We start from the raw sequence: 57,493 nt of genomic DNA, 5'->3' as shown, positions 1-57,493 counted from the left end.
TGATCGGCTTCCTCGTCTCGGCGGCTCTGGTGATCTCGGTCGTCCTGCCGAGTCCGAAACCGTCGAAACCTCGTGGTATCTACGACCGCACGACGCGCGGCATCCGCATCTATCTGGCGACGCCGCGCCTGCGCGGGCTGCTGGCGATCAACCTCGCAGTCGCCTCGGCGGGCGCGCTGGTGATCGTGAATACGGTCGTTTACGTGCAGGCTGTCTATGGCCTCGACAACCAGGCGATGGCCCTGGCCCTCGCGGCGTTCGGTGGCGGCTCGATGGTCGCGGCGCTTGCGCTGCCGAAGCTGCTGGACTCGATTCCAGATCGAACGGCGATGCTCGGTGGCGCATCGCTGCTGGCGGTGGGAACACTGGCGGCGGCGGCGCTGCCGGGCTACGGCTGGCTGTTGCCGCTGTGGTTCCTGCTCGGTGTCGGCTATTCCACGGCACAGACGCCATCCGGCCGGCTGCTCCGGCGCTCGGCCAATCCCGAAGACCGGCCGGCGCTGTTCGCCGCGCAGTTCGCGCTTTCCCATGCCTGCTGGCTGATCGCCTATCCGCTTGCCGGGTGGGCCGGCGCGACGCTCGGCCTGCCGATGACGGCGATCATTCTGGCCGCGCTGGCCGCTGTCGCGATCGGCATCGGCTTCGCCGTCTGGCCTGCCGACGATCCAGAGGTGCTTGAACACGGTCATGCCGATCTGTCGGCCGACCATCCGCATCTCGCAGAAGCTGGGCATGGTCGACGCCATGCCCATGCCTATGTGATCGACGACATGCACGCGGCTTGGCCGCGTGAGCGCTGATCGCGCTCCCGTCAGGTTCTCTGGTCCGGCTCCGAGGGGAGCGCATATCGGATAACACGCAGATGGTCATCGTCCTCCAGCGTGACTTCAAGCACCTGGTTCACAAGGTCTGGATCGGCGTCAAGTTCGAGCAGGGCTTGCTCGAACAACTCCAACTGGAGGGTTCGCGTCATACCCTCGGGGCCATTGAGGCAGACCAGGCCGGCATGCAGATCGACACGGGCATATTGCCCTTTCTCGCCGGGGCGCGAGGCTGCGCCCCGGAAATCGACGGAATTGCGGGTCACGAAGGTCCAGTCGTCCTCGATGATGAGGGGGATGAGATCCCAGTCCTTCGCGCCCGAGCGGCCCAGCCAGACGACATGGGACGATTCCCCATGCCCCCTCTGGTGAGCCAGCTCGGTCAGCTTCGGGCTGAGGCATTCGTCGATCAGGAACTTCATCCGGCTCGCCTGCGCGGCACGCGATGATCCGAGAGGATGCGCGCACCTTCGGGCAGTCTGGCGATGAGCGGCTTCGGCCGTCCGCGAAGGGGGTTGGCCTCCGCATAGAGCGCGGCCAATTCCAGCCTGTCCTCGGTCAGAGACGGATAATCCTCAAGGATCTCCTTGGCGGGGACGCCCGCCGCCAATGCGGCCGCGACGTCGTGAACCGGAACGCGCGTGCCGCTGATGACCGGGGTGCCGCCCATGATGTCATCGGAGATGGTGACCACCTCGCGCGCGGCGTCCAGCCGTTCCAGCCGTGCGACGGAACGCTCGAAGAAGGGCAGAAGGTCGATGGTCAGGAAGTCGTGGCGAACGGTCCAGTCGGCTTTCAGCATGGCCTCGGTGGCTGCGCGGTTCCAGCGCCGCAACCGTGGCTCGGCGGAGCGGATGGCGAACAGGCGTTCCTCCGAGGTCAGCCGTTTGGCGCTCTCGAAATAGAAGGCGATCAGGGTGCAGGCGGCCCCTAGCACGAAACGTCCGTTTTCGACCGAGACCAGCGTTTCGGGCAGGATGCGCTCGTCGATGACGCGATTGACATCGCGCAGGCTGACGCGGGCGACCACGGCCGCCTCCGTGGCCTTCAGCATTTCAGTCGCGGGCATGGACGCCTCCAACCAATAAATCTTCCGATGTGTCGGAATATATATTGGAGGCGCCCCAATTTCAAGGCTGACCCACGATCCGCCAGCCGTTTCCGCCATCCTCAAGCCGCCAGAGGCTGCGCCACGTCGGCGGTTCTGTCGTCGTTGCCTGCTGCCTTCTGAAGGAAGCGCGCGAGCGACGTCTTCCGGGAGTCCCGATCCAGCGCGTAGGCGGTCTGCTTGAACTCGATGCCATCGAGCAGGCCCTGAATGTAGCCAGCAATCGTGTCGGCCGCCATGATGAGGGCCGTGTCGACGGTGTGGATGTAATTGCTCGTGACAGACCCCTTGGCGTGACCGACGAGAGCGGCGATGGTGATCTCCGTGAACCCGAGATCATTCGCTATGCTCGCGAAGCTATGGCGAAGAACGTGGGGAGTGACATCGGCAAGCGGGGAGTCCGTGAAGATCTTCTTCCAGTGATTGGGGAAGCTGCCGAACGCTCTGTCCTCATCACGGCCGGGAAACACATAAGTGCCGATACGCGACTTGGCGCGCTCTTCCAGATACTCCACGACAGGCAGCCCGATGGGCCGAATGGAATAGCCTTCCTTGCTGTCTTCAAGGCGCAGGCAACTGGCTTGGGCGTCAACTTCGCTCCAGCTTAGCCCGATCATTTCCGATCGGCGGCAACCCGTCATGGTGATCTGGCGGATGATCTCGACGGTCATGGCATAATTCTCGTTCTGCGCTGCTTTGCGCAGCAAGACACCAAGTAGGCGATACTCCGCCTCGGACAGCCGACGCTTGCGGACGTTATCCTTCGGTTTCTTGATGCCATGCGCCGGGTTCCGCTCGATGATCCCAGCATCGACGGCATAGGTAAGAATACCGCCGAGAAGGCTGACGGTTCGAGCGGCAGTCCCAGGACCGCCGCGGACAATGGCCCTGCCTCTAAGCTTATCGGTCTTGACCGAAATCCGAGTTTTACCCGCCATGACGTCTTTGAGGAGCTTGTTGACGTCGGATTTGGTCAAGTCACGCACCCGCCGACTGCCCAAGAGCGGGATGATGTGCCGGTTGATCCGCCCGGTATCGGTCACAATCGTGCTGTGCTTCTTTGGACGGCCGCCTTTCCCCATGATGAGACCGGCGTTCATGTCATTCAGATAAAGAGTGCAGAGTTCCTTGACCGACATGGACTTGCGATCGAGCTGCTTTTCCTCGGCCGGGTCTTCGCCGCGCGCGATCCTGCCAAGTTGGACCTTGGCCTCCTGGCGGGCCAGTTCTGGCGTCCAGATACCATGCAGGCCGATGGTGTAGCGCCGCGACCGTCCTCCCTGGCGATACTGGATCACATAGCTGCGCTTGCCTGATGTGAAGACACGAAGCCCGAAACCGGGTAGCTCATCGTCCCAGATCACGTAATCACTGCGACGGCTTTCCGCCGCATCGACGACGCGTTTTGTAAGTTTAGCCATGGACTTCCTCCGTCACATGCCCGAAAACCCGCGTAAGCACCACGTAAGCAGCAGGGCGAAAACCGTGGCGAACAGAAGGATAGGCTTGTCGGCGAAGGAAATCAAATTCCTTTTTATTTACAGTAACATAGCGCATCATGGCGTGCCCCTTTCGGTAATCGACGGAGCTAGTCGTAATCCCTCCGAAGGCAGAGGCCAGGGGTTCGAATCCCTTCGGGTGCGCCATTAAATCAATGATTTATCCACTTGCCGACATGGGCGTGCGTGTTGCGCGTAACAGGTTCGGCGGCTTCCGGTTCAGCCTGCGCATAAGATAGCGCACAAGTTGGGCTGTGATTGGACATCCATTGTCCGCCTGCGCTGGTCTGGGAAATAAGGGCCATATCTGCGTTTTTGCACCGGATTGCCGCGCTTATGCGCGTGTGCCGAATTGCCGCGTGACCGGCCTGCGCCGGCCTGCCTTACACGCTTGCCCAACGCCCTGACGCGTCCGCAGGGCTTTACCCCTTCAGACAGCCAGATCGTGGATCCGGCGCGGGCGGGGAAAAGCACGTTTCAGGCGGATGCCTCGAACTTGGCCTTGTAGGCGGCTGCCTGCGTGATCGACTCGATCCCGAAGGCCACGGCGCCGACCGCCGCGCGGCCTTGGACAGCTTTGGAGACCACAGCGCCCGCATCAAGGCCGAAGCCGCCGCAAAGCTCGACCAACTCCGCGCCGTCCTCGACAAGCTGGGATGCGACGGCAGCGGCGGCGTCGACCGTCGGCACAAAGGCGATCGTCAGCCGTTCTTGCGCTGTTTCCCTGACGATCCGGTCGCTGTTTGGATCGGCATCGTCCCACAGGATGATCGTGGCCCAGACGTTCATGTCGCTGCCCTTTCGCTTGGAAAGGCCCCAGCTTATCGCCGGTTCATGACAGTCGCATGGTCATGCGGACCGGACTTCGCGCCTTTGGCCAGCAGCCTTCCGATCCGCGTATCACTTCGCGGCAGTATCGGCATGGCGTGTGGTGACATTCGCGTGGTGTCCGGCCATGGCGATGGCATCGCGCATGACATGGACCGCGTTCTGCTCGGCCGCGGCATCCAGCACGTTCAGCGGCGCAAGCAGCGATATCGAGGTCTCGATCCCGCGCAGATGGTCGCTGAGGATCGGCACGGCCAGCGTCAGGCTTTCGATGCCCGCGCTGCGCCGGATGCCGCGCAGAAATCCGTGGCGCTGGAACTCGGCGATCTCGGATTCGATCTGCGGGCGGGTCAGGTTCCAATCGGCCAGCCGGTCCTCAAGCAGATCCAGACTGCGGCTGCGGCTGCGCGGGTCCATCATGCCAAGAATGCAGACCCCGGACACGCCGACCCCCATGGGGATGCGCCCGCCGATGCCCGAGACATAGGGCTGTGCCGCGATCTGGCCCATCTGATGGTCCAGACAGATCGTGTCCAGTCCGGACCGCACCATCAGATAGGTCGAAAACTGCGTCCTGCCGGTGATCTCGATCAGGGCAGGGCGATAGGTGGCGACGATTTCATTCGCGCCGGTGCTGCGATGGGCCAGCGCATAGGCGGCCGGGCCCAGCATGTAATTGCCGCGATTGCCGCTTTGCATGACCAGCCCGAAATCGGCCAGGGCGACCAGAGTGCGATGGACCGAGGATTTCGCCTCGCCCAGGGTTTCGGCAAGACTTGCCAGCGCCATCCCCCGGCGGTCGGCCTGTCCAAGCTGGATCAGGATTTCTGCCGCCCGACCGGCATTCGAGGAAGATTGTCTGGCCAAATGATCGCTCCTGTCAGACGTGCCCACCTTCCGGTGTGGCCGGAACGGCGGGCAAGTCAAGCTTTGCGGATTAATTGAAGCGTTTTTCCCGCAGATCGCGGTCGCGGGTCGCCGCATCGCGCATCTTTGGTGCGCCATAGCCGCCCGCCCCCGGCGTGACGATCTCCAGCACATCGCCCGCGACCAGATCGACGGCATCGCGTTCAAAGCCGCTGCGTTCGCCGTTCAGCGTGAAATAGCCGCTGGCGCCCGGCTGACCGCCATCCAGCCCCCAAGGCTGCGAACTCAGCCGCGCGCCCATGACCTGAACCCGGCAGGGCTTCTCCGCGCGATAGACCCGGCGCAGCCCCATGCCGCCGACGAACTGCCCGTCACCGCCCGAGCCGTCCACCAGCTCATACCGGCGCAGCGTGATCGGATATTCGTTCTCCAGCGCCTCGACCGGCAGGTTCGAGGTGTTGGTCATATGCACATGCACGCCGTCCAGCCCGTCCTTGTTGTGGCGCGCGCCGAAGCCGCCGCCGATGGTTTCAAGATAGACCCAAAGCCCGCCATCCTCGCGCCGACCGTTGAAATGCGCGACCGCGACCGAACCGTTCGAGGCCGCAGTGACCCGATGCGGCACGACCTGCGCCAGCGCCCCGTGGATCAGATCGACCACCCGCTGACAGGCGGTGATGCGGCCATCGACCGCCGCGGGATGGGCGCAGCGCAGCAGCGTGCCTTCCTTGGCGGTGACGGTGATCGGGCGGGCCAGCCCGGCATTGGGCAGCACGGTCGGATCGACCACGGTTTTCACCGCGTAATAGACTGTGGCCAGCAACGCGGTATAGACGACATTCAGACCGGCGCGCACCTGCGGCGGGCTGACGAAATCCAGTGCGATCTGATCCCCTTTCACGTCGATGGTGACCGACAGGTCCAGCGGCGTCTCCAGCGCCTCGCTGTCGAACACGTCCGAGAATGTGTAACGCCCGTCCGGGATGGCGCTGATGCCCGCGCGCATCTTGCGTTCGGCATAGTCCATCAGCTCCGATCCCGCCGCCAGCACGGTTTCCAGCCCGTATTTCGCGCAAAGTTCGGTCATGCGGATGCTGCCCAGCCGGTTGGCCGCCAGCTGCGCCCTGAGATCCGAGATGCGTTCGGCAGGCACCTGACAGTTCAGCAGGAACAGCCGCTGGATGTCGTCCTGCAACTGGCCTTCGCGATACAGGCGGACCGGCGGGATGCGCAGGCCTTCCTGATAGATATGGGCATGGCCCCGGTCGGCGAAATCGGAATGGTGGGCGGTGTTGATCGCCCATGCGACCAGCTTGCCTTCGACGAAGATCGGCTCGGCCAGCACGATGTCGGGCAGGTGGGTGCCGCCCCCCTCATAGGCGTCGTTGCCCATGAAGACATCGCCCGGACGGATCGCATCCTCGCCGAAATGGCGCAGGATCCACGGGATGAATCCGATGAAGCTGCCCAGATGCATCGGGATGTGTTCGGCCTGACACAGCATCCGTCCCGAGGCATCGAACAGCGCCGTCGAACAGTCGCGGCGTTCCTTGATATTCGTGGAATACGAGGCGCGGACCAGTGCCTCGCCCATTTCCTCGACGGATGAGGCGAAGGCCGAGCCGATGACCTCGACGGTGATCGGGTTCAGCTTGACGCGGGGGATCATGTTCACTGTGCGGCCTCCAGAATGAGGTTCAGATAGGGATCGACGGTTGCGGTCATGCCGGGCGGGACGACGGTGGTGCTGTCCATCTGGTCGATGATCGCGGGGCCGGGGATGACATTGCCGCTGTGCAGTCTGGCCCGGTCGAACAGCGTGGTTTCGACGAAATCGCGGGCTTCCAGCATCCAGACCGGGCGGCTGCCGGTGATGGCGGCGCTGGCATCGGCACCCTGCGGCGGCTGCGGGGCGAATTCGGCCTTTTGCACCAGACCGCTGGCGGCGGCACGGAACGTGACCAGCTGCATCGGCTCGCCCTCGGCCACAAAGCCGTAAAGCTGGCGATGCGCGGCCAGAAAGCCGTCGCGGATCGCATCGAAACTGGCGGCATTGATCGGACCTTCGGGCAGGGCCACGCCTATTTCATAGTTCTGCCCGGCATAGCGCACATCGACGCTGAGGTTCAGCACCCGCGCCGGACCGGCAATGGCTTCGGCATCGAACCACGCGTCGGCACGGGCGGCCAGATCGGCGAAGATCTCGCCGACCCGGTCGGGCGTGGCCTCATCCAGCCGTATCAGGCTGGTTGCGGAAAAATCGCTGCGCAGGTCCGTCATCAGCAGGCCAAGCGCGCACAGCACCCCCGGCGTGCGCGGGATCAGCACGCGCGTCATGCCCAGCTCGCGCGCCAGCCGCGTTGCCTGCACCGGACCGGCGCCGCCAAAGGCCACCAGCGTATAGTCGCGCGGATCATGGCCGCGCTGGACCGAGATCACCCGGATCGCCTTGGCCATATTGGCCACCACGATGTCGATGATGCCATTCGCGGTTTCCAGCATCTCCATCCCCAGCCGGTCGGCCAGCGTCTGGATCGCGGCCACCGACAGGCTGCGGTCGATCTTCATGCGGCCGTTCAGCAGGTATTCCGGGTTCTGGGTCTGCAAGACGACATTGGCGTCGGTGACGGTGGGTTCACCATTGCCAAGGCCATAGCAGGCCGGGCCGGGATTGGCCCCGGCGCTGCGCGGCCCGACCTTCAGCAGCCCGCCATTGTCGACATAGGCGATCGAGCCGCCGCCAGCACCCACGGTGTGAATGTCCAGCATCGGCACTTTCAGCGGATAGCCATGCACGACGGCCTCGTTGACGACGCGGCATTCGCCATCCGACAGCAGCGCCACATCCGAACTGGTGCCGCCCATGTCGAAGGTGATCAGGTTCGGGATGCCGGTCATGCGACCAATGGCCTGCGCCGCGACCACCCCGGTCGAGGGGCCCGACAGCACCGTGCGCACCGGCATTTCGGCCGCCGTGTCAAAGGCGATGACGCCGCCATTCGATTGCGTCAGTTGCGGCGCGACCTTCAGGCCCAGATCGTTCAGCTTCTGTTTCAGCGCCCGGACATAGCCTTTCATGACCGGCCCCAGATAGGCATTGACCACCGTGGTGGACAGCCGTTCGTATTCGCGGAACTCGGGCGCGATATCCGAGGAGATGGCGGTGAAGGCGTCCGGGAATTCCTCGGCGATGATGGCGGCGGCGCGGCGTTCATGCGCATCGTTCAGGAAGCTGTACAGAAACGACACCGCCAGCGATTGCACGCCCTGCGCCTTCAATTCTTGCACCGCATTGCGGAAGGCGTCTTCGTCCAGCGCGTCCTCGACCGAGCCATCGGCGCGCAGGCGTTCCACCACGCCCAGCCGCAGGTCGCGGCTGACCAGCGTGTCCGGTTTGTCGGCCTGCGGATCATACAGATCGGGACGCTTCTGCCGGCCGATTTCCAGCAGATCGCGAAAACCGTCCGTGGTGATCAGCCCGGTCTTGACGCCGCGGCCCTGGATCAGCGCATTCGTGGCGACGGTGGTGCCATGGCCCAGAAAGCTGATCGTTTCGGCTTCGGCGCCGACCTGCTCCAATCCTTCGCACACGCCTTGGGTGATGCCACGCGACGGATCGTCCGGGGTCGAGGAGACCTTCCAGATCGTCACCTCGCCCGAGGTGTCGTCAAACAGGCAGACATCGGTGAATGTTCCGCCCGAATCCACGCCGATACGCCAAGTCATGTGATTTTCCTGCATGTCTGCGGGGGTTTGCCGAATGCGGGCTTTGGTAAAGCCGCCCGGCGGACCCTGTTGAACCTGCGTTCATAACGGGCGAGACATGGTTCATCCGTCAATCATATTCTTACATTCGGGATAAATTATTATATAAATTCCTATAAACGGAATTAATTATGCCACGAAGGCAGCGGCATGCATAGACGTTGGGCAAATCTGCCGATTTTATTCCTTAATGTGGAATATAAAATAAATGCACATCTAATAAATGGAATAGTCTTGACCTGCGAAAAACTGACTCGCTAACTTTCAGTCAATGCAGACAGCGGTCGCAAAGAACCGCCAGCAGGCCAAAGGCTTCACAAAACGCCCTGCAGCGCGCGGGCGACAGCAGGGAAAGCACGTCATGCAACTGAACAGACGGAACTTGTTGAAGATCGCCACGGTATCGGGCGCCGTCATGGCCTTGGGTGGCAGGTTTGCGCAGGCGCAAGAGGCGCAGGCGCTGCGCATCGGGCTTTCGACCTATCCCGCGCATCTGCGGCCTTGGGTCAATGTCGGCTATTCCGGGCATCTGGTCAGTTCGCTGATCAACCGCAACCTGATCAATTGCGACGAAAACGGCCAGCTTGTCGGCGAACTGGCCGAAAGCTGGGAAAACGATACGCCCACGACATGGCGCTTTACGCTGCGCGCGGCCTCGTTTCACGATGGCAGCCCGGTCACGGCGCAGGATGTGGAGTGGACCTTGCAGCAGATCCAGGCGGATGGCTCGGGCACCTATATGTATGACGCGCTGCGCCCGATCACCGGCGTCGAGATCATCGACGACCGCAGCTTCCGCCTGACGACCGATGGCCCGCTGGCGACCGTGCCCGCGCTGATGACCTATCCGTTCCTGTCGATCCTGAAGGCCGGGTCGACCGATGCCGAGGATCAGGGCATCGGCGCCGGTCCCTATCGCATCGCCTATGCCGAAAAGGGCGTGGCGATCGAGCTTGAGCCGAATGAACACTATTTCAAGCCCGGCCTGCCTGCGCTGTCGGGCGTGACCGTCACCCCCTATGTCGATGAAAGCGCGCGGGTCGCGGCCCTGACGGCGGGCGATGTCGATCTGATCGACTACGTGCCGTGGTCGGCCATGCAGGCCATCGACGGCGACAGCGCGCTGGCGCTGCACAAGGTCGATGCCGGGGCGTTCATGTATCTCAGCTTCAACGGCACCGGCGTCTTTGCCGATCCCCGTGTCCGGCAGGCGGTGGCCTTCGGCCTGCGGCGCGATGAATTCGTGCAGTCGATCTTTTTCGGCTTCGGCGCCGAGATGAAGGGCCTGCCGCGCGTGTCCGGGACACCCTATCACCATGACGATCAGGCGAATTTCTGGGGCTATGACCCGGAACGCGCCAAGGCGCTTCTGAAAGAGGCGGGGCATGAAGGCGGGTTGCAGGTCAATCTGCTGTCGACCTCGCAATATACGATGCATCGCGACACCGCCGTTCTGGTGCAGGCGCAGCTGGCCGAGATCGGCATCACGGTGAACCTGACCATGCCCGACTGGGCCACGCGGGTTAATCTGGGCAATCAGGGCGCGGGCGATTTCGCGGTGCAGGGCATCGGGCTGGACAATCTGGATCCGGATGCGGTGGCCACGCTGGTCGATCCATCGCAGGCGCCCACCTATCTGCGCAGCCGCAATTTTAAGGTCGAGGGCCTCAGCGATCTGCTGGCCAAGGGCCGGGCCGAGATGGATCAGGCCCAGCGGGTCGAAACCTATCGGCAGGTCGATCAGACGGTGCTGGAGGCCACCAGCTTCTGCGGCATCTGCTACCGTGCGACCGGATTTGCGACGAATGCCAAGGTGCAGGATCTGAAGATGCTGCCCAATCAGGTGTCGCCCTTCTCCTCGGTGCTGTTCGATCAGCTGAAACTGGCGTGACGAACCTGCCGGGGCGGGCGCTCTGCCAAGCCACAACACGAAAGGCGGCATGATGGGATGGTTTGTCCGACGCGTGGCGCAAAGCTTGATCATGCTTTGGGTCGTGGTCTCGCTTGTGTTTCTGTCGATTCACCTTGTGCCCGGCGATCCGGCCGAGCTGCTGTTGTCGCAGGATGGCGGCTCGCCCGATCCGCTGATGGTCAACATGCTTCGCGAGCAGCTTGGCCTGAACCGCCCGCTGGCTGAACAATATGTCCTGAACCTGAAAGGCATCCTGAACGGCGATCTGGGCAGTTCGATGGTCGATGGCAGTTCGGTCAGCGCCGAGGTGATGCGCCGCCTGCCGCGCACGCTGGAACTGATCGCGGCGGCGGGTCTGCTGAGCCTGCTGATCGGCATTCCGGCGGGCGTCCTGTCGGCGCTGCGGCCCAAGGGGCGCTTTTCGCGCGGCGCGGCGCTGGTTGCGGGGACCGCGCAATCGGTGCCGGTCTTTGTGTTGGGCACATTGCTGGTGATCCTGTTTGCGCAGGTGCTGGGCTGGCTGCCCGCGGGCGGCTTCGCGCCCTTTTCGCGCGATCCGGGCCGGCATCTGACGCTGCTGATCCTGCCTGCCGCGACCATTGCCATCGGGCTTTCGGCCATTGTCTTTCGCATCACCCGCGCTTCGATGATGGATGTGCTGCCGTTGGACTTCATCCGCACCGCGCGGGCCAAGGGCGTGCCGCATCGCCGCGTCGTCATACGCCATGCCCTGCGCAATGCGCTGATGCCGGTCATCACCGTCTTTGCGCTGCAACTGGGCGGTTTGCTGGCCGGGACCGTGCTGGTCGAGACCGTCTTTAACTGGCCCGGCCTGTCGGCCATGCTGGTCGCCGGGGTGAACGCGCGCGATTACCCGGTGGTGACCGGCGTGATCGTGGTGGTGTCGGCCTTCTATATCGGGCTGAACCTGCTGGTCGACATCATCTATGGCATCACCGACCCAAGGGTGCGCAAATGAAACAGGCGTTTTCCAGCCCCTCGGGCGTGCTGCTGCTGGCGATCCTGCTGGTGTCGTTTCTGGGCCCATTGCTGCCCTTGGCCGATCCGCTGGCGATGGATGTGGCCGCGCGCTTTGCGCCGCCGTCATCCGCGCATCTGCTGGGGCAGGACGAATATGGCCGCGATCTGCTGGCGCGGCTGATCCATGCGCTGCGCTCGGCCATCCTGATTTCCTGCGGGGCGGCGCTGATCGCGGCGGCCATCGGCGTGTCCATCGGCGTCGTCGCGGGCTATGTGCGCGGCCTGTCCGAGACCATGGCCATGCGCATCATGGATGTGATCCTGTGCTTTCCGCCGCTGCTGCTGGCGATGCTGGCCGCGACGCTTTACGGCGCAGGGCCCACGACGCTGGTGCCGGTTCTGGCGCTGGTCTTTGTGCCCAGCTTCACCCGCGTGGCCCATGCCAGCGTGATGACGGTGCGGGGGCAGGATTACGTCAATGCGACGAAACTGATGGGCGCACCGGCGCATCGCATCATCTTTCGCACCATCCTGCCAAACATCGCCGGTCCGCTGTTCGTGCAGTTCAGTTTCGTGGTGGTGATGTCGGTCATTCTGGAATCGGGCCTGTCGTTTCTGGGGCTGGGCGTGCTGCCGCCGCAGCCCTCGCTGGGCACGATGATCGGCAGCGCGCGGTCGACCTTTGCGCAAGAGCCGTGGTTGCTGCTGGCGCCCTGCCTGACGCTGATCCTGCTGGTGCTGGTGCTGAACGCGTTTTGCGACCATCTGCGGCAGCTATTCGATCCAAGACGGGGGGCGGGCGCATGACCGTGACGCAGGACCATACGACCGCCCGGCAACCGCTGTTGCGGGTCAGGGATCTGACCGTGGGCTTTCGCCGCGACGGGCAATGGGGCGATGTCGTCCGCAAGGTCGGCTTTGGCGTCGATCCGGGCGAGACGCTGGCCGTGGTTGGCGAATCCGGTTCGGGCAAAAGCGTGACCTCGATGGCGCTGATGCAATTGCTGCCGCGCGACGGCACGCGGGTGTCCGGGCAGGTGCTGTTTCGCGGCACCGACCTTCTGACGCTGGACGAACGGCAGATGCAGCGGATCCGCGGCAACCGCATCTCGATGATCTTTCAAGAGCCGATGACCTCGCTGAACCCGGTCATGACCATTGGCGCGCAGATCGCGGAATCCATCCTGATGCATCGCCGCGTCAGCCCTGCGCAGGCCCGGGCCGAGGCGTTGGCGATGATGGACCGGGTGCGCATCCCGTCCGCCAAAAGCCGCTATGACGATTTCCCGCACCAGTTTTCCGGCGGCATGCGCCAGCGCGTGATGATCGCGGCGGCGCTGGCCTGCCAGCCCGAGCTGCTGATCGCCGATGAGCCGACGACGGCGCTGGACGTGACCATTCAGGCGCAGGTGCTGGACCTGATCAAGGAATTGCAGGCCGAAAGCGGCATGGGCGTGATCTTCATCACCCATGACATGGGCGTGGTGGCCGAGGTCTCGGACCGGACGCTGGTGATGTATCACGGCGATGCGGTCGAAACCGGGACCACGCCGCAGATCTTTGACCATCCCGCGCAGACCTATACCCGCGCGCTGCTGTCGGCGGTGCCGCGTCTGGGGTCGATGGCGGGGCAGGCGGGGCCGGTGCCCTATCCGGTCTTTGACATGGCCAGCGGCCAGCTTGGTGTGCCCGAGGCCCGGCCCGACACGCTGCGCGCCGATGCCCCCAGCCTGCTGGAGGTCAGCGATCTGTCCAAGCGTTTCGTCGTGGAAAGCAAGCTTCTGAAACGCACGGTCGCGCGTGTCCACGCGGTCGAGGGCGTCAGCTTCACCCTGCGGCGCGGCGAAACCCTGTCCATCGTCGGGGAATCGGGCTGCGGTAAATCAACGACCGGCAAGCTGGTGACCGGGCTGCACCCGCGCGACAGCGGGCGGGTGATGCTGGACGGGCGCGAGCTGTCGACGATCCCGGTGGCCCAGCGGGCGCATGACATCCAGATGATCTTTCAGGATCCCTATGCCAGCCTGAACCCGCGCCTGCGCGTGGGGGATGCCATCACCGAACCCCTGCGCATCCATGGCAGCGCCACGGCGGCCCAGCAGCGCGAGATCGCGGCCCAGCTTCTGCTGCGCGTCGGTCTGAAACCCGAAATGGCATCGCGCTATCCGCATGAATTCTCGGGCGGGCAGCGCCAGCGGATCTGCGTGGCCCGCGCCCTTGTCATGAAGCCCAAGGTCATCGTCGCCGATGAGGCGGTCTCGGCGCTTGACGTGACGATGAAGACGCAGGTCGTCAATCTGATGATGGACCTGCAGCAGGAAATGGGTCTGGGCTTCGTGTTCATCAGTCATGACATGGCCGTGGTGGAACGCATCAGCCACCGGATCGCGGTGATGTATCTGGGCGAGATCGTCGAGATCGGCCCCCGCGCCGCGATTTTTGAAGACCCGCGCCATCCCTATACCCGGCGCTTGCTGTCTGCGGTTCCGGTCCCCGATCCGGCCCGGCGTCACCAGCGCGCGGCCATTGCCGCGTCCGAGCTGCGCAGCCCGGTGCGCGCGCCCGATTACCGCCATCCGGTCCGGCAATATACGCAGATCTCTGACGACCATTTCGTTCTTGAAACCGGCGCGGACTGGCAATGATCCCCGCCCCCTTCGATAGGCCCAGCAGCCAGCCATGACCACGCTTTCCATTCCCGTCACGCCATTCCGCGGCGATGCCGATCTGCCCGCGCAGGCCGATGTCGTGGTCATCGGCGGCGGCATCGTCGGCGTCACCACGGCGCTGGAACTGGCCGAGCGTGGCATCTCGGTCGTGCTGTGCGAAAAGGGCGTGATCGCGGGCGAACAGTCCAGCCGCAACTGGGGCTGGACGCGGCAGATGGGCCGCGACGAACGGGAATTGCCGCTGTGCATGCACTCGGTCGAGATGTGGTCGCAGATGAATGCCCGCATCGGCCGCGAGACCGGCTGGCGGCGCACGGGCATCTGCTATCTGTCCTATAATCAGCGCGATCTGCGGGGCTGGCAGGCATGGGAACAGATCGGCCGCCGTCACGGTCTGGATGCGCGGATGCTGTCCGCTGCCGAAATCGCCGACAAGCTGCCCGGCCAGAATGGCGGCATGCTGGGGGTGCTGCACACGGCCTCGGACGGGCGGGCCGAGCCATGGATCGCCGTTCCCGCCATGGCCGAGGCGGCGCGCGACAAGGGCGCGGCCATCGTGACAGGCTGTGCGGTGCGCGCGGTCGAGACCTCGGCCGGGCGCATCAGCGGCGTGGTGACCGAACGTGGCGCGGTCCGCTGTCAGACGGTGGTGGTGGCGGGCGGTATCTGGTCGCGGCTGTTTCTGTGCAATATGGGGCTGGATTTTCCGCAGTTGAAGCTGATCGGTCCGGTAGCCTGTGTCGATGGCGTCGAGGGCCTGACCGACATGCCGGTCGGCGCGGGCGATTTCGCCTATCGCAAGCGTCTGGACGGGGGCTTTACCGTGGCGGTGCGCAACAAGAACCTTGCGCCGCTGACGCCGGATCATTTCCGCCTGTTGACCGAATTCCTGCCGACCTTCCTGACCTCGTGGCGCGAACTCAGCCTGCGGGTGAATGGCAGCTTCGTTCAGGATCTGCTGCGCCGCCGGTCCTGGCAGCCCGATCAGACGACCCCGTTCGAGGCGGTCCGGGTGATGGATCCCGCGCCCTATCCCGGCTTTGCCCGGCAAGCGCTGCGCAACCTGACCCGCGCCTTTCCGGGCTTTGCCAAGGCAAAACTCAGGCGGGAATGGGCGGGCGTCATGGATGCCACGCCCGATGCGATCCCGGTCATCAGCCCGGTGCATACGGTGCCGGGGCTGCATGTCGCCTCGGGTTTTTCGGGTCACGGCTTCGGCATCGGTCCGGGCGCGGGGCAGTTGATGGCCGACCTGATCACCGGCGATCCGACCCGCGTCGACCCCAAGGTCTTCGACATCAGCCGTTTGCGTCCGGCTTACGGAGCGCAGCACTGACGGCGGGCGGGTCAGCGACAACTGCGTTCTTTGCCAAAAATCCCCGGTTGTCCGCAATCTGACGGATCCTGCCAGCGGGTTGTCAGGTTGGGTCTGATAATCATGTCACCCGAAGCGCGCCATTTCAGCGCGCCCCTCGTGACAAAAAACAGGAGACCGCGATGAAAACCACCGTTCTGACCGCCGCGCTTGTTGCAGGCTTTGCCACCATGGCGCAGGCGCAATACAGCGGGCCGTCCGATGTGGCCACGCCCGAGAACGGCAAATACACCACCATGACCGTGCAGCAGATCCTGGCCGAGCCCAAGGACGACACGGATGTGCAGCTGGAAGGCCGCCTGATCCGCAAGCTGAAGAACGAGACCTATATGTTCAGCGATGGCACCGGCGAAATTCAGGTCGAGATCGACGACGATGATTTCCCGATGGGCGATGTGAACGAAAACACCACCATTCGTCTTCAGGGCGAGGTTGACGTGCACAGAAGCCGTCCGGTCGATATCGACGTGGACCGCGCCAGCGTCGTGCAGTAAGCGCGGGCGTCATGGCCCCGGCCGCCGAACCCTCGGTGGCCGGGGCAATGGTTGTCAGGCCAGCGCCGCCAGAATCCGCGCCCAGCTGCGCGCGCCCTTGGCGAAGCTTTCCAGATCGTATTTCTCATTCGGCGAATGGATGCGGTCATCGTCGCGGCCAAAGCCGATCAGCATCGAATCCATGCCAAGGATCTGCTTGAAATCCCCCGCAATCGGGATCGAGCCGCCCGCGCCGATATAGGCCGCCTCGCGCCCCCACTCCTGAGACAGCGCGGCCTTGGCTGCGGCAAAGGCCGGATCGGTGATGTCCATGCGGCTGGCGGGGCTGGCGCCGTGGCCGTGGAATTCGACGCGGCAATCTGCGGGCAGGGCCGCGCGGATATGGGCCTGAAACGCTGCCCGGATCGCATCGGGATCCTGCGTGCCGGTCAGGCGAAAGCTGACCTTGGCGCGGGCCTCGGCGGGCAGCACGGTCTTGAAGCCTTCGCCGGTATAGCCGCCGGTGATGCCGTTGATTTCGAAGGTCGGCTGGTTCCAGACCATCTCCAGCCCGGTGCGGCCCCGTTCGCCGATGGGATGTTTCAGCCCGACACGCGACAGGAAATCGCCCGCATCGAAGCCCAGATCCTCCCAATCGGCGCGCAACTCGTTGGAAAGCTCGGGGACGCCATCATAAAAGCCGGGCAGGGTGATGCGCCCGGTGTCGTCCTTCACCGTCGACAGCGCATTCACAAGGATCTGGATCGGGTTCGCCGCCAGCCCGCCGAAACTGCCCGAATGCAGGTCGCGATCGGCGGCGTGGATGGTGATTTCCTCGCCATACAATCCGCGCAACTGCGTGGTGATGGCGGGGCGGCCGTCGGAATACATGCTGGTGTCGCAGATCATCGCCAGCCCGGCGCGCAGCTCATCCGCGTTGTCGCGCAGGAAGGGTTGCAGGCTGGGCGAACCCGATTCCTCCTCGCCCTCGAACAGCAGCACCAGATCGGTGGGCAGGCTGCCATGCACGGTCTTCCACGCCCGGAACGCCTCGACGAAGGTCATCAACTGGCCCTTGTCATCGGCCGCGCCGCGCGCACGGATGACGCGGCCCGCGGGCGTGTCCTGCAGTTCGGGCTGGAAGGGCGGGCGGTCCCACAGGTTCAGCGGATCGACCGGCTGCACATCGTAATGGCCGTAAAACAGCAGGCTGCGGCGCTGGCCCTTGGGCGAATGCGCGACGACCATCGGATGACCGGGCGTGTCGCGGACCGAGGCCTGAAATCCCAGCCCCGAAAGCTCGGCGCACAGCCAGTCCGCCGCCGCGCGCACATCGCCCTTATGCGCCGGATCGGTCGAAATCGACGGGATGCGCAGGAAGTCCATCAGACGCTCCAAGGCCTGCGGCAATTCCTTGTCCAGCGTTGAAAGAACTTCGTCGATCCGGGAATTATCCTGCATTTTCCAACTTTCCTGAGCGTTTGGGTCGGGCTAATACCATGCTCCCATGGTCGTATTGCGACATTTTGACCCTGTTTTTTTCCTGCCCTGCCGCGTATCTAAGCATGACCCGTGGGACCATGATCCCCCAAGCGACCAAGTTCAAGCAAGGCAAGGGAGCCAGATGGATTATAATGCCGCCCTCGACCAGGCCATCGGCAAGTTGCATGAAGAAGGTCGCTATCGCACGTTCATCGACATCGAACGCCGCAAGGGGGCCTATCCCCATGCGACATGGACGCGGCCCGACGGCTCGGAAAGCCAGATCACCGTCTGGTGCGGCAATGACTATCTGGGCATGGGCCAGCATCCGGTGGTTCTGGCCGCCATGCACGAGGCGCTGGACGCCACCGGCGCAGGGTCGGGCGGCACGCGCAATATCTCGGGGACCACGGTCTATCACAAGCGGCTGGAAGGTGAGCTGGCCGATCTGCACGGCAAGGAAGCCGCGCTGGTGTTTTCCAGCGCCTATATCGCCAATGACGCGACGCTTTCGACGCTGCGCAAGCTGTTTCCCGGCCTGATCATCTATTCCGACACGCTGAACCACGCCTCGATGATCGAGGGGATCAAGCGTTTCGACGGCGCCAAGCGCATCTTCCGCCACAATGACGTGGCGCATCTGCGCGAACTGTTGCAGGCCGACGATCCCAGCGCGCCGAAGCTGATCGCCTTTGAATCGATCTATTCGATGGATGGCGATTTCGGTCCCATCGCCGCGATCTGCGATCTGGCCGATGAATTCAACGCGCTGACCTATCTGGACGAGGTGCATGCTGTCGGCATGTATGGTCCGCGCGGCGGCGGCGTGGCCGAACGCGACGGCCTGCAGGACCGCATCGACATTTTCAACGGCACGCTGGGCAAGGCCTTCGGGGTGTTCGGCGGCTATATCGCGGCCTCGGCCAAGATGTGCGACGCCATCCGGTCCTATGCGCCGGGCTTCATCTTCACCACATCGCTGCCCCCTGCGGTTGTGGCGGGGGCTGCGGCCTCGATCGCCTTTCTGAAAACCGCCGAGGGGCAGTTGCTGCGCGATCAGCAGCAGATGAATGCCCGCATCCTGAAGATGCGCCTGCGCGGTCTGGGCATGCCGATCATGGATCACGGCAGCCATATCGTGCCCGTGCATGTCGGCCATCCTGTGCATTGCAAGGCTTTGTCGGACATGCTGCTGGCCGATTTCGGCATCTATGTGCAGCCGATCAACTTTCCGACCGTGCCGCGCGGCACGGAACGCCTGCGCTTCACGCCATCGCCCGTGCATTCGCCCAAGGAAATCGATGCGCTGGTCAAGGCGATGGATGCCCTGTGGTCAATGTGCAAGCTCAACCGTTCGGCGAACGTCGCCTGACGGATGAGGGGTGATATGCTCTCGCAGCCGTGATAACCTTGCCTTAATAAAGTTCTGACACCTTTCTGATTCGGAAAGTTGCGGCAAGAAATGGGGCAAGGCGGCGATGATCGGGCTGAGGGGGAGTTCCCCAATGCATCATGACGAGCAGGCGGGGCTTCCGCCGGGCTTTGACGATCCGGATATTCGGCTGGGCGACCTGATGCGGGGCGAACGTGCCACGCTGGGCAAGTCGCTGCTGGATGTGCAGCGCGAATTACGCATCCGCGCCTCATATGTGGCCGCCATCGAGAATTGCGATATCTCGGCCTTCGACGCGCCCAGCTTCGTTGCGGGATATGTGCGGTCTTATGCGCGCTATCTGGGGATGGACAGCGACTGGACCTTCCGCCGCTTCTGTCAGGAATCGGGCTTTCAGCCCTCGCATGGCATGTCGACGCAGGCCGCCGGTCCGAAGCCGCAGCGCCGTCCGTCCGACCCTGCCGAGGCGCTGGCCAATCCGCATCCGATCTTTCTGCCCAAGCCCGAAAGCATGTGGTCCTCGATCGAGCCGCGCGCCATCGGTTCGGTTCTGGTCATGGCGCTGCTGGCCTGTGGGCTTGGCTATGGCGGCTGGTCCGTCCTGCAAGAGGTGCAGAAGGTAAACCTGACGCCGGGCGAACAGTCACCGGGCGTGATCGCCACGCTGGATCCGGTGCAAGAGGCTGCCGAGCCCGAAGCGATCGAGACGGCGCAGGTCAACCTGCCGCGTCCCGAAGGCATCGACCGCGCCTATCGTCCGCAGGCGCTAGAGGTGCCGGTGCTGATCGCGCGCGACGGGCCGATCTCGGCCATTGACCCGGGGCTGAACGCGCCGGCGATGCAGCCCGAAACCGTCGTGACGCAGGCGGATACCGCCGCCACCGCCGTCTCGCCCGCCGTGGCGATGGGCAAGGTCGACATGGGCGAACGCTTCGGCCCCGACATGCCCTTGGATGTCGCAGCCGTGCGCACGATCGCGCCCGATGCGCCCGCGGTCGAGATCCTGTCGGCCCGTCCGGCATGGGTCCGCGTAACCTCGGCCGATGGCACGATTCTTCTGGAAAAGACCATGGATGCGGGCGAACGCTTCAGCCTGCCCAAGCTGGAATCGCCGCCGATCCTGCGCACCGGCAATTCCGGCGCGGTCTATTTCGCGGTGAACGGCCAGACCTACGGGCCTGCCGCGCCGGGGGCGAATGTGGTCAAGAATGTCGAACTGTCGCCGGAAGCCCTGACCTCGAAATTCGCCTTTGCCGATCCGAAGAAGGATCCGGAACTGGCGCAGATGATCGCGCTGGCTTCGGCTGAACAGCCCAAACCGCAAAACATTCAGGAATAGGCTCACGCCTGCGGCATTCGCGGGCGGTTTTGCGGCGGACGGGTTGCCCGCCGCCGCACATCGGCCTATCTGTGTGGCAAAGCTTTCCCGCGCTTAAAAGGCCCTCCGCCATGTCGCATAATCCCATCCGCCCCTGGCGCAACATCGACCGGCGCAAATCGCGTCAGATCATGGTGGGCCGCGTGCCGGTCGGCGGCGATGCCCCGATCAGCGTGCAGACCATGACGAATACCGACAGCAGCGATGTGCGCGCAACGCTGGACCAGATCATCCGCGCGGCGGATGCCGGGGCCGATATCGTCCGCGTTTCCACCCCCGATGTTGCGGCGACGCAGGCCCTGCGCGAGATCTGCCGCGAAAGCCCGGTGCCGATCGTGGCCGACATCCATTTCCACTATAAACGCGCCATCGAGGCCGCCGAGGCCGGCGCCGCCTGCCTGCGCATCAATCCCGGCAATATCGGCGATGCGACCCGCGTGCGCGAAGTCATCAAGGCCGCGCGCGATCACGGCTGTTCGATCCGCATCGGCGTCAATGCGGGCAGTCTGGAAAAGCACCTGCTGGAGAAATACGGCGAGCCCTGTCCGGATGCGATGGTGGAATCCGGTCTGGATCACATCAAGATCCTGCAGGACAACGATTTCCACGAATTCAAGATCAGCGTGAAAGCCTCGGACGTGTTCCTTGCCGCCGCCGCCTATCAGCAGCTGGCGGATGCCACCGACGCGCCGATCCATCTGGGCATCACCGAGGCGGGCGGCTTTGTCGGCGGCACGGTGAAATCGGCCATCGGCCTTGGCAACCTCTTGTGGATGGGTATCGGCGACACGATCCGCGTCAGCCTGTCCGCCGATCCGGTCGAAGAGGTCAAGGTCGGCTTCGAGATCCTGAAATCGCTGGGCCTGCGCACGCGCGGCGTCCAGATCATCTCCTGCCCCAGCTGCGCCCGTCAGGGCTTTGACGTGATCAAGACCGTCGAGACGCTGGAAAAGCGGCTGGAACACATCAAGCAACCGATGAGCCTGTCGATCATCGGCTGCGTGGTGAACGGCCCCGGCGAGGCGCTGATGACCGATATCGGCTTCACCGGCGGCGGCGCGGGCGCGGGCATGGTCTATCTGGCGGGCAAGCAGAACCACAAGATGACGAACGAGCAGATGGTCGATCACATCGTCGAACTGGTGGAAAAGCGCGCCGCCGAACTGGACGAGGCAGCGGCGCAGGCGGCTGAGTAAACCCTGCCGCGCGCTGTCATCTGATCGAAAGCCCCGCCCGGGTTGCGGGACTTTGCCATGTCAGACCGCCTTGCTCAGCCAACTGAAAAGGCGCGTCGATCAGCTTTCCTGCTCGCGGATCTGTTCGACCGCCGCTTTCATGCCGACCTGAGGGATGCCGCGCAGCATCTCGCCGTTGATGATGAAGGTGGGCGTGCCCTGAATGTTCATGCCCTGCGCCAGTTGCTTGTTGGCGCGCAGCACCTCTTGCACCTCTTCGCCGTTCATCTGGTCGATGGCGGCCTTGGCGTCGGCACCGGCTGCCTCGGCGATCGTCGTCAGGCTTTGCAGGTTCACCGGACCGTTCAGCGACATCAGCGCGTCATGCACCTTCTTGTAAGCCTCGGGCCCCGAGACCTGCTGCACGGCCACGGCAAAGCGCGCGGCCATTTCGCTTTCGGCGGTCAGGATCGGGAATTCCTTGATGATGAAGCGGATATTGCCGTCGGACTGGATCAGCTCCTCCAGCTCGGGGTTGACGCGCTTGCAATAGCCGCAGCGGTAATCGACGAATTCGACCAGCGTGATGTCGCCATCGGGATTGCCGCCAACCCAGCTTTTGCCGTCGTTGAAGATGGCGTCCTTGTTCTGTTCGACCAGCAGCTTGTCGTTCTTGGCCTCATCGGCCATGCGGCGGGCCTCCATGCCGTTGATCGCCTCGACCAGCACTTCGGGGTTTTCCATCAGATAGTCGCGCACGGCCGAGCCGAAGGCGGCCTTTTCGGCGTCGGACATGCTGGCCGGGTCGAAGGCCATCGCGGGCAGGGTGGTCGTCAGAAGCGCCGCAGCGGTCAGAATGGCTTTCATGGTCGGTCCTTTCATGGTCGCGCGAAGTTTCGCCCGGCAGGAATGCGGTTGCAAGCTGCGATGACGGCGCATGGCCTGCCTCACGCGGGCTTGACCGCGGCGCTTGACCCGACCCGCGCAAGTTGTGATACCGCCAGAAAAGCCGGATATACCGAGGGTCAGATGAAACAGTCGCGCCGGGGGCAGGTCGATCCCTTCATCGTCATGGATGTGATGGAAGCCGCCCGCAAGGCTGAGGCGGCCGGGCGCCGCGTCATCCATATGGAGGTGGGCCAGCCTTCGACCCCGGCACCGCTGGCGGCGCGTCAGGCGCTGGCGGCGGGGCTGGATCATCCGCTGGGCTATACCGTGGCGCTGGGACTTCCGGCGCTGCGTCAGGGGATCGCGGCGCTTTACCGGCGCTGGTACGGGCTGGATCTGGACCCCGCGCGGGTCATCGTCACCTCGGGCAGCAGCGGCGCGTTCATTCTGGCGTTTTCGGCGCTGTTCGATGCCGGCGACCGCGTGGCTTTGGGAGAGCCGGGCTATCCCAGCTATCGCCAGATCCTGCGCGCCATGTCGATCCAGCCGGTGGGCATTCCCACCCGCGCCGAGGACCGCTATCAGCCGCGCCCGCAGGATCTGCCGCAGGCGCAGGGGCTGATCCTTGCCTCGCCCGGCAATCCCTCGGGGACCGTGCTGCGCCGGGATGAGCTGGCGGCGCTGACCGCGCGCGCGGCGGAACTGGGCATGAGCGTCATCTCGGACGAGATCTATCACGGGCTGGACTATGGCGCGGGGTTTCACACCGCGCTGGAGGTCACGGATGATGTCTTTGTCATCAACAGCTTCTCAAAATATTTCAGCATGACGGGCTGGCGCGTGGGCTGGATGGTGGTGCCGCCCGACATGATCCGCACGGTGGAGCGGCTGGCCCAGAACATGTTCATCTGCCCGCCCCATGCCAGTCAGGTCGCGGCGCTGGCCGCGCTGGACTGCATCCCCGAAGCCGAGGCGAACCTGACGGTCTATGCCGAAAACCGCCGCCTGATGCTGGAGCGTCTGCCGCAGATGGGGTTTACCCGCATTGCGCCGCCCGAAGGGGCGTTCTACATCTATGCCGATGTGTCGGACCTGACCGGCGACAGTCTGGCTTTCGCGGCTGAAATCCTTGAGGGCGCGGGCGTCGCCGTCACGCCGGGGCTGGATTTCGACCCGCATCGCGGGGCAGGGACGCTGCGCTTCAGCTATGCCGGATCGACGGCTGACATTGCCGAGGGTCTGGATCGTCTGGCTGCCTTCATGGCCGTGCGATGAGATGGCTTTTCGCCCTTTTGCTGGTGCTGCTGGCCGTGCCCGCCTGGGCGCAGGCCGAGCGTTCGGCCCTGGCGCGGGTGGACATGTCGGCCTCATCCCTGACCGCCGAGGGGCGGGACCGGGGCAAGCCACGCCCGCTGGATCTGCGGCTGACCATCAGCCAGCCCGTGCCCTATCGCGTCTATTTCCTTGATGGCCCGCCCCGTCTGGTGGTCGATTTCCGCGAGATCGACTTTTCCGGCAGTTCGGCCGAGGCATTGCCGGGGCGCGATCTGGTCCCGGCGCTGCGCTGGGGCCGGTTCCGGCAAGGCTGGTCGCGTCTGGTCATGGAACTGCCCGGCCCCTACGCGCTGCGCATGGCCCAGCAAAAGCCCGCGCAGGCGGGTGCTGGCGGGGCCGAGGTGCGGCTGCATATCGAACCCGTCGATGCGGAAAACTTCGTCACGCGCGGCAATGCCCTGTCGGCGCTGTGGGATCTGCCGACGCCCTCGGTCATCGCGCCGGGCGATCCGCACCGCCATACCGGGCGGCGTCTGCGCATTGCCATCGACCCCGGCCATGGCGGCCACGATCCGGGCGCGCAGGTCGGCGCGATCCATGAAGCCGCGCTGATGCTGAGCTTTGCGCGCGAACTGACCGAGATCCTGCACCGCGCGGGCTTCGAGGTAATCCCGACGCGCACCGATGACAGCTTCGTGCCGCTGGAACGGCGCATGACCATCGCGCGGGCGGGCAAGGCGGATCTGTTCATCTCGCTCCATGCAGATGCGCTGCCGGCGGGCGAGGCGGCGGGCCTGTCGCTTTACACTTGGAACCCGCAGGCCGATGACCGTGCGTCGCGCGAACTGGCGATGCGGCATGACCGGGATGATCTGTTGTCGGGGGTCGATCTGCAAGGCACCGATGACCAGATCGCCGATGTGCTGATGGACCTTGCCCGCATGGACACCCATCCCCGCGCCGAGGCTTTTGCGAAGTTCACCGTGTCGGAACTGAACCGGGCGGGCATCGCCATGCATCGCCGTCCGATCCGGGGTGCGGCGTTTTCGGTGCTGAAATCGCCCGACATCCCCTCGGTGCTGATCGAACTGGGCTTTCTGACCGATCCGGGCGACCGGGCGAACCTGTTCGATCCGGCATGGCGCGCGCAGACCGCGCAGGCCATCGTGCGCGGCATCGCCGCATGGGCGCAGGACGATGCGATCCGCGCAGGACTTTCGCGCCGCTGACCTTATGTTGCTTTGACGCAGCGGCGGGGGCAAACTATAGAGACGCGAGATCAATCCTGAGGCTGGTTCGTTGCTGCGCGTGGTTTTGTCGTTTTTCGGTGCGATCTTTTCATGGATCGTCACCGCGTCGTTTTTCATCGCGCTGGTCGTTGGCGCGATCTTCTTCATGTATTCGCGCGACCTGCCCAGCCATGAACAGCTTGCCCAATACGCGCCCAAGACCATCAGCCGCATCTATTCCAACGAAGGCCGCCTGATCGACGAATTCGCCGAGGAACGCCGGATCTTCGTGCCCATCGACGAGATCCCCGATCTGGTGAAACAGGCCTTCATCAGCGCCGAGGACAAGAACTTCTATCATCACCACGGCTTTGACCCGCGCGGCATGGCCGGAGCCTTGGTGCAGGCGGTGAAGTCGCGGGGCGAAAGCGTGCGCGGCGCCTCGACCATCACGCAGCAGGTGATGAAGAACTTCCTGCTGTCCTCGGATCGCAGTGTCGAACGCAAGGTCAAGGAACTGATCCTTGCCAACCGGCTGGAACAGTCGCTGTCCAAGGACCAGATCCTTGAACTGTATCTGAACGAGATTTTTCTGGGCCAGAACAGCTTTGGCGTGGCCGCGGCGGCGCAGACCTATTTCAACAAGCCGCTGTCCGATCTGGCCCCGCATGAGGCCGCGATGCTGGCGGCGATGCCGCAGGCGCCGGGCCGCTATCACCCGGTCCGCGCCAAGGAACGCGTGACCGAGCGGCGCAACTATGTCCTGCATGAGATGTGGCAGAACGGCTATATCACCGAAGCCGCGTATAAATCCGAAGCCGCCTTGCCGCTGCGCTCGGTCCAGAATGGTGATTTCCCGGCCTTCCAGCAGCAATTGCCGCCCCGCGATTATTTCACCGACGAGATCCGCCGCCAATTGTCGCGCGAATTCGGATCCGAGGAGTTTTTCAGCGGCGGTCTGGCCATCCGCGCCACGGTCGAGCCGGACCTGCAAGCCCTGGCCGCCCGCGCCTTGCAGCGCGCGCTGGAACGCTATGACCGCGGCCGGGGCGTCTGGCGCGGGACCGGCCAGACCATCGCCGCCGATCAGCTGGACAGCGAAGAGAAATGGCGCGCCGCGCTGGCTTCGGCGCAGGTGCCGCGTGACATCGTGGGCTGGTATCCCGCCGTCGTGCTGTCGCTGGGCGCCAATGACGCCGTGCTGGGCATCGAGGGCGAGGAGGGCACCGCAGAGCTGCCCGCCAAGGATGTGCAATGGGCGCGCAAACGGCTGGAGAACGGCCGTCTGGGCCCGAAAGCGCGCGTGGCCTCGGATCTGCTTGCGGTCGGCGATGTGGTGCTGGTGCGGCAGATGACCAGCGATGACGACGGCAGCTTCGTCCGCTGGACGCTGCGGCAGGTCCCCGAGATCGAGGGTGGCTTCATGGCGATGGACGTGAACAACGGCCGCGTCATGGCGATGCAGGGCGGGTTTTCCTATCAAAGCTCGGTCTTCAACCGGGCAACGCAGGCACAGCGCCAGCCGGGCTCCAGCTTCAAGCCCTTCGTCTATGCGGCGGCGCTGGATTCGGGCTTCAACCCCGCCACCATCGTCGCCGATGAGCCGATCACCGTGAACACGCCGCAAGGACTGTGGACGCCCAAGAACTCCAGCGGCAAGTTCTATGGCCCGACGCCGATGCGCACCGGGATCGAACAGTCGCGCAACCTGATGACCATTCGTATCGCGCAGGATATCGGCATGGACACGGTGGCGAAATATGCCGAGCGTTTCGGGGTCTATGACCAGTTGTCGCCGTTTCTGGCCAACAGTCTGGGCGCACAGGAAACCACGCTGTTCAAGATGGTCGCCGCCTATGCCATGTTCGCCAATGGCGGCGAGCGGGTGGAGCCCACGCTGGTCGACCGGGTGCAGGACCGCATGGGCCGCACCATCTATCGCCATGACAACCGCAGTTGCGTGAACTGCAACCAGCCGACGCTGCCCGCTGGTTCCGCGCCCTCGATCGTGACCAACCGCGAACGGGTGATGGACGCGATCACCGCCTATCAGCTGACCTCGATGATGGAGGGCGTGGTCAAGCGCGGCTCGGGTCGCGGGGTGCAATTGTCGGTGCCGGTCGCGGGCAAGACCGGCACGACGAACGACGCCAAGGACGTGTGGTTCATCGGCTTTACCTCGAATATCGTGGCGGGCTGCTATCTGGGCTATGACACGCCCCGCCCCATGGGCGAGGATGCCTTTGGCGGCACGCTGTGCGTCCCGGTGTTCAATGAGTTCATGAAGGAAGTCATCAAGGAATATGGCGGCACCGATTTCGCCGTGCCGCCCGGCGGGCATTTCGTCAACATCGACCGCTTTACCGGTGCGGTGCTGGGACCGGATGCCAAGGGCGACAATGTGATCGCCGAATATTTCCGCGACGGCCAGTCGCCCAGCGGGCTGTCGGCGGTGGTCGATGGCGGCTTTGCCCGGATCGATCCGGCGACACTGCCGATGTTCACCTCGGGGACATCGGATCAGGGGCAGGCGGTGACGACCTCGACCGGGCGCAAGCGCGTCATTCCGAAGAAGGCCGATTTCGGCACGCTGTCATCGGGCGGTCTGTACTGAGCGCGGGCGGCGTGGCTTGCGAGCCGCGCCCACCCGCGTTATCAGTCGTGCCTTGATCCGTTCCGAAAGCCCCGAGAGTAAAAGCCCATGCGCGCCGAGACCCAAGCCACAATCGAAGCGATCCGCAAATCGCTGAAACTGATCGGTCAGCGCATGGATTGGGAAACCGCGCCGCACCGGCTTGAAGAAATGAACGCCATGATCGAGGCGGGCGATATCTGGTCGGAACCCGAGCGCGCCCAGAAGATGATGCGCGAGCGCCAAAGCCTGATCGACGCGGTCGAAACCTATCGCCGCATCGAAACGGGGCTTTCCGACAATGCCGAATTGATCGAACTGGGCGAGGCCGAGGGCGATACAGAGATCGTGGCCGATGCCGAAGCCTCGCTGAAGGCGCTGGCCGAGCTTTCGGCGCAAAAAGAGCTTGAGGCGCTGCTGAACGGCGAGGCCGATGGCAATGACACCTTCCTTGAGATCAATGCGGGCGCGGGCGGCACGGAAAGCGCCGACTGGGCGTCAATGCTGGCGCGGATGTATGTCCGCTGGGCGGAGAAGCAGGGCTATAACGTCGAACTGCTGTCGGAAACGCCGGGCGAGGAGGCGGGCATCCGCTCTGCCGCCTATAAGGTGTCCGGGCATAACGCCTATGGCTGGCTGAAATCGGAATCGGGCGTGCATCGGCTGGTGCGCATCTCGCCCTATGACTCGGCGGCGCGGCGGCATACCTCGTTTTCGTCGGTCTGGGTCTATCCGGTGGTGGATGACAATATCGATATCGACATTCCCGACAAGGATATCCGCATCGACACCTATCGGTCGTCCGGCGCGGGCGGCCAGCACGTCAACACCACCGATTCCGCCGTGCGCATCACCCACCTGCCGACCGGGATCGTCGTGACCAGTTCGGAAAAGTCGCAGCACCAGAACCGCGCCAATGCCATGGCGGCGCTGAAGGCGCGGCTGTATCAACAGGAACTGGACCGCCGCAATGCCGCGATCAACGCCCAGCACGAGGCCAAGGGCGATGCTGGCTGGGGCAACCAGATCCGGTCTTATGTGCTGCATCCCTATCAGATGGTGAAGGATCTGCGCACTTCGCATGAGACATCGGACACGCAGGGCGTGCTGGACGGCGATCTGGACGCTTTCATGGCCGCGACGCTGGCCATGGATGTCGCGGGCAAGTCGCGGGCCGAGGCGCAGGCCGAGGACTGATCGCGCGCCGCATGTGGCGTCTGTCTGCATGGGTATTTGAAAAACAAGGAAGGCCAGAGCGCGGCGCCGGGGATCGGTGCCGTGCCTTTTGCATTGCGCCTTTGACGGAACGCGGGCTTCCCATGCTGCGTTGCAGCGATATAGTGATCGAAGCAGGATGCGGAGGCTTTCGTGACGGCAAGACGGATCAATCTGGCGCTGCAGGGGGGCGGCGCGCATGGGGCCTTTGCCTGGGGCGTTCTGGAGCGGCTGCTGGAAGATGACAGCATCGAGATTGCCGCGATCAGCGGCACCTCGGCCGGGGCGTTGAACGGGGCGGCCTTGGCGGCGGGTCTGGCCAAGGGGCCGGGCAAGGTCGGGCGCGAGGCGGCGCGGGAAAATCTGGATTACATCTGGTCGCATGTCAGCCAGCTCAGCGACAACCGCATGGTGCGCTGGATGCATTCCATGTTTCCCATGCCGCGCGGCTTTCAGCGCCTGACCGAGATGCTGTCGCCCATCGCATGGATGGAAGGTCTGACGCGGATATTCAGCCCCTATGATTACGGGCCGTTCTATTCCAACCCTCTGGGTCCGATTCTGGCCGAGATGCCGCATCCGAAGCTGGATACCGGCAAGGGGCCGGCCCTGTTCGTCAGCGCGACCAATGTGCGCAACGGCCGCATCCGCGTTTTTGCCGAAAGCGAGGTGACGGTGGATGCCATCACCGCCTCGGCCTGTCTGCCGACGCTGTTCCGCGCGGTCGAGATAGACGATCCCAAAACCGGGCGCCGCGAGGCCTATTGGGATGGCGGCTATTCCGGCAACCCGGCGCTGTTTCCGCTGTTTCGCCCCGATCTGCCGCGCGATGTGGTGATCGTGAACATCAACCCCATGCTGCGCGACGTGCTGCCGAAAAGCCCGACCGAGATTCAGGACCGCATCAACGAGATCAGCTTCAACGCCTCGTTGATCCGGGAATTGCGCGCCATCAATTTCGTCAAGCGTCTGCATGACGAACAGCGGCTGAATTCGCGGCCGATGAAGAACGTGCTGGTGCATATGATCATGGATGATTGCCTGATGACCTCGCTGTCTGCGGGCAGCAAGCTGGTGCCCGAGCCGGGTCTTCTGGGCACGATGCATGAGGCGGGATACCGCGCCGCCGACCGTTTTCTGAAGGGCGACGCGGAAAATCTGGGCAACCGCGATTCGGTCGATCTGCCGGCGCTGTTTTCCTAAGCGGCGGCGATCCGGGCGGCCAGCCGCGCATTGTTCAGGACCAGCGCGATATTGGCGTCAAGCGAGCGGCCATCGGTCAGCTCGAAGATGCGTTGCAGCAGGAAGGGCGTGACGGATTTCGCCGCGATGCCCTGATCTTCGGCCTCGGCCAGCGCCTGCTCGACGACCGGGATCATCGTGGCGCGGGGGATTTCGCAGGCTTCGGGGATCGGGTTTACCACCAGTTGCCCGCCGCTGAGGCCCAGTTCCGCGCGCATCCGGGCGGCGGCGGCGATCTGGGCCGGGTCATCCATGCGCAAAGGCGCGGCAAGGCCCGAGTCGCGTGACCAGAAGGCCGGAAGCTGATCCTGCCCGAAGGCAATGACCGGCACGCCCAGCGTTTCCAGCACCTCGAGCGTTTTCGGCAGATCAAGGATCGCCTTGGCCCCCGCCGCGACGACGGTGACCGGGGTCAGCGCCAGTTCCTGCAGATCGGCCGAGATGTCGAAGCTGAGTTCGGCGCCGCGATGCACGCCGCCGATGCCGCCAGTGGCAAAGACGCGGATGCCTGCCAGCGCGGCGCAGATCATCGTTGCGGCCACCGTGGTCGCGCCGGTGCGGCCCATGGCGCAGCAGGCGGCCAGATCGGCGCGCGACAGTTTCATCACCTGATCGCCGGGGGTCGCGGCCAGCGCTTCCAGTGTCGCATCGTCAAGGCCGATATGGATCTGCCCCTTGATGACGGCGATGGTCGCAGGGACCGCTCCGCCGTCGCGCACGGTCGCCTCGACCTTGCGGGCCACGTCGAGGTTTTGCGGATAGGGCATGCCATGGGTGATGATGGTCGATTCCAGCGCCACGACGGGTTTGCCGGTGGCCAGCGCGGCCTCGACCTCGGGGGAGAATGCCAGCAGATCCTTCATGCGGTGTCCTTTGCGGTGTTATGCGGGGGTGTCGATGGCATGCGCCGTGTTGGTGTTATGGGCGGTGTCGGTGACATGGGCTGTGTCGGTGACATGGGCCGAGGCGGCAGCGATGGCGGCGGTCAGCGCCGCGTCACGCGCAGCGCCCGCCATTTCGGCGGCCAGATGCGCGGCCAGAAACGCATCGCCCGCCCCGGTGACGCGGGCGGCGGCCAGTGGCGGCGGGGTCTGGGCGATGGTGGGCTGTCCCTGCATGGCATCGGCTGCGGCGCGCGGGCCGTCGGTGACGATCACGCGCAGCGCGCCAAGTGCGACCACGGCCTCGGCAGCCACGACCGATCCGGCAAGGGGACGCCCGGCCAGCGCCTCGGCCTCGGCGCGGTTGATGTGAAAGACCGAGCGGGGATGCGCCAGCAGCGGCGCCAGCCGTGTGGCCTTGTCCGGGCTGGCGGGAACGATGCGCAACTCGGCCGCGGCAAGGCAGGGATCGGCGGCGATCAGCGCCAGCGTGTCCTGCGTCGGGTTGCCGTCGATGACCAGCGCGCCCCGCCAAGGCGCATCGGCGCGGCCCAGCCTGCCATCGCGCAGCGGGGTCAGGATCGACAGGCCCGCGGCCTCCAGCCCATGCGCATCGGCGATGGCCGCGACCAGACCGCCGGGGGCCTCGATCGCCATATACAGATCGGTGGGCAGGGGGCCGTCGCGATAGAGCCAGTCCGTCACGACGCCCAGCCGCCGGGTTTCGGTAATCAGCGCATCGCCGGGCGCATCGCGGCCCACGGCGGACAGGATGGCGGGTGACAGACCTTGGCGCGCCAGCGCGACCGCGACGTTCAACGCAACGCCGCCGGGGCGCTGATGGATGCGGCCCGCCACATCCTCGCCCAGGGCCAGCGGCACGGGGCTGTGGCCGATCACGTCCCACAGCATCGCGCCAAGGCAGAGGATCCGGGGCGTTTCAGTCATGGACGTCCAAAGCCGGGAAGAGGGCGGTTCCGCAGGGAACATCGCCAGTTGCGATCATGCGGAGAACCGTGGGTGAGAGGCTGGACAACGACCCAAGCGGGTCTCGTTACGGCTGCTTCCTTCCGGACCTGACCGGGTTGGCGAGGCGCTTACCCGCGCCAACCTCTCGGGGGCCTAGATAGGCCGGTCGCGCGGGGGATGCAAGCCTTGCCGGGATCAAAGATGCAGGCGCAGGTTCAGGAAGCCGTTGTCGCCAATACCCAAAGCCTCGGCCGGGCGGTCCAGAAGCGCCAGATGCGCGCGCGCCGCGGGGCCGGTCTGAAACAGCACCGAGGTGCCGGGCATGGGCAGGAAATCCCAGCCGTTTCCGGGTTTGGGGGCAAGGCGTCTGCGCCGCGCGACATAGCGGTGCAGCACGTCGCGGCAGCGCAGCGGGCCATCGACCAGCACCGGACGACCCGCGACCACCTGCGCAAAGGGGCCGCTGTCGGACAGGCGGTAATTGTTCGTTACCAGCACGAAGCGGTCGCTGTCCAGAACCGGCTGGCCGCGATGCGTCAGCGCCGTCACGCGCCGCGCATCGGCGGCGATCAGCCGCCCGTCCGGGGCATGGCGTGGGGGTTGCGACAGGTCCAGCTTCCAGTCGATCCCGTCCAGCAGATCGAAGTGATAGCCGGGATAATCCGGATCGACCAGCGGCTGATCCTGCGCGCCGGGCACGATCTGGTAAAACAGGCTGGCAGAGCGCTCCAGCCAGTCGCGCACACCCGCGCCGTCGATCAGCAGCGCGCAGATGCGGTTGGGAAAGATATACAGATCGGCCAGGCTGCGCAGCGTCAGCCGCCCGGCGGGAATGTCGGTGTAGTGTTCGGGACCGCCCCGGCCTCCGGCGCGAAAGGGCGCGACTGCCGAGAGGATCGGCAGATCCGTCCAGCGCGAGCCTGCCAGCATCTGCCGCATGTGCCAGCGCTGCGCCATCGCCACCAGCCGCATGCCGGGATCATGGCCGATCAGCGTGAAATGGCTGGCCAAGGGCTGATCGGTCCAGCCGATGCGGCGGCGATAATGCCGCAAGGTAGCACGATGCGCCGACAGGGCGGGTTGGGTGACGGTCGCGGTTTCCTCATGCCCCTGCGCGGCGCGGGTGCTGCTTTGCGCCTGCGCGATGCGCCAGCGGGGTCGCTGCGCATCCGCGTCCGCCACAGGCTCCAGCACAAGGTCGATCAGCCCCAGATGCGAGCCCCAGAACCCCGCCATGACGGCGGGCTTGCCGGCCAGCGTGCCTGCGGCGGGATCCACGCCCGGACCTGCGGGATGGGTTGGCGAGGGGAACAGGCGGTGCGTATGCCCGGCGATCACCGCATCGATGCCGGGCAGCGCCGCCAGGGCGGTCGCGGCGTTTTCCATCATCGGGCGCGCGTCCAGATCTCCGATGCCGCTATGGGACAGGGCGACGATCAGGTCCGCGCCCAGATCCTGAAGCCGGGCGATGCCGTCCTGCGCGGCCGTGATGATGTCGATGATCTGCGCCTCGCCGCGCAGGGCGGGTTCCCAGTCGATGGTCTGCGGCGGCAAAAAGCCCAGAACGCCAATGGCCAGATCATGCGCACGGCCCGCGCGGTCCAGCATCCGGCGCCGCAGCAGCAGATGTGGCGCAACCGGCATCGCGGGACGGCGCAGCTTCAGGTTCGAGGCGACCAGCGGAAAGCCCGCCCCCTCCAGCACCCGGCGCAGGAACGGCAGGCCATAGCTGAAATCGTGATTGCCGATCGTGCCGGCATCATAGCCAAGCGCATTCATCGCCGCGATCACCGGATGCCTTGTCCGCTGGCCGCTGCGGTCCTGTTCGGCCAGATGATCGCCCATCGGATTGCCCTGCAGCGAATCGCCATTGTCGAACAGCAGGCAGTTGCGCGTTTCGCGCCGGGCCTTGTCGATCAGCGCCGCAACCCGCGACAAACCGAACCGTCCGGTCGGCGCATCGGCAAAGTAATCATAGCCGAGCACATGCATGTGCAGGTCCGTCGTCGCCAGAATGCGAAGATCAAGCGCAGCAGAAGTTTTTTGCTGCACTGCGGAGAAAAGCTGTGCGTTCATGCTGGACTTGATGCGGTCATATAGGATTTTATGCAACCACAGATTGACATTGGCGGAAGCTTACCTGTCCCCGGACGCCGCCCTTGCAAGCAAGTTTGGAATACGGTTATCAGAAATCAAACCTTAGAAGCGCCCGGTGTACGATGAAATTCTCCACGCGTCAGGATACCGATCTTGCAGCCGAGGTGCTGTTTCGGGCCATGAGCGACTTTCCCCGTCTGGAACGCGTCTTGCTGCGGCGCGGCGCGGCGGTGCGGCGAATCGATGGCAAGCCGCAGCCGGGGCTGGGGAATGCGTGGCAGATCACCTTTGACTGGCGCGGCAAGCAGCGCGACCTGACGCTGGAGGTGGTCCGCTTCACCCCCGGCGAACAGATGGTGTTTTCCGGCCAGTCCGATCAGTTCAACGTCGAGATCCAGACCACGGTCGTCGCGCTGACACGCGCCAAATCCCGGCTGATCTTCGAGGTGGATGTCCAGCCGCGCGGCATGAAGGCGCGGCTGATGTTGCAGACGGCCAAGCTGGGCAAGACGCAGCTTGACCGCAAGTTCGCGCAGCGCATCGGCGAATTCGTCGACCGGCTGGCGGCCGAGCAGTTCACCTGACGGCCCGCCGCTGATCTGACCGCCGACAGACCGCCGCCAACCAGTCGAACCGCGCGATCCGGCCTTAGTCGCCGATCTGCGTGGCGCGCAGCGGATCGGCCGGATAGACGCCCAGAATTTCCAGGCTCGAGGTGAAATAGGCCAGTTCTTCCAGCGCGCGGGCGACATGCGGGTCTTCGGGGTGGCCCTCGATATCGGCATAGAACTGCGTCGCGGTGAAGATTCCGTCGACCATATAACTTTCCAGCTTGGTCATGTTGACGCCATTCGTGGCGAAGCCGCCCATCGCCTTGTAAAGCGCCGCCGGAATGTTGCGGACGCGGAACACGAAGGTGGTCATCATCGTCGTGCTGCCGCCCATCCCGGTGCGGCGGCTGTGATCGGGCTGGCGCGCCATGATCAGGAAGCGGGTGGTGTTGTTCTGGCGGTCCTCGATCTCGGAGGCAAGCTCGTCCAGCCCATAGATCTCGCCCGCAAGGGGGGCAGCAAGGGCGGCCAGCGTCTTGTCGCCACGGCGCGCGACCTCCATGGCCGATCCGGCGGTATCGGCGCCGGTGACGCTGCGGATGCCGTGCTGTTTCAGAAAGCCGCGGCACTGGCCCAGCAGGACCGTATGGCTCATGGCGTCGGTCACATCGGCGATGGTCGCGCCGGGCACGGCCAGCAGGCTGATATGGACGCGCACAAAGCCTTCGTCGATGATGTGCAGCCCGCTTTCCGGCAGCAGGTGGTGGATGTCCGCGACCCGGCCATAGGTCGAGTTTTCGACCGGCAGCATCGCCAGTTCGGCACGCCCACTGCGCACGGCGTCGATCACGTCCTCAAAGGTGCGGCAGGGCAGGGCCTCCATCTGAGGGCGGTAAAAGCGGCAGGCCTGATGGCTGTAGGCGCCGGGTTCACCCTGAAATGCGATCACGTTCTTGGTCATGACGAAGTCCTTTTTGCGCCATGGCGGGACCGGCATGCCAGCCGCCCGGATCCATGCGGGGCCGACAACTATACCTTGATCCGTCAAAACAAAAGCGCATAGATAATGGGCATCCACGGACAGTCCATGAGGGGGGAGCCGCAGACATGTTCGACACGATGACCGTCACAAAGGCGGCAGGAGCGTTTATCGGCGCACTGCTGTTTTTGATGCTGATGAAATGGGCCGCGTCGGGCATTTTTCACGTCGGAGCCTCGGGTCACGGTGCCGAGGGCGAAGGCCACGCACAGGCCTATACGATCCCGGTGCCGGAAACCGCCGAGGCCGGCGCGCCTGCCGATGAGGGCCCGGATTTCGCCACCGTCATGGCCTCGGCCGATGCGGCTGCGGGCGAAAAGGTATTCGCCAAGTGCAAGGCCTGTCACAAGCTGGACGGCTCGGACGGGGTCGGGCCGCATCTGAACGGCGTGGTGGGCCGCCCGGTGGCCAGCATCGGCGGCTTCAGCTATTCGGACGGGATGAAGGCGCATGTCGCCGACGCCCCCGACTGGACGCCCGAGGCGCTTGAGCATTTCCTGCTGAACCCCAAGGCCGCCGCGCCCGGCACCAAGATGACCTTCAACGGCCTGCCCAAGGTCGAAGAGCGCGCGAACCTGATCGCCTATCTGGAAACGCAGCAATAATCCGGCCATCTGCCGATTGCAGGGGCGTTCCTTGGGGACGCCCCTTTCGCATGTCCGCCTGCGCGGGCCGGATCACGCATTTGCATGTTGAACCGCCGCACATGGCTGCTAGCCTGAGCGGACGGCAGCACATGCCATCCGAACGACAAGGACCAGCAAGACCCGATGATGATGCACATGTTGCGACATGCCCCGATGGTGACGCTTCTGGCGCTTCTGCCCACCGCCAGTCTGGCACAGGACCAGCAGCCCGCCGCCGCACCGACAGGTGACACCATCATCTCGCACGGGATTTCCACCTTCGGAACGCCCGCCTTGCCCGAGAATTACACGCATCTGCCCTATGTGAACCCCGACGCGCCCAAGGGCGGCGAGATTTCGGAAAGCGCCATCGGCGGCTTTGACAGCTACAACCCCTTTACCCATCGCGGGCGCGCGCCGCTTTTGTCGGTCATCATGCTGGAACGGCTGATGGATGATGCGGCGGACGAACAGGGCTCGTCCTATTGCCTGATTTGCGACACGATCGAATATCCCGAAAGCCGCGACTGGGTGATCTTCAACCTGCACCCCGAGGCAAAGTTTTCCGACGGCTCACCTCTGACCGCGCATGATGTGCTGTTCTCGTTCGAATTGCTGCGCGACAAGGGGCTTTCGTCGTATCGCACCGGCATTTCCAAGATGATCGCCAAGGCTGAGGTGCTGGACGATCACCGCATCAAGTTCTTTTTCCAGCCCGGCTATCCGCGCCGCGACGTGATCCAGCAGGTCGGCAGCCAGATCGTCTTCTCGCGCCAGGACTTCATGCAGAACAAGCGCGACATCGAACAATCCTCGGACAAGCCCTTCCTTGGCTCCGGTCCCTATGTCTTCGAGCGGGCCGAGATGGGGCGGTCCGTCACCGTCAAACGCAATCCCGATTACTGGGGCAAGGATCTGCCGATCAATGTCGGGCGGCACAATTTCGACCGCATCCGCATGGAGTATTTCGGCGATTACGACAGCGCCTTCGAGGCGTTCAAGGCGGGCGTCTATACCTTCCGCAACGAGGCCAGTTCGATCCATTGGGCGACGCGCTATGATTTTCCGGCGGTGAAATCCGGCGCGGTGAAACGCGACACGCCGCCCAATGGCGATCTGGCCAGCAGTCAGGCATGGATCTTCAACCTGCGCCGCGAGATCTGGCAGGACATCCGCGTGCGGCAGGCCATCGCCTCGGTCTTCAACTTCGAATGGTCGAATGAAACGCTGTTCTATGGCCTGAATACGCGCGTCAATGGCTTCTGGGACAACAGCGATCTGGGCGCTTCGGGTCCGCCCACGCCGGGCGAACTGGCGCTGCTGGAGCCTTTGGCGAAAGACCTGCCTGCGGGCATCCTGACCGATGACGCGGTGATCCAGCCCACGGGCGGCAAGACGCAGCTTGACCGGCGCAATCTGCGCGCGGCCTCGGCGCTGTTGGATGAGGCGGGCTGGAAGGTCGGGCCGAACGGGATCCGCCGCAACGACAAGGGGCAGGTGCTGCGCCTTGAGATCCTGAACGACAATCAAAGCTTTGATCGCGTCATCAATCCCTATGTGCAGAACCTGCGCGCGCTTGGCGTCGATGCGGTGAATTCCCGCGTCGATGATGCCGAGATGACCAACCGCACCCGCAGCCATGATTTCGACATGGTGCTGGACGCCTTTCCGCAGGGCTTCTCGGTCGGGGGCGGGACCGAACAGATCTTCGGGTCGGAGAATGTCGGCGATGTGTTCAACCCGATGGGGCTGGCCAACCCGGCCATCGACGCGCTGATCCAGAAGGGGATCGAGGCCACGACGCAGGAAGAAAACGATACCGTCATCAAGGCGCTGGACCGCAGCCTGCGGGCGCTGCGCTTCTGGGTGCCGCAATGGTACAAGGCCGATTACACGCTGGCCTATTACGACATGTTCGGCCGCCCCGAGACCTTGCCGCCCTATGCGCTGGGTGAGCTTGATTTCTGGTGGTATGACGCCGATAAGGCCGAAAAGCTGAAGCAATCGGGCGTGCTGCGTTAAGCGCGGCCCCGGCATAACAAAAGACGGCTAAGGAAAGACGGGGCGGATGGCAGCCTATATCCTGCGGCGCTTGCTGCTGATCATTCCGACATTGATCGGCATCATGCTGGTCAATTTCACGCTGACGCAATTCGTGCCCGGTGGCCCGATCGAACAGGTCATCGCCCGCGTGCAGGGCGAAGGCGATGCCTTCCGCAATATCGCAGGCGCAGGCGACGCGCCGGCGCAGAACAGCGAATATGCCGGCGCGCGCGGCATCCCGCCCGAACTTCTGGACCAGCTTGAGGTGCAGATGGGCTTTGCCAAGATCGTCTGCGATCCGGCCTTCACGGGCGAACCCGCGCTGACCAGCGATCAATGTCGCAAGGAAAAGATCGGTGCGGTGGAACGCTTCGGCATCATGCTGGGCAATTATCTGCGCTTCGATTTCGGCACCAGCTTCTTCCGCTCGATCTCGGTCATCGATCTGGTGCTGGAAAAGATGCCGGTCTCGATCACGCTGGGTCTGTGGTCGACGATCATCGCCTATCTGATCTCGATCCCGCTGGGCATCCGCAAAGCCGTGCGCAACGGCACGCCCTTTGACACATGGACCAGCGGCGCGATCATCGTGGGCTATGCCATCCCGGCCTTTCTGTTCGCCGTGCTGCTGATGGTGCTGTTCGCGGGCGGGTCATACTGGCAGATCTTTCCGCTGCGCGGGCTGACCAGCGACAATTTCGCCGACCTCAGCCTGTGGGGCAAGATCAAGGACTATCTGTGGCACATCACGCTGCCGGTGCTTGCGACCACGATCTCCAGCTTCGCCACGCTGACCCTGCTGACCAAGAACAGCTTTCTGGACGAAATCGGCAAGCAATATGTCATGACCGCCCGCGCCAAGGGCCTGACCGAGCGGCGGGTGCTGTATGGCCATGTCTTCCGCAACGCCATGCTGATCGTCATCGCGGGCTTTCCGGCGATGTTTCTGGGCGTGTTCTTCGGCGCGTCGATCCTGATCGAGACCATCTTCTCGCTGGATGGTCTGGGGCGGCTGGGCTTCGAGGCGGCGGTGCAGCGCGATTATCCGGTGATCTTCGGCACGCTTTACGTCTTCGGCCTGCTGGGTCTGCTGGTCGGCATCCTGTCGGACATCATGTATGTCCTTGTCGATCCGCGCATCGACTTTGAAAAAAGGGCCGGCTGATGGCACTGTCCGAACTGAACCGCCGCAGGCTGCGCAATTTCCGCCGCAACAAGCGGGCTTTCTGGTCGCTGGTGATCTTTTCGCTGCTGTTCGTGGCCTCGCTGTTTGCCGAACTGATCGCCAATGACCGGCCCATCGTGGTGAATTACAAGGGCGGCTGGTATTTTCCGGCCTACAAGTTCTACCCGGAAACCGATTTCGGCGGCGATTTCGGCACCGAGGCGATCTATACCGATCCAGGCGTGCAATGCCTGATCCGCACCGGCGGGCGGCAGGAATGCTGGGACGATCCCGAAGCCGTCAGCGCCGAGGCCGCGGCCACCGGCATGGTGGCGGGCGAGGCGGTGGACAAGGGCTGGATGATCTGGCCGCCGATCCCGTATCACTACCGCACGATAAACAATGTCGGCACTGCCCCCAGCGCGCCGGATGGCAACCACCTGCTGGGCACGGATGACACCTCGCGCGATGTGCTGGCGCGGGTGATCTATGGCTTCCGGCTGTCGATCCTGTTCACGCTGATCGTCACGGTGGTCGGCTCGGCCATCGGCATCGCGGCGGGGGCCATTCAGGGCTATTTCGGCGGGCGCACCGATCTGGTGTTTCAGAGATTGCTTGAGATATGGTCATCAACCCCTTCGCTTTACGTGATTATCATCCTGTTTGCGATTCTGGGGCGCAGCTTCTGGCTGCTGGTGGGGGTGTCGATCCTGTTCGGCTGGCCCGCGCTGGTCGGCGTGGTCCGGGCCGAGTTCCTGCGCGCCCGCAACTTTGAATATGTCCGCGCGGCGCGGGCGCTTGGGGTCAGCGACCGCAAGATCATGTTCCGCCACATCCTGCCCAATGCCATGGTCGCCACGCTGACCATGCTGCCCTTTGTCGTCACCGGCACGATCAGTTCGCTGGCAGCGCTGGATTATCTTGGCTATGGCCTGCCGACCAGCGCGCCATCGCTGGGAGAGCTGGCCCTGCAGGCCAAGCAGAACCTGCAGGCGCCATGGCTGGCCTTTACCGCCTTTTTCAGCTTTGCCATCATGCTGTCGCTGCTGGTCTTTGTCTTTGAAGGCATCCGCGACGCATTCGACCCCAGAAAGACCTTCCGATGACGCCGGTTCTTGAAGTCAACGACCTTCGCATCGGTTTCCGCTCGGATGCCGGGGTCACCGCCGCGGTTAAGGGCGTCAGCTTTGTGGTCGGCAAGGGGGAAACCGTGGCGCTGGTGGGCGAATCCGGCTCGGGCAAGTCGGTCACGGCGCTGTCGACGGTGGGTCTGCTGGGCGATGCGGCCGAATTGCAGGGCTCGGTCAGATATGCCGGGCGCGAGCTGGTCGGCGCGGCAGAGCGCGATCTGCGCGCGGTGCGGGGCAATGATATCAGCTTCATCTTCCAAGAGCCGATGACCTCGCTGAACCCGCTGCACACGCTGGAACGGCAATTGGCCGAAAGCCTTGGGCTGCATCAGGGGCTGCGGGGGGCGAAGGCACGGGCGCGGATCATCGAACTGTTGACCCGCGTCGGCATCCGCGACCCCGAAACCCGGCTTGACGATTACCCGCACCAGTTTTCCGGCGGCCAGCGCCAGCGCATCATGATCGCCATGGCGCTGGCGAATGGCCCGGAACTGCTGATCGCGGATGAACCGACCACGGCGCTGGACGTGACCATTCAGGCGCAGATCATGGAATTGCTGGCCGAGCTGAAGGCCGCCGAAGGTCTGTCCATGCTGTTCATCAGCCACGATCTGGGCCTTGTGCGCCGCATCGCCGACCGCGTTTGCGTCATGAAGAGCGGCGAGATCGTGGAACAGGGCCCGACCGAGGCGATCTTTGCCAATCCGCAGCACGACTATACCCGGATGCTGCTGGCCGCCGAGCCGCAGGGCCGCGCTGATCCGATCCCCAGCGACGCCCCCGAGGTGGTGGCGACGCGCGATCTGAAGATCTGGTTTCCCATCAAGCGCGGCATGTTGCGCCGCACCGTGGGCCATATCAAGGCGGTGAACGGTGCCACGCTGTCGGTGCGCGCCGGCGAGACATTGGGCATCGTGGGCGAATCCGGCTCGGGCAAGACCACGCTGGCGCTGGCCATCATGCGGCTGATCGAAAGCGAGGGACCGATCCTTTACATGGGGCGCGACATCTCGGGCCTTGGCGGGCGGGCCTTGCGGGCACTGCGGCGCGACATGCAGATCGTGTTTCAGGATCCGTTCGGCAGCCTGTCGCCTCGCATGACGGTCGAACAGATCATCGCCGAGGGGCTGGGCGTGCATGGCGTCGATCCGGGGCAGAACCGGCGCGCGCTGGTGCAGGACATCATGCGCGAGGTCGGGCTGGATCCGGCGACGATGCACCGCTATCCGCATGAATTCAGCGGCGGCCAGCGCCAGCGCATCGCCATTGCCCGCGCCATGATCCTGAAGCCGAAACTGGTGGTGCTGGACGAACCGACCAGCGCGCTGGACATGACGGTGCAGGTGCAGATCGTCGAATTGCTGCGCGGCTTGCAGCGCAAGCACGGGCTGGCCTTTCTGTTCATCAGCCACGATCTGCGCGTCGTGCGTGCCATGTCGCATCAGATCATGGTCATGCAGGCGGGAGATGTGGTCGAACACGGCCCGACCGATCAGGTCTTCGACGCGCCAGCCAGCGATTACACCCGCCGTCTGATCGACGCGGCATTCTTGAAGCAACTGGCATGAAGATCCTGTTCGTCCATCAGAATTTCCCCGGCCAGTTCCTGCATCTGGCCCCGGCGCTTGCCGCGCGCGGCCATCAGGTGCTGGCGCTGACGGATGAGAAGAACCAGCGGCCCTCTCCGGTCCAGACCGTGCGCTACAAGGCGCCCGAGGAAAACCCGGTGCGCGGTCTGGCCCGCAGCTATGCCGAATATGTCGAACGCGGCTGGTTGGCGGCGCGGGGCTGCCGGGCGCTGCGCAATCAGCACGGCTATACGCCGGATCTGATCTTCGGCCATTCCGGCTGGGGCGAGACGCTGTTTCTGCGCGAGATCTGGCCCGAGGCGAAGCTGCTGGTCTATGCCGAGCTGATGTATCGCACGCGCGGTCAGGATGTGGGCTTCGACCCCGAGGTCGCGCCCGACAGCGACGAAGGCCGCGTCACCACGCTGGCCCGCTCGGCGCATCTGATTCAGGGGCTGGTGCAGGCGGATGCCGGTCTGGCCCCCACGCGCTATCAGGCGGACAGCTTTCCCCCCGAATTGCGCCAGAAGCTGACGGTGATCCATGACGGCATCGACACCGATGTGGTGAAGCCCGATCCGCAGGCGCGGCTGGAACTGCCCGATGGGCGCGTGCTGACGGCGCAGGATGAGGTCATCAGCTATGTCTCGCGCTCGCTGGAGCCGTATCGCGGTTTTCACCGCTTCATGCGGGCGCTGCCTGCGGTGATGCGCGCGCGGCCCGATGCGCAGGTGGTGCTGATCGGCGGAGATGGCGTCAGCTATGGCGGGCAGCCCGCCGACGCGCCAAGCTGGAAGGCCAAGATGCTGGCGGAACTGGACGGCCAGCTTGATCTGTCGCGCCTCTATTTTCTGGGCCGCGTGCCTTACGCGCAGTATCTGTCGCTTTTGCAGATCGCGCGGGTGCATTGCTATCTGACCTATCCCTTTGTCCTCAGCTGGTCCCTGACCGAGGCGATGGCGGCAGGTTGCCAGATCGTCGCCTCGGACACCGAGCCGGTGCGGGAACTGGTGCGGGACGGCGAAAACGGGCGGCTGGTGCCGTTCTTCGATCAGCCCGCGCTGGAGGCCGCATTGATCCGCGCGCTGTCGGGTGACCCGCAGGCACAGCGCATGCGGGCCGAGGCGCGGCGCACCATCGTCGACGCCTATGACCTGAAGCGCCAAAGCCTGCCGCGTCTGGTCGAATGGGTAGAGGGCTTCGCGCCTTAAAGCTCGATCTCGCTGGCCGGATCGCGCGCGGGCGCGTTCTGGTCGGGGGCGTCCTGATCGGGGGCCGGACCCCGCGGGGTGTCCGGGTTCGGCCGCATCATCTGGCGCAGGTTCGGCCCCATTTCAGGACGCGGCGGCGCATCGGCGCGGCGGCGGATGATGATGTCGCCATTTTCCAGCATCTCGGGCGCCTGATAATTGCGCACATCGTCGATCATCGTGCCGATCTCGGACAGGACCGGCCCCAGCGAACTGACCATGCCGCCCAGATCATTGCCGAGGTTGTCCAGATGCGGCTGCGCTTCGCGCAGCATGTTGCGCATGAAATCCTCGATCCCCGCTTCCAGATCACCGGGCGGGCTTTCCGGGGCGTCTGGCGCGGGAATGGCCGGAGGTTCCTGAACTGGCGCGGGCTGGTCCGCAGGTGCGGGCGGCGCGTCGCCCATGGCGAATGCAGGCCCCGTCAGCGGCAGCGCAAGCATAAGGGCGGCAAGGAAACGGTTCATCTGATCTGTCCCGGCTGTTTGCACCTTAACCGGCCCCGGCTGTCGCGGGTTCCCGGCGGCCTTACGCCGCGCCACGCATTGTGCGGAAACTGTCCCATGCCTCGTTCAGGGCGCGGGTGCGGGCTTCGGCCAGCCGGATCGCCTCGGGCGGCAGGCCTCGGGCGATGGCGCGGTCGGGATGGCTTTCGCGGATCAGATCGCGCCAGCGCTTGCGCGCCTCGGGCAGGGGCGTGTCGGCGGGAATGCCCAGCACCTCGCATGAGGGGCAGCCCTGACGCCGGTCGTGGCGCGCGCGGATGGTGGCGACCTGCTGGGCGGGCAGGCCGAAGATGCGCGCCACCTCGTCGATGAAGATGATTTCGGCATCATGCAGATCGGCATCGGCGACGGCGATGATGAACAGCCCCTCGATCACATCGGCCAGCACCGGATCGCCTTGCGGGAACATCCGGGCGATGCGCTGCGCCCATGCGTCGAACCCGGCGACATCCTGACGCGCCAGATCAAAGACGCGGGCGGCGTTCTTTTCCTCGGCACGCGGGATGATGAAGACCCGGCGGAAGGCCGCGACTTCCGAACGCGCCACGGCGCCGTCCGCCTTGGCAAGCTTGGCCCCCAGCGCGATGACGGCGATGGTGAAGGCCACGGATTTTTCCGGCGGCGTCGCCGGGCGGCGCGCGCCCAGAATGGCCGCCATGCGATCGGCAATGCGCTGCCAGAAGCTGCGGGGCTTCGGCAGTTCGGGGCAGGCGGTCGGGTTGTCCTTCAGCGCGGTGTCCATAGCGCAAAGCCTAAGGCGTGGCGGGGGCACAAGTCCACTGACATTCCCGCAAGCTGGCCCCCGTCATCTGCGACCTTCCAGCACAGCCTTCACGATCAGCACGATCAGCGCGATGAAGGTCAGGGTCGAGGCAGCCGCGAAGGCTCCGGTCGTGTTCAGGTCGTTGAACATCAGTTCGATCTGCAAGGGCAGCGTGTTCGTCTGTCCCCGGATCGAGCCAGACACCACCGACACGCCGCCGAATTCCCCCACCGCGCGCGCCGTGCACAGCACCGCACCGTAAAGCAGCGCCCAGCGGATATTGGGCAGCGTCACCCGGCGAAACACCTGCCAGCCGCGTGCGCCCAGCGTGACGGCGGCCTCTTCCTGTTCCGAGCCTTGGGCCTGCATCAGCGGCAGCACTTCGCGCGCCACGAAGGGGGCGGTGACGAACATGGTGACCAGCAGGATGCCGGGCAGGGCGAACATCACCTTGATGTCGGCCGCAGCCAGCGTCGGCCCCAGAAGACCCTGCCGCCCATAAAGCAGCAGATAGCAGATCCCCGCAATGATGGGCGAGATCGAGAACGGGATCTCGATCAGCGTGACCAGCAGCTTTCGTCCGGGAAAGCGGAAGCGGGCAATGGCCCATGCGGCGGCGATGCCAAAGGCGATGTTGACCGGCACGACGATGACCGCGACCAGCGCCGTCAGCAGCGTGGCATGAACCGTCAGCGGGTCCATGATATTGCCAAGATAGGCGCCCCAACCCTCGGCCAGCGCGCGCCAGAAGATAAAGACCATGGGCGCCACGACGAACAGCGCCGTCAGCACGAAGGCCAGCCCGATCAGCAGGCGCGGCACGGCGCGGCTTTGGCCGGGGGCATGGGTCAGCGCGGTGACGCTCATGATCGGGTCTCAAGATGGCGGGCGGCGCGGAATTGCAGCCAGTTCGAGACGGCCAGCAGCACCAATGCGAACAGAAGCAGCACCAGCGCAATGGCGGCAGCACCCTGATAGTCGTATTCCTCAAGCCGGATAAAGGCCAGAAGCGCGGCGATTTCGGTCTTGAAGGGCAGGTTTCCGGCGATAAAGACCACCGCGCCGAATTCGCCAAGGCTGCGGGCAAACGCAATGGTGGAACCCGACAGCCACGCAGGCAGGATCGCGGGCAGCACGACGCGGCGAAAGATGGCCCAGGGGCGCGCGCCCAGCGTCATCGCGGCCTGTTCCAGCGCCGGGTCCAGATCCTCCAGCACCGGCTGGATGGCGCGCACGACAAAGGGCACCGAGGTGAAGGTCATCGCAAGGATCACCCCGCCCAGCGTATAGACCAGCTCGATCCCCGCCCATGCAAGCGGCGCGCCGAACCAGCCATTTGCCGAATAAAGCGCGGTCAGCGCGATGCCCGCCACCGCCGTCGGCAACGCAAAGGGCACATCCATCAGCGCATCCAGAATCCGGCGGCCGGGAAACTGATAGCGCGTCAGCACCCACGCCATCAAAAGCCCGTAAAACGCATTGAACAGCGTGGCCAAGGCCGCCGCCGTCACCGTCACGCGGATTGCGGCCAGCGTGCGCGGCGCGGTGATGATCGACCAGAACCGCGCGGGGCCGATCTCGGCGCCTTTCAGCACCAAGGCCACCACCGGGATCAGGATGATCAGCGTGACATAAAGCAGCGTGATGCCAAGGCTCAGCGAAAAGCCCGGCAGCACGCGTTTCGGCTTGATGGCCGCAGCGGTCATCGGTTCACGAAGACCGTATCAAGGATGCCGCCATCGGCCAGATGTTCGGACTGCACCTTGTCCCAGCCGCCGAATACATCATCCACGGTCAGCAGCTTGGTTTCGGGAAATTCCGCCGCGTGCTTGGCCGCCACATCCTTGTCAGTGGTGCGGAAATGGTTTTCCGCCAGCGTTTCCTGTGCCTGCGGCGAATAGAGCCAGTTCAGATATTCCCGCGACACCTCGAACGAGCCGTCTTCCTCGGCATTCTCGGTCACCACGGCCACCGGGAATGCGGCGAACAGGCTGGTCGGCGGCGTGATCGAGATCAGCCCCTGATCGGCATATTGCTTGGAAATCGCCTGCGTTTCGGCCTCGAAGGTAATCAGCACGTCGCCGATATTGCGCTCGGCGAAGGTCTGGGTGGCGGCGCGGCCGCCGGTGTCGAAGACCGGCACATTGGCCATGATCTTGCGCACGAATTCCTGCGCCGATTCCGGCGTCGCATCCGGCTGTTGCAGGGCATAGGCATAGGCCGCCAGATAGGTATAGCGCCCGTTGCCCGAGGTCTTGGGGTTCGGGAACACCGCCTTCACGTCATCGCGCGCCAGATCCGACCAGTCCTTGATGCCCTTGGGATTGTCCTTGCGCACAAGGAAGGCGGGCAGCGAGTAATAGGGCGATGCGCCGTTCGGGAAGGCCTCGCGCCAGTTTTCGGCAACGAACCCTGCTTTCGCCAGCACATCCACATCGGTTTCCTGATTGAAGGTCACCACATCGGCGGGCAGCCCCTCAAGGATCGCGCGGGCCTGTTTCGAGGATCCGGCATGGCTTTGGTCGATGGTCACGTCGCGGCCCGATTTCTCTTTCCAATAGGTCTGGAATTCAGGGTTCAGCGCCTCGAACAGCTCGCGTGCGATGTCATAGCTGACGTTCAGGATCTTGTCCTGCGCCATGGCGGGGGTGGTTCCCAACAGCAGGGCCAGCGCGGCGATGCGAAGTTTCGGGATCATAGGGACTTCTCCTTGCGGGGGAATTCGGTGACGGGGCGGGCGGGTTCGCGGCCGTTGGAAAAGATCGCGCCAGCTTCGACGCGCAGGGCGACGCGGGTGCCGCTGGTCAGGCCCTTGGCCTCGGGTGCGCGGCGCGGCAGATCAAGGGGCAGCGTGGTCTGGCCGTCGGTCAGGTCCAGCCTCAGGATCGCGCCATTGCTGGTGCAGCGGCTGACATGAAAGCGGCCATTGGCATCGGCAACGGGAACGGCGTCGTCGGGCCGCAGGAACAGCATCGCCGGACCATCGGGCAGCGCGCGGCGGGGCAGGCGGCTGGTGTCCAGCCCCGGCGCTTCGACGCGCCCGGCCCGGATGGTGACGGGCAGTTCGATCGTGGCGCCCATGAAGCGCGCGACGAAGGGACTTGCGGGATGGTCATGGATCTGGTCGGCATTGCCGATCTGTTCGATCCGGCCATCGCCCATCACGACAACGCGGTCGGCCAGCTCGAACGCCTCTTCCTGATCGTGGGTGACAAAGATCGTGGTCGAGCCGGTCTCTTCGTGCACGCCGCGCAGCCAGGCGCGCAGATCGCGGCGCACGGCGGCATCCAGCGCGCCAAAGGGTTCGTCCAGCAGCAGCACCGTCGGCTGGATTGCCAAGGCCCGGCCAAGCGCCACGCGCTGGCGCTGGCCGCCCGAAAGCTGCGCCGGATAGCGGTCGCCCAGATGCGAGATCTGCAGGAAATGCAGCAATTCATCAACCTTGGCGGCGATGACGGATTTGCCCGGACGCTCGGCCCGCGGGCGCACGGTCAGGCCGAAGGCGATATTGTCACGCACCGACATATGCGGAAACAGCGCGTAATGCTGAAACACGAAGCCGATGCGGCGGTCCTGTGCCGCAAGGCCCAGCCAGTCGCGGCCATCGACGTTCAGCCCACCGGCATCGGGCCATTCCAGCCCGGCGATGATCTTCAGAAGCGTCGTCTTGCCCGATCCCGAAGGCCCCAGCAGCGCCACCAGTTCACCCGTCTGAATGCCAAGGTCGATGCCGCGCAGCACCTGCGTGGCTCCGAAGCTTTTGGTCATGTTCTGGATGCTGATGGACATGCGCGCCTCCACGGTTCCACGATCAGGTAGCGACGGGCGCCGCGCCGGGCAAGCCGCTTGCGCCCCGGCGCGGGCGAAAAGCAACGAAGGATGTTCCGTGGCGCGGCACAGGGTGGATTCATGTTCGCGGCGGCCGGGTCGCAGAGAAAAGAATTTTTTCCTGCGGGGCAGAAACCCGCCGGAATTGTCCTTATTTCGCATCCGCTTCCGCAATGCCCCCTTTCGCTTCCGATGCGCGGGTTGCTAGGTTGCGCGCACGACGCGACAAGGAAACGACGATGACATCCCAAGCCGAACTTTTGCTGGTGCAGGAAAGCCCGCTGACCCCGGATCTAGAGCTGTTGTTTCACCGTCATACCATGGACATGCACGCCGATACGCCGCCGGAATCGATCCATATGATGCCGCGCGAGGATCTGGTGCACCCCGATATCGCGTTTTTCGTCTTGCGCGATGGCGGGCGGGCCGTGGGCATGGGCGCGGTAAAGCGCCTGTCGGTCTATCACGCCGAGGTCAAATCCATGCATGTCCTGTCCGAGGAACGCGGGCGCGGCTTGTCCGTGCGCCTGCTGGAGGGGTTGATCGCCCATGCCCGCCAGCTTGGCATTGCGCGCCTTAGCCTTGAAACCGGCAGCCAGACGATGTTTCTGCCTGCCCGGCGGCTTTATGAACGTGCCGGTTTTGTGGAATGCGGCCCGTTTGGGGATTACCGCGCGGACCCGAACAGCGTCTATATGACCTTGGCGCTGGATCCTGCGGCATAAACGGTTGCTTAAACCATCAAGCTTTGCCATGACTGCGCCACTGCGGACCCGTAGCTCAACTGGATAGAGCAGGGACCTTCTAAGTCCAAGGTTGAGGGTTCGATTCCTTCCGGGTTCGCCAGTCAGATCAATCGTTTAATCAGCGCCTGGGTCTTGGCTCAGCGGTTCGCGCGACCTCATCACGGGTCTGATGCGGTGATCCCACCCCGACAGGATCGGGATGGGACCATGGATGCTGTCAGCGGCGATAGGACAGGCCACCCCAGACGCGGCCTTCGTCGCGGTCACGGCCGCCACGGACCGCACCGATATAGGCCGCTGCCGCCGCGATCAGCGCCGAGGCCGCCAGCAGGAAGGCCGACAGGATCCCGGTCACGCGCGCCTGTTCGGCGGCGTCGATGGCCTGCTGCTTGGCCTCGTCTAGGCGCTGCTGGGCTTCGGTCCGCAGCCGCTCCAACTCGGCCTTGGCCTCGTCGACCTTTTGCTGCGCTTCGGCGCGGATCTGGTTGGTTTGCTCGACGGCCTCGTTGACGCGGGCATCGACCTCTTGCGGGTTCATGCCGGTGCGCGCGCCGACCTGATCGCGCAGGAAGGCACGGTCGCTGTCCGAAATCTCGCCCGTGCGGATGACATTGGCGAAGATCCCGGCGATCTGGCGTTGCGTGTCGCTCATGTTCGCTTCGGCGTCCTGCTGGAAGGTCGAGGCGGGGTTCTGCCCATCAGCCCGCAGCAGCCGATCCGTGATGTAATCCAGCGGATTGCTTTGCATCCCCTGCGGCAGCATGTCATCCAGCGCCGGGCCTGCGGCTTGACCCGCGCCCTGCGCCAGCCCGCCGACCGCCTGACCCGCACCCGACACGACGCCGCCCGCAAGCTGGCCTGCGCCCTGCGCGATGCCGCCCACGGCCGATCCGGTCACTTCGGCGGCGGTCTGCGCGACATTGCCCGCAGTCTTCAACCCGCCCGATATCACGCTGGCCGCGATGACGGCGCTGACGATCATGCCCACGCCCCAGACGGCCAGGCCGTTGAAGCCGTCGCGGACGGTCACCTCATCCTTGGTGGCGCTGCCGACCGGACGGCGCATCCGCCCCGCGACATAGCCGCCAAGCGCATTGGCCGCCACCATCGAGATCACGACGAACAGCGCGGTGATGATCAGCCACCAGAAGCTGATGCCCCCGTCCTCGCCCACCGAAACCGAGCCAAGACCCAAAGCGGCCGCGAATGTTGTGAAGACGACTGCGACGCCGGTGGCCACGACTGCACCAGCGAAAATCGCCGCCCAATCGACATAACCGCGATCCGTCGCGTCCTGAATGCTGGGTGTCGCCATCACGAAAGTCCCAACATCGACAGAATGAACAGGACGATGACCACAAGGCCCACAAGATAGATGATTGAGTTCATAGCAGGTTCTCCAACGAGATTTTCTCGCTGGGTTGGAACGTCCGGTTGATTGCGCCGGTTTCACGGGCGATGGAATATTATGTCTTTGAGCGGCGTTTAGAACAGCCGCAGATTGCATGAGACGGCTGGATTTGCGCAGCAAACATCGCGTGGTCGCGATCAATCAACCATGGCGTGCAAGATGTGGCGGTCCCAAGGACTGGCCTTGGGCCGCCGTTTAGGCAGATCCCACCATGGCAGGTTTTTGCTGATCCAGATACCGCGCTCCTGCCGGGAATGCGCCTGATGCGGGCTGGGATCGACCGACACCATTGAGATAAAATGTGAATATTAGCTTAAATTTTATTTACTCGGCGGCATAGAATCGCCCATAAGGGAATCGCTTGCCTCAAAAACAACCATGAGGTGTTGCGCTTAGGTCGTCGCATGACGCGCCGATCCGTTCTCAACCATTCGATCCGGGGTCGCCCTGGTCTGCTAAAAGGTTTAGTACGATGCCCTTTGTCACTACTCTTCCCCCCAATGTGCTGAATGTCGGACTGGACGGATCGATCGTTTCCGTTCCGTCGGCCCGTCTGATCAACTTCGTGGGGCCTTCCACCTCATTCGACGGCTATGAGCAGCCGACCGAAGACGGCGTGCTTGAGGCAGGTGATACCACCAACCTGTCGCTGAACGATCAGGCTGGCACCGATATTCTGACAGATGCAACCTATCGTGGGACGGCGCAGATCGACGCTGTGTCGGCGAATGTGAATGCCTTGGCGTTCAGCATTTCGCTGGATGTCCTGCCGCGCACGGTCGATATTTTTTCGACCACCGCCGGTACGCCTCCGGTCACCACCACCCATATGGTGACCGACACACCTTTCAATCAGCAAAATATTGAAATTACTGCAACAATCACACCCGCTTTCGGTAGTCCCATTACTGTGACAGCGCCGATCTCGGGCATTGCGAATGCGATTACTGCTGCCGTTCCGGCGCTTCAGCCTGTGGTCACGACAATCTTGACGCCTGCAGTCAACGGTCTGGTCAATACCGCCGCTTTGACCATTCAGCCCAACACGGGCGCCACCAAGACCATCCCTCCGGCGCAGCTTTTGTGCTTCGTCACCGGCACGCTGATTGAAACCGATCGCGGCATGATCGCGGTGCAGGATCTGAAGGCCGGGGATCTGGTCGTGACCCGCGACAATGGCTTGCAGCCGATCCGCTGGATCGGCTCGGTCAAGATGGGCAAGGGCGCGCTGATGGCGCAGCCCAAGCTGCGTCCGATCCGCATCAAGGCGGGCGCTTTGGGCAATGACATGCCCACCGCAGATCTACTCGTGTCGCCGCAGCACCGCGTTCTGGTCCGCTCGAAAGTGGCGATGAAGATGTTCGGCGCGCTCGAGGTTCTGGTCGCGGCCAAGCAGCTTTTGCAGATCGACGGCATCGACATCGCCCATGATGTGGCCGAGGCCGAGTATTTCCACTTCCTGTTCGACCGGCATGAGGTGGTGAACTCGAACGGGGCTGCGACGGAATCGCTGTTCACCGGCCCCGAGGCGCTGAAGGCCGTCGACCGCGAGGCGCGTCAGGAGATCTTCTCGCTGTTCCCGCAATTGCGCAGCGACGATTTCGTCGCCACGCCGGCCCGTCCGATCCCGGCCGGTCGCCGGTCGCGCAAACTGGCCGTGCGCCATGCCCAGCGTCCGGGGGCGTTGGTCAGCTAAGCCCTGCCACGAACACAGAATGGCCGCAGATCGCTCTGCGGCCATTTTTCACATTTACGCTTCCGGGATGAAGCTGTCGCCCTGCAAACGTCCCCGGAACCCCGGCAAGGCGCGCCGCAAGCTCTCACCGGCGACATAGCGGCTGGGGCGGGTATGGCTGGCAAACAGCGTCGTGCGATGCGCCGACATGCTGACCCCCGACGCATCGACCATCGCGGTGCAGTCCTGCACCTGATGGGCAAAGCGCAGCCAGCTGGCCGAGGCCGAGGCCAGCGTGATCGTCACGCTGTTGCCCGCCGGATCGGCGATGGCCGAGACGATGCCGCCCTCTGCCTCGAAGCCCAGATCGCGGCAGGTGGCTGCCCCGCCAAAGGCATCGTAAAGCCCGGCGCGGTCGATCAGCGTCTCGCCCTCGCGCAGGGCGAAACGGACGGTCACCACGGCACCGGATTTCTGGACCTCATAGGTGATGTTCCAGGGCCGCCCGGCCTCGGTTTCGGCAATGGCCCATTCGCAGGTCTCGCCGATCAGCACCTGTGTGCGGCCGGTCGGGTGGATGTTCTGGTCGCGGATCGGGAAGATGCGCTGCCATGTCGCGATGATCCCGCCGCGATCCAGCCCGATGCGGTATTGCACGCCCGGCGTCTCGTAAAGATCGCCGATGCTGTTCACATCCGAGCCGTTGACCACCACGACCAATTTCGGCGCCTGACCGAACAGCGCCGTGGCCTGCGCTTCGGTGGCATTATGCGCCAGATCGAACGCCGCGCGATAGCTGGCCCCGGACTGGTCCTTGGCGCTTGTGCCTTGGAACAGCAGCACATAGGGGCAGGTCAGCGTGACGCCGATATCCTGCGCGACCCGCGCGCTTTCGCGCATCCAGTAAAGCTGGTTGCGCCCCAGCGGGCTGGCGTTGTCGAGGTTCCATTCCTCGATGATCCGCCCGCCGAACCCGTGATCGGCCAGCACCATGCCGCGCGTCGTGTCGCCTGCATCGCGCAGCCGCGCCGCGCGCGATTGCATCAGGGCGTAGGCCGGAGAGACCCGGCCCAAGCCCTCGGCGGTCATGAACCCCGTCGCGGCTCTGGTCTGGTCGATGGCGGCAAGCCCCGCCCCCAAGGGGCCGACCGCCGCACCGCTGCTGTCGCGCAGCCCATAGGTGTAATAGGACTGCGACGTGGCCGAGGCATCCAGCGCAGGTGCCAGCGCATCCGGGATGGGCCGGTTTTCGCTTTGACCATAGCTGGGCATGATCTCAAGCGAGGTGACGGTTGGTCTGGGGGCCGTCACGCCCCCCGACGAAAATCCTCGACCACCTCGCGCATGGTGATCGGCCAAGGCTGACCCTCGGTGCGTCCGACGATGGCCAGCCGGTGCAGCGTCCCGACCAGATACCGCCCCGAGATCACCCGGCTCAGCGCCGGATCCGTCATGCCGCCATGCGGGGTCGATACGACATTGCCAGACACGTCATGACCGCTGAGGATATCCAGCAGGTCGTCGATCTGCGCCGCAATCACCATGCGACGGCCATAGCCGGTGCTGCCCAGCGTCAGGTTCACGGCGGTGTCATCCGTGCCGGTGATCTGCAAGGACCCGCTGACATCGCGGATCTTCACATGACCGCCCGTGCCGTCCACCACCTGGCCGCTGTTCGAGCCATAGCGGGTCAGCGTCACATCCGCGACCGCGAACAGCCCGTCGGTGGTGGGCTGGTTGCTCAGCGTCTGCGATTGCAGATAGGCGCCGTCGGCAAAGGTGAAGCCGGTGGTGCCGCGCTGGATCGCCGCGCCGGTGCCGGTCTTGGCAAAGACATAGCGCCCCGTGCCGCGCGCCGTGACCGAGGCCACATCCGTCGCCGTGCCGCCAAAGGTCGTTTCCGCGTCGATATAGGCAAGGGTCTGCAGATCGTAGTTGATGACCGGAACCGGCGCCGCAACGACGGTAAAGCCGGTGCTGGTCGCGGTCGCCGTGCCTGCGCTGTTCGTCCAGCGGACCGACAGCGCATAGACACCGGGCGAGGTGATCTCCATCGTCAGCTCGCCCTGATCCAGACGGTTGCGGATCGACACGCCGTCCAGCGTCAGATCCCAATCGGCAACCGGCGCCGGGCTGCCGCTGGCCGTGCCCAGCGTCAGGGTGATGCTTTCCCCGATCAGCGGGGCCACCGGCCGGATCGTCGGCTGCGCCGTCACCGCAGGGGCCACCGCGCCATGCGACACGATCAGGGATTCCCCGCGCGAATCCAGCAGATCCATCTGCGCGCCGTCCATGTGGACGGCAGTGATACCCGCGAACAGGTCGCTTCCGAAGCCGTCAAGAATGGTCAATGGCATATCAGGCCTCTCCCCGCACCAGAACGATGTCGGTGTCGCGGCGCTGGCTCAGCGGCAGCTGTTCATATTCGGCATAGCTGCTGGCGACGATCAGCCGCGTCACGCCCGCATCCTTGGCCGCCTTCAGGTTCTGCGCGCTGGTCTTTTCCAGATCGCCCAGGGCGATGGCAAGGCTGGTGGCGATGAACAGGCCCTTAGCCTCGAACACCTTGGTGACGTATTGGTTGAAACCCTCGATGGACCAGTTCGTCGCCGCATTGTCGCCCTCGGCATTCACGATCAGCGGCATGGACCATTGGCCCTGCGCGTCGGTCGTGGCCTCGACTTTCTGGGTGACGATCCGGATGCCGCCATCGAAGATGTCCGACCCGTTCAGCGTCGCGACGATCTTGCCTGCCGAAATGGGGGCAAGCGTGGCGTCCATCAGGACACCGCGAACTGTGGCTTTATTGGGCATGTCTTGCTCCTCGGATGCCGAAAAAATCCTTGGCATTATCCGGGGAAAAACGGCGGGTTGCCGATCGGTCCGAAGCAACGTCCGGGGGCAGGCAGAACGTCCGGCGCGGCAAAGGAAAAGCCCGGGCCAAGGCCCGGGCGTTCAAGGTCACCAATCAACACATCAATCTTGACTGGCCAATCAATAACAGGCTGCGCCCGCAACGGGAAGCTGACTGTTTCGTCAGGTTTTCGCCACCCTGCGCGCCAGTCTTTGCGCGATGAAGGAACAGACCAGCAATTGCAGCATGTGATACATCATCACCGGCAGCACCGTCGCGCCGACGGTCGCTGCGGGAAAGATCGCGCTGGCGATCGGCAGCCCGCTGGCAAGGCTTTTGGTCGAGCCGCAGAAGAACAGCACCGCCTGATCCGGTGCTGGCAGCCCGAACGCGCGTCCCGCCAGCTTCATGATGACCATGGCCAGCGCCAGAAAGATCACGATGACCATGAAGGCCAGCACCATGCTTTGCGCCGGGATCTGCGACCACAGCCCCGAGACCGTCCCCGCGCTGAACGCCGCATAGACGATCAGCAGGATCGAGCCGCGATCGACGATCATGGTCAGGATTTTGTGGCGTCTGACGAATTTCCCGATCCATGGCCGCATGATCTGCCCGACGATAAAGGGCAACAGGATCTGCAGGCCGATCTTTTCGATGGCGTCCCAACTGACGCCGCCGCCCTCGACATGCAAAAGCTTCGCCACCAGTAGCGGCGTCAGCGCGACGCCGATGATATTGGACAACGAGGCCGCACAGATCGCCGCCGGAATATTGCCCCCCGCCATCGAGGTGAACGCGATCGAGGATTGCACGGTCGAGGGCAGGACGGACAGAAACAGCAGACCCAGCGTCAGCTCGGGCCCCAGAACCCCGCCGAAGATGGCCGCCAGCAGCAGTCCCAGCACCGGAAACAGCAGATATGTCGCCAGAAAGGTCAGGCTCTGCAGGCGCAGATTCAGCATCCCGGCTTTCACGGCGGCCGGATCCAGCTTGGCACCATAGACGAAGAACAGCAGCGTGACCGCCCAGAAGGTCGCGTGACCAAGGCCCATAGCCGCGATGCCGCGCGCGGGCAGGATCAGGCCCATGATTGCGGTTGCGATCAGCAGCAGCATATAGCCGTCAATCCCGATCCGGTTCAGATGCTTCATGCCGTCTATCCCGCGAATTTCTCAACCCGCCGGTTGTCATACAGATGCAAGGCAGGGGCAAGTCCGGCGGCGACATTGCCAAAGCAAAACGCGAGCGCCTGACCGACGCTCGCGCTGGATATGCCGTGATCTGAGGCCGTTACCGGATCACTCCCACTCAAATATTTTTTTCGCCCTAAGCATCTGATATATCTGCTAAAAATCATTTCAGCGGCCGATTATGCCGTGTAAGGTACCGTCAAAAACCTAGCCTTTTGATTTTGCTGAGTTTTCAGGCGTCAACCTTGCTGAAAAAATTCTGTGAACTTTCGGCATCTATCGGCTGCTTCGCAGTGAGGCAGCAACCACAAACGTCGAATCTGATGCGTCGATAAAGTACCGTCAAAACCGGCAAAATCAATGCTCCCACTTGGTTGTGGATCGGCGGGCTGAGATCGAACACATTGCATGGACGGCAGAGGTTGAGAGGTGAAGACAGTTTCTCGGGAAGAGCTTTACGAGCTGGTTTGGTCCAAACCCATGACCAAAGTTGCCGCTGATTATGGCGTTACGGGTACGGCGTTGAAGAAGACCTGTGATCGCCACGACATTCCAACACCAGAACGTGGATACTGGGCGAAGCTGGAATACGGAAAGCCGGTCAACAAGGAAGCACTACCGCCACTGAGCGAACCAAACTTGGCTACGGTGAGGATATCAGGAAGTTCCGAGCAGCATCTGTCTCCGTCGGTCCGCGACGCCAAGGAAAAAGCCAGAGACAGGCTCCACAAGCACGCTACGGCTAAGCCGCTTCTGGTCTCTGAATCCGAACCGACGCTAAGCATCGTTGAACCGCCGTCTCTCGCTGCTACAAGGCGCGCGATTTCGAAAGCGCGTCCTGACGACCAAGGTTTCGCGTCGGCCGGCAGTGTCCCAACACATGGTGTAGGAGGCCGCGCGCGGAGCCTTCGGCGTAGCGCAGCGCGCGGCCGTTGGTGACGCTGGCGGTCACCGTCGATCTTCGGACAAGTTTCGGGTTGCGAGACCTTGA

General features: G+C 64.2%; 49 protein-coding genes, 1 tRNA gene and 1 other RNA gene (1 of these 51 cut by a window edge). 25 read left to right on the top strand and 26 right to left on the bottom strand.

All coding sequences use genetic code 11. The features are described 5' to 3' along the window. Nucleotides 1-800 carry the 3' portion of an MFS transporter gene (locus GL284_RS05390; RefSeq protein WP_080620471.1) on the top strand. Its footprint begins 514 nt before the window's first position, so only the last 800 of its 1,314 coding nucleotides appear in the window; its start codon lies beyond the left edge, outside the window; it ends in the stop codon at nt 798-800. 11 nt (nt 801-811) lie between these two features. Here the strand turns inward: GL284_RS05390 and GL284_RS05385 are convergent, their stop codons facing one another. The 8 genes from GL284_RS05385 to GL284_RS05350 all read right to left on the bottom strand — a co-directional run bounded on the left by GL284_RS05385 (nt 812) and on the right by GL284_RS05350 (nt 8,849). Beyond that, the gene (locus tag GL284_RS05385; protein ID WP_155043631.1) at nt 812-1,243 is read right to left on the bottom strand and encodes a DUF5615 family PIN-like protein; all 432 of its coding nucleotides are present in this window, start codon (nt 1,241-1,243) and stop codon (nt 812-814) included. Then, nucleotides 1,240-1,890 (bottom strand): DUF433 domain-containing protein, encoded by a 651-nt coding sequence (locus GL284_RS05380; protein ID WP_080620467.1) that lies wholly within the window; start codon nt 1,888-1,890, stop codon nt 1,240-1,242. Before GL284_RS05380 ends, GL284_RS05385 begins: the two co-directional genes overlap by 4 nt. 101 nt (nt 1,891-1,991) lie before the next feature. After that, entirely contained in the window at nt 1,992-3,350 is a 1,359-nt protein-coding gene (locus tag GL284_RS05375; RefSeq protein ID WP_080620466.1) for a tyrosine-type recombinase/integrase, read from the bottom strand. After that, nucleotides 3,343-3,489: a hypothetical protein gene (locus tag GL284_RS05370; RefSeq protein WP_155043630.1), complete on the bottom strand. Its 147-nt coding sequence runs from the start codon at nt 3,487-3,489 to the stop codon at nt 3,343-3,345. Before GL284_RS05370 ends, GL284_RS05375 begins: the two co-directional genes overlap by 8 nt. 416 nt (nt 3,490-3,905) lie before the next feature. Continuing rightward, nucleotides 3,906-4,217, bottom strand: coding sequence for a DUF6506 family protein (locus GL284_RS05365; RefSeq protein ID WP_155043629.1), 312 nt, complete (start codon nt 4,215-4,217; stop codon nt 3,906-3,908). Nucleotides 4,218-4,328: 111 nt separating this feature from the next. Next, nucleotides 4,329-5,123 carry an IclR family transcriptional regulator gene (locus tag GL284_RS05360; RefSeq protein ID WP_196216713.1) on the bottom strand — a complete coding sequence of 265 codons (795 nt, stop codon included), beginning with the start codon at nt 5,121-5,123 and terminating at the stop codon, nt 4,329-4,331. 70 nt (nt 5,124-5,193) lie between these two features. Next, on the bottom strand, nt 5,194-6,792 hold the full coding sequence (locus GL284_RS05355; RefSeq protein ID WP_155043781.1) for a hydantoinase B/oxoprolinase family protein: 1,599 nt from the start codon (nt 6,790-6,792) through the stop codon (nt 5,194-5,196). Nucleotides 6,793-6,794: 2 nt separating this feature from the next. Further along, nucleotides 6,795-8,849: a hydantoinase/oxoprolinase family protein gene (locus GL284_RS05350; RefSeq protein WP_155043627.1), complete on the bottom strand. Its 2,055-nt coding sequence runs from the start codon at nt 8,847-8,849 to the stop codon at nt 6,795-6,797. Between the two features lie 400 nt (nt 8,850-9,249). Here GL284_RS05350 and GL284_RS05345 point away from each other — a divergent pair, with 400 nt between their 5' ends. The 6 genes from GL284_RS05345 to GL284_RS05320 all read left to right on the top strand — a co-directional run bounded on the left by GL284_RS05345 (nt 9,250) and on the right by GL284_RS05320 (nt 16,319). Continuing rightward, nucleotides 9,250-10,779, top strand: coding sequence for an ABC transporter substrate-binding protein (locus GL284_RS05345; RefSeq protein WP_155043626.1), 1,530 nt, complete (start codon nt 9,250-9,252; stop codon nt 10,777-10,779). 52 nt (nt 10,780-10,831) lie between these two features. Next, nucleotides 10,832-11,779, top strand: coding sequence for an ABC transporter permease (locus GL284_RS05340; RefSeq protein WP_155043625.1), 948 nt, complete (start codon nt 10,832-10,834; stop codon nt 11,777-11,779). Further along, on the top strand, nt 11,776-12,588 hold the full coding sequence (locus GL284_RS05335; RefSeq protein ID WP_155043624.1) for an ABC transporter permease: 813 nt from the start codon (nt 11,776-11,778) through the stop codon (nt 12,586-12,588). The genes GL284_RS05340 and GL284_RS05335 overlap by 4 nt, the downstream gene beginning before the upstream one ends. Continuing rightward, entirely contained in the window at nt 12,585-14,426 is a 1,842-nt protein-coding gene (locus GL284_RS05330; protein WP_155043623.1) for an ABC transporter ATP-binding protein, read from the top strand. Before GL284_RS05335 ends, GL284_RS05330 begins: the two co-directional genes overlap by 4 nt. A 34-nt stretch (nt 14,427-14,460) precedes the next feature. Then, a complete protein-coding gene (locus GL284_RS05325; protein ID WP_155043622.1) occupies nt 14,461-15,786 on the top strand; it encodes an NAD(P)/FAD-dependent oxidoreductase in 1,326 nt (441 codons plus the stop codon). Between the two features lie 161 nt (nt 15,787-15,947). Continuing rightward, a complete protein-coding gene (locus tag GL284_RS05320) occupies nt 15,948-16,319 on the top strand; it encodes a YgiW/YdeI family stress tolerance OB fold protein (RefSeq protein ID WP_155043621.1) in 372 nt (123 codons plus the stop codon). A gap of 54 nt (nt 16,320-16,373) precedes the next feature. On the opposite strand, the gene GL284_RS05315 is transcribed toward GL284_RS05320, so the two are convergent. Continuing rightward, on the bottom strand, nt 16,374-17,759 hold the full coding sequence (locus tag GL284_RS05315; protein WP_155043620.1) for a dipeptidase: 1,386 nt from the start codon (nt 17,757-17,759) through the stop codon (nt 16,374-16,376). Nucleotides 17,760-17,922: 163 nt separating this feature from the next. Between GL284_RS05315 and hemA the strand changes: the two genes are divergently transcribed. The 3 genes from hemA (at nt 17,923) to ispG (ending at nt 21,747) form a co-directional block, all read left to right on the top strand. Continuing rightward, nucleotides 17,923-19,152: a 5-aminolevulinate synthase gene (gene hemA, locus GL284_RS05310; protein WP_155043619.1), complete on the top strand. Its 1,230-nt coding sequence runs from the start codon at nt 17,923-17,925 to the stop codon at nt 19,150-19,152. 106 nt (nt 19,153-19,258) lie between these two features. Next, nucleotides 19,259-20,512 (top strand): helix-turn-helix domain-containing protein, encoded by a 1,254-nt coding sequence (locus GL284_RS05305; RefSeq protein ID WP_155043618.1) that lies wholly within the window; start codon nt 19,259-19,261, stop codon nt 20,510-20,512. 110 nt (nt 20,513-20,622) lie between these two features. Beyond that, on the top strand, nt 20,623-21,747 hold the full coding sequence (gene ispG, locus GL284_RS05300; RefSeq protein ID WP_155043617.1) for a flavodoxin-dependent (E)-4-hydroxy-3-methylbut-2-enyl-diphosphate synthase: 1,125 nt from the start codon (nt 20,623-20,625) through the stop codon (nt 21,745-21,747). Nucleotides 21,748-21,846: 99 nt separating this feature from the next. Here the strand turns inward: ispG and GL284_RS05295 are convergent, their stop codons facing one another. Further along, nucleotides 21,847-22,593, bottom strand: coding sequence for a DsbA family protein (locus GL284_RS05295; protein ID WP_155043616.1), 747 nt, complete (start codon nt 22,591-22,593; stop codon nt 21,847-21,849). Nucleotides 22,594-22,755: 162 nt separating this feature from the next. Between GL284_RS05295 and GL284_RS05290 the strand changes: the two genes are divergently transcribed. From GL284_RS05290 to GL284_RS05270, 5 genes are all read left to right on the top strand, one after another. Continuing rightward, entirely contained in the window at nt 22,756-23,889 is a 1,134-nt protein-coding gene (locus tag GL284_RS05290) for a pyridoxal phosphate-dependent aminotransferase (protein WP_155043615.1), read from the top strand. Beyond that, nucleotides 23,886-25,118, top strand: a complete 1,233-nt coding sequence (locus GL284_RS05285; RefSeq protein WP_155043614.1) for an N-acetylmuramoyl-L-alanine amidase — start codon at nt 23,886-23,888, stop codon at nt 25,116-25,118. Before GL284_RS05290 ends, GL284_RS05285 begins: the two co-directional genes overlap by 4 nt. 70 nt (nt 25,119-25,188) lie before the next feature. Then, nucleotides 25,189-27,732 carry a penicillin-binding protein 1A gene (locus GL284_RS05280; protein WP_155043613.1) on the top strand — a complete coding sequence of 848 codons (2,544 nt, stop codon included), beginning with the start codon at nt 25,189-25,191 and terminating at the stop codon, nt 27,730-27,732. A gap of 87 nt (nt 27,733-27,819) precedes the next feature. Next, the gene (gene prfB / locus GL284_RS05275) at nt 27,820-28,947 is read left to right on the top strand and encodes a peptide chain release factor 2 (protein ID WP_155043612.1); all 1,128 of its coding nucleotides are present in this window, start codon (nt 27,820-27,822) and stop codon (nt 28,945-28,947) included. A 171-nt stretch (nt 28,948-29,118) separates the two neighbouring features. Beyond that, a complete protein-coding gene (locus GL284_RS05270; RefSeq protein WP_341870289.1) occupies nt 29,119-30,168 on the top strand; it encodes a patatin-like phospholipase family protein in 1,050 nt (349 codons plus the stop codon). Here the strand turns inward: GL284_RS05270 and GL284_RS05265 are convergent. The 4 genes from GL284_RS05265 to GL284_RS05250 form a co-directional block, all read right to left on the bottom strand. Next, nucleotides 30,165-31,070 (bottom strand): pseudouridine-5'-phosphate glycosidase, encoded by a 906-nt coding sequence (locus GL284_RS05265; protein ID WP_155043611.1) that lies wholly within the window; start codon nt 31,068-31,070, stop codon nt 30,165-30,167. The genes GL284_RS05270 and GL284_RS05265 overlap by 4 nt on opposite strands. Before the next feature lie 18 nt (nt 31,071-31,088). Further along, nucleotides 31,089-32,036: a PfkB family carbohydrate kinase gene (locus GL284_RS05260; RefSeq protein ID WP_155043610.1), complete on the bottom strand. Its 948-nt coding sequence runs from the start codon at nt 32,034-32,036 to the stop codon at nt 31,089-31,091. Between the two features lie 71 nt (nt 32,037-32,107). Further along, an RNA gene (ffs, locus tag GL284_RS05255) (signal recognition particle sRNA small type) lies at nt 32,108-32,204 on the bottom strand. A gap of 48 nt (nt 32,205-32,252) precedes the next feature. Further along, nucleotides 32,253-34,133 (bottom strand): bifunctional 2',3'-cyclic-nucleotide 2'-phosphodiesterase/3'-nucleotidase, encoded by a 1,881-nt coding sequence (locus tag GL284_RS05250; RefSeq protein WP_155043609.1) that lies wholly within the window; start codon nt 34,131-34,133, stop codon nt 32,253-32,255. A gap of 143 nt (nt 34,134-34,276) precedes the next feature. On the opposite strand from GL284_RS05250, the gene GL284_RS05245 reads away from it, so the two are divergent. Then, nucleotides 34,277-34,738, top strand: coding sequence for a hypothetical protein (locus tag GL284_RS05245; RefSeq protein WP_155043608.1), 462 nt, complete (start codon nt 34,277-34,279; stop codon nt 34,736-34,738). Nucleotides 34,739-34,802: 64 nt separating this feature from the next. Here GL284_RS05245 and GL284_RS05240 read toward each other — a convergent pair whose 3' ends face one another. After that, complete coding sequence (locus GL284_RS05240) at nt 34,803-35,666, bottom strand: prephenate dehydratase (RefSeq protein WP_155043607.1); 864 nt, start codon at nt 35,664-35,666, stop codon at nt 34,803-34,805. A 146-nt stretch (nt 35,667-35,812) separates the two neighbouring features. On the opposite strand from GL284_RS05240, the gene GL284_RS05235 reads away from it, so the two are divergent. The 6 genes from GL284_RS05235 (at nt 35,813) to GL284_RS05210 (ending at nt 43,487) form a co-directional block, all read left to right on the top strand. Continuing rightward, nucleotides 35,813-36,349, top strand: coding sequence for a c-type cytochrome (locus GL284_RS05235; RefSeq protein WP_155043606.1), 537 nt, complete (start codon nt 35,813-35,815; stop codon nt 36,347-36,349). A gap of 177 nt (nt 36,350-36,526) precedes the next feature. Then, nucleotides 36,527-38,392 (top strand): extracellular solute-binding protein, encoded by a 1,866-nt coding sequence (locus tag GL284_RS05230; RefSeq protein ID WP_230382925.1) that lies wholly within the window; start codon nt 36,527-36,529, stop codon nt 38,390-38,392. A gap of 46 nt (nt 38,393-38,438) precedes the next feature. Next, the gene (locus GL284_RS05225) at nt 38,439-39,578 is read left to right on the top strand and encodes a microcin C ABC transporter permease YejB (protein WP_155043604.1); all 1,140 of its coding nucleotides are present in this window, start codon (nt 38,439-38,441) and stop codon (nt 39,576-39,578) included. Further along, nucleotides 39,578-40,684: an ABC transporter permease gene (locus GL284_RS05220; protein ID WP_155043603.1), complete on the top strand. Its 1,107-nt coding sequence runs from the start codon at nt 39,578-39,580 to the stop codon at nt 40,682-40,684. Before GL284_RS05225 ends, GL284_RS05220 begins: the two co-directional genes overlap by 1 nt. Next, nucleotides 40,681-42,276: an ABC transporter ATP-binding protein gene (locus GL284_RS05215; RefSeq protein ID WP_155043602.1), complete on the top strand. Its 1,596-nt coding sequence runs from the start codon at nt 40,681-40,683 to the stop codon at nt 42,274-42,276. The genes GL284_RS05220 and GL284_RS05215 overlap by 4 nt, the downstream gene beginning before the upstream one ends. Further along, nucleotides 42,273-43,487, top strand: a complete 1,215-nt coding sequence (locus GL284_RS05210) for a glycosyltransferase family 4 protein (RefSeq protein WP_155043601.1) — start codon at nt 42,273-42,275, stop codon at nt 43,485-43,487. Before GL284_RS05215 ends, GL284_RS05210 begins: the two co-directional genes overlap by 4 nt. Here the strand turns inward: GL284_RS05210 and GL284_RS05205 are convergent. The 6 genes from GL284_RS05205 to GL284_RS05180 form a co-directional block, all read right to left on the bottom strand. Further along, nucleotides 43,484-43,993: a hypothetical protein gene (locus GL284_RS05205; protein WP_155043600.1), complete on the bottom strand. Its 510-nt coding sequence runs from the start codon at nt 43,991-43,993 to the stop codon at nt 43,484-43,486. The two genes, GL284_RS05210 and GL284_RS05205, sit on opposite strands and share 4 nt — an antisense overlap. Before the next feature lie 61 nt (nt 43,994-44,054). Further along, complete coding sequence (locus tag GL284_RS05200) at nt 44,055-44,774, bottom strand: molecular chaperone DjiA (protein WP_155043599.1); 720 nt, start codon at nt 44,772-44,774, stop codon at nt 44,055-44,057. Nucleotides 44,775-44,837: 63 nt separating this feature from the next. Further along, nucleotides 44,838-45,662 carry a sulfate ABC transporter permease subunit CysW gene (gene cysW / locus GL284_RS05195; protein WP_155043598.1) on the bottom strand — a complete coding sequence of 275 codons (825 nt, stop codon included), beginning with the start codon at nt 45,660-45,662 and terminating at the stop codon, nt 44,838-44,840. Further along, entirely contained in the window at nt 45,659-46,501 is an 843-nt protein-coding gene (gene cysT / locus GL284_RS05190; RefSeq protein ID WP_155043597.1) for a sulfate ABC transporter permease subunit CysT, read from the bottom strand. Before cysT ends, cysW begins: the two co-directional genes overlap by 4 nt. Continuing rightward, nucleotides 46,498-47,493 carry a thiosulfate ABC transporter substrate-binding protein CysP gene (gene cysP, locus GL284_RS05185; protein WP_155043596.1) on the bottom strand — a complete coding sequence of 332 codons (996 nt, stop codon included), beginning with the start codon at nt 47,491-47,493 and terminating at the stop codon, nt 46,498-46,500. Before cysP ends, cysT begins: the two co-directional genes overlap by 4 nt. Then, entirely contained in the window at nt 47,490-48,584 is a 1,095-nt protein-coding gene (locus GL284_RS05180; protein WP_155043595.1) for a sulfate/molybdate ABC transporter ATP-binding protein, read from the bottom strand. The genes cysP and GL284_RS05180 overlap by 4 nt, the downstream gene beginning before the upstream one ends. 278 nt (nt 48,585-48,862) lie before the next feature. Between GL284_RS05180 and GL284_RS05175 the strand changes: the two genes are divergently transcribed. Beyond that, the gene (locus tag GL284_RS05175) at nt 48,863-49,348 is read left to right on the top strand and encodes a GNAT family N-acetyltransferase (protein ID WP_155043594.1); all 486 of its coding nucleotides are present in this window, start codon (nt 48,863-48,865) and stop codon (nt 49,346-49,348) included. Between the two features lie 44 nt (nt 49,349-49,392). Further along, nucleotides 49,393-49,469 (top strand) — tRNA-Arg (locus tag GL284_RS05170). A 117-nt stretch (nt 49,470-49,586) separates the two neighbouring features. Here the strand turns inward: GL284_RS05170 and GL284_RS05165 are convergent. After that, the gene (locus GL284_RS05165) at nt 49,587-50,684 is read right to left on the bottom strand and encodes an ATP synthase subunit B family protein (RefSeq protein ID WP_155043593.1); all 1,098 of its coding nucleotides are present in this window, start codon (nt 50,682-50,684) and stop codon (nt 49,587-49,589) included. A gap of 568 nt (nt 50,685-51,252) precedes the next feature. Between GL284_RS05165 and GL284_RS05160 the strand changes: the two genes are divergently transcribed. Continuing rightward, a complete protein-coding gene (locus GL284_RS05160) occupies nt 51,253-52,476 on the top strand; it encodes a Hint domain-containing protein (RefSeq protein ID WP_230382926.1) in 1,224 nt (407 codons plus the stop codon). 54 nt (nt 52,477-52,530) lie between these two features. Here GL284_RS05160 and GL284_RS05155 read toward each other — a convergent pair whose 3' ends face one another. The 4 genes from GL284_RS05155 to GL284_RS05140 form a co-directional block, all read right to left on the bottom strand. Then, a complete protein-coding gene (locus tag GL284_RS05155; protein WP_155043592.1) occupies nt 52,531-53,766 on the bottom strand; it encodes a hypothetical protein in 1,236 nt (411 codons plus the stop codon). Then, complete coding sequence (locus GL284_RS05150) at nt 53,763-54,806, bottom strand: hypothetical protein (RefSeq protein ID WP_155043591.1); 1,044 nt, start codon at nt 54,804-54,806, stop codon at nt 53,763-53,765. The genes GL284_RS05155 and GL284_RS05150 overlap by 4 nt, the downstream gene beginning before the upstream one ends. 7 nt (nt 54,807-54,813) lie before the next feature. After that, entirely contained in the window at nt 54,814-55,269 is a 456-nt protein-coding gene (locus GL284_RS05145) for a hypothetical protein (protein ID WP_155043590.1), read from the bottom strand. A gap of 222 nt (nt 55,270-55,491) precedes the next feature. Then, a complete protein-coding gene (locus tag GL284_RS05140; RefSeq protein ID WP_155043589.1) occupies nt 55,492-56,463 on the bottom strand; it encodes a bile acid:sodium symporter family protein in 972 nt (323 codons plus the stop codon). Nucleotides 56,464-57,493: the final 1,030 nt, after the last annotated feature.

Origin of the sequence: Paracoccus shanxieyensis, from assembly GCF_009711265.1 — a bacterium.
Lineage (GTDB): Bacteria > Pseudomonadota > Alphaproteobacteria > Rhodobacterales > Rhodobacteraceae > Paracoccus > Paracoccus shanxieyensis.
Note: the sequence above shows the minus strand (reverse complement) of the source record. Positions and strands in the feature narration are given on the sequence as shown.

Bases quoted from the DNA above. Each gene is read 5' to 3' on its own strand.
- GL284_RS05355 (WP_155043781.1), bottom strand. From the start codon at position 6,792: ATGATCCCCCGCGTCAAGCTGAACCCGATCACCGTCGAGGTCATCGGC.
- GL284_RS05160 (WP_230382926.1), top strand. From the start codon at position 51,253: ATGCCCTTTGTCACTACTCTTCCCCCCAATGTGCTGAATGTCGGACTG.
- GL284_RS05340 (WP_155043625.1), top strand. From the start codon at position 10,832: ATGGGATGGTTTGTCCGACGCGTGGCGCAAAGCTTGATCATGCTTTGG.
- GL284_RS05225 (WP_155043604.1), top strand. From the start codon at position 38,439: ATGGCAGCCTATATCCTGCGGCGCTTGCTGCTGATCATTCCGACATTG.
- GL284_RS05350 (WP_155043627.1), bottom strand. From the start codon at position 8,849: ATGACTTGGCGTATCGGCGTGGATTCGGGCGGAACATTCACCGATGTC.
- GL284_RS05205 (WP_155043600.1), bottom strand. From the start codon at position 43,993: ATGAACCGTTTCCTTGCCGCCCTTATGCTTGCGCTGCCGCTGACGGGG.
- GL284_RS05345 (WP_155043626.1), top strand. From the start codon at position 9,250: ATGCAACTGAACAGACGGAACTTGTTGAAGATCGCCACGGTATCGGGC.
- GL284_RS05325 (WP_155043622.1), top strand. From the start codon at position 14,461: ATGACCACGCTTTCCATTCCCGTCACGCCATTCCGCGGCGATGCCGAT.
- GL284_RS05295 (WP_155043616.1), bottom strand. From the start codon at position 22,593: ATGAAAGCCATTCTGACCGCTGCGGCGCTTCTGACGACCACCCTGCCC.
- GL284_RS05365 (WP_155043629.1), bottom strand. From the start codon at position 4,217: ATGAACGTCTGGGCCACGATCATCCTGTGGGACGATGCCGATCCAAAC.
- GL284_RS05200 (WP_155043599.1), bottom strand. From the start codon at position 44,774: ATGGACACCGCGCTGAAGGACAACCCGACCGCCTGCCCCGAACTGCCG.
- GL284_RS05305 (WP_155043618.1), top strand. From the start codon at position 19,259: ATGATCGGGCTGAGGGGGAGTTCCCCAATGCATCATGACGAGCAGGCG.
- GL284_RS05210 (WP_155043601.1), top strand. From the start codon at position 42,273: ATGAAGATCCTGTTCGTCCATCAGAATTTCCCCGGCCAGTTCCTGCAT.
- GL284_RS05250 (WP_155043609.1), bottom strand. From the start codon at position 34,133: ATGAACGCACAGCTTTTCTCCGCAGTGCAGCAAAAAACTTCTGCTGCG.
- GL284_RS05320 (WP_155043621.1), top strand. From the start codon at position 15,948: ATGAAAACCACCGTTCTGACCGCCGCGCTTGTTGCAGGCTTTGCCACC.
- GL284_RS05230 (WP_230382925.1), top strand. From the start codon at position 36,527: ATGTTGCGACATGCCCCGATGGTGACGCTTCTGGCGCTTCTGCCCACC.
- GL284_RS05145 (WP_155043590.1), bottom strand. From the start codon at position 55,269: ATGCCCAATAAAGCCACAGTTCGCGGTGTCCTGATGGACGCCACGCTT.
- hemA (WP_155043619.1), top strand. From the start codon at position 17,923: ATGGATTATAATGCCGCCCTCGACCAGGCCATCGGCAAGTTGCATGAA.
- cysT (WP_155043597.1), bottom strand. From the start codon at position 46,501: ATGACCGCTGCGGCCATCAAGCCGAAACGCGTGCTGCCGGGCTTTTCG.
- GL284_RS05245 (WP_155043608.1), top strand. From the start codon at position 34,277: ATGAAATTCTCCACGCGTCAGGATACCGATCTTGCAGCCGAGGTGCTG.
- GL284_RS05240 (WP_155043607.1), bottom strand. From the start codon at position 35,666: ATGACCAAGAACGTGATCGCATTTCAGGGTGAACCCGGCGCCTACAGC.
- GL284_RS05215 (WP_155043602.1), top strand. From the start codon at position 40,681: ATGACGCCGGTTCTTGAAGTCAACGACCTTCGCATCGGTTTCCGCTCG.
- GL284_RS05285 (WP_155043614.1), top strand. From the start codon at position 23,886: ATGAGATGGCTTTTCGCCCTTTTGCTGGTGCTGCTGGCCGTGCCCGCC.
- GL284_RS05265 (WP_155043611.1), bottom strand. From the start codon at position 31,070: ATGAAGGATCTGCTGGCATTCTCCCCCGAGGTCGAGGCCGCGCTGGCC.
- GL284_RS05220 (WP_155043603.1), top strand. From the start codon at position 39,578: ATGGCACTGTCCGAACTGAACCGCCGCAGGCTGCGCAATTTCCGCCGC.
- GL284_RS05370 (WP_155043630.1), bottom strand. From the start codon at position 3,489: ATGATGCGCTATGTTACTGTAAATAAAAAGGAATTTGATTTCCTTCGC.
- GL284_RS05140 (WP_155043589.1), bottom strand. From the start codon at position 56,463: ATGAAGCATCTGAACCGGATCGGGATTGACGGCTATATGCTGCTGCTG.
- GL284_RS05375 (WP_080620466.1), bottom strand. From the start codon at position 3,350: ATGGCTAAACTTACAAAACGCGTCGTCGATGCGGCGGAAAGCCGTCGC.
- GL284_RS05380 (WP_080620467.1), bottom strand. From the start codon at position 1,890: ATGCCCGCGACTGAAATGCTGAAGGCCACGGAGGCGGCCGTGGTCGCC.
- GL284_RS05330 (WP_155043623.1), top strand. From the start codon at position 12,585: ATGACCGTGACGCAGGACCATACGACCGCCCGGCAACCGCTGTTGCGG.
- cysP (WP_155043596.1), bottom strand. From the start codon at position 47,493: ATGATCCCGAAACTTCGCATCGCCGCGCTGGCCCTGCTGTTGGGAACC.
- cysW (WP_155043598.1), bottom strand. From the start codon at position 45,662: ATGAGCGTCACCGCGCTGACCCATGCCCCCGGCCAAAGCCGCGCCGTG.
- GL284_RS05235 (WP_155043606.1), top strand. From the start codon at position 35,813: ATGTTCGACACGATGACCGTCACAAAGGCGGCAGGAGCGTTTATCGGC.
- GL284_RS05385 (WP_155043631.1), bottom strand. From the start codon at position 1,243: ATGAAGTTCCTGATCGACGAATGCCTCAGCCCGAAGCTGACCGAGCTG.
- GL284_RS05290 (WP_155043615.1), top strand. From the start codon at position 22,756: ATGAAACAGTCGCGCCGGGGGCAGGTCGATCCCTTCATCGTCATGGAT.
- GL284_RS05180 (WP_155043595.1), bottom strand. From the start codon at position 48,584: ATGTCCATCAGCATCCAGAACATGACCAAAAGCTTCGGAGCCACGCAG.
- GL284_RS05260 (WP_155043610.1), bottom strand. From the start codon at position 32,036: ATGACTGAAACGCCCCGGATCCTCTGCCTTGGCGCGATGCTGTGGGAC.
- GL284_RS05175 (WP_155043594.1), top strand. From the start codon at position 48,863: ATGACATCCCAAGCCGAACTTTTGCTGGTGCAGGAAAGCCCGCTGACC.
- prfB (WP_155043612.1), top strand. From the start codon at position 27,820: ATGCGCGCCGAGACCCAAGCCACAATCGAAGCGATCCGCAAATCGCTG.
- GL284_RS05335 (WP_155043624.1), top strand. From the start codon at position 11,776: ATGAAACAGGCGTTTTCCAGCCCCTCGGGCGTGCTGCTGCTGGCGATC.
- GL284_RS05165 (WP_155043593.1), bottom strand. From the start codon at position 50,684: ATGGCGACACCCAGCATTCAGGACGCGACGGATCGCGGTTATGTCGAT.
- GL284_RS05315 (WP_155043620.1), bottom strand. From the start codon at position 17,759: ATGCAGGATAATTCCCGGATCGACGAAGTTCTTTCAACGCTGGACAAG.
- ispG (WP_155043617.1), top strand. From the start codon at position 20,623: ATGTCGCATAATCCCATCCGCCCCTGGCGCAACATCGACCGGCGCAAA.